General features: G+C 59.0%; 51 protein-coding genes, 4 pseudogenes, 1 CRISPR repeat array and 1 other annotated feature (1 of these 57 cut by a window edge). Of the genes and pseudogenes, 24 read left to right on the top strand and 31 right to left on the bottom strand.

Annotated elements, in window-relative coordinates:
• The 8 genes from nagA to BRD58_RS13180 all read left to right on the top strand — a co-directional run.
• On the top strand, positions 1-436 hold the final stretch of the coding sequence (gene nagA, locus BRD58_RS13215) for an N-acetylglucosamine-6-phosphate deacetylase (RefSeq protein ID WP_012849358.1). 719 nt of this gene lie to the left of the window's left edge; only the last 436 of its 1,155 coding nucleotides appear in the window; its start codon lies beyond the left edge, outside the window; its stop codon occupies positions 434-436.
• Positions 437-564: 128 nt separating this feature from the next.
• On the top strand, positions 565-1,614 hold the full coding sequence (locus BRD58_RS13210; protein WP_012849357.1) for a glycoside hydrolase family 88/105 protein: 1,050 nt from the start codon (positions 565-567) through the stop codon (positions 1,612-1,614).
• A 210-nt stretch (positions 1,615-1,824) separates the two neighbouring features.
• Positions 1,825-3,054 carry an anaerobic sulfatase maturase gene (locus BRD58_RS13205; RefSeq protein WP_073383367.1) on the top strand — a complete coding sequence of 410 codons (1,230 nt, stop codon included), beginning with the start codon at positions 1,825-1,827 and terminating at the stop codon, positions 3,052-3,054.
• Between the two features lie 75 nt (positions 3,055-3,129).
• Positions 3,130-4,749, top strand: a complete 1,620-nt coding sequence (locus BRD58_RS13200; protein WP_069579075.1) for a sulfatase family protein — start codon at positions 3,130-3,132, stop codon at positions 4,747-4,749.
• A 69-nt stretch (positions 4,750-4,818) separates the two neighbouring features.
• Entirely contained in the window at positions 4,819-6,309 is a 1,491-nt protein-coding gene (locus tag BRD58_RS13195; protein ID WP_073383937.1) for a DUF2264 domain-containing protein, read from the top strand.
• A gap of 99 nt (positions 6,310-6,408) precedes the next feature.
• Positions 6,409-7,263, top strand: a complete 855-nt coding sequence (locus BRD58_RS13190; protein ID WP_012849353.1) for a tagatose bisphosphate family class II aldolase — start codon at positions 6,409-6,411, stop codon at positions 7,261-7,263.
• A 14-nt stretch (positions 7,264-7,277) separates the two neighbouring features.
• The gene (locus BRD58_RS13185; protein WP_073383363.1) at positions 7,278-7,859 is read left to right on the top strand and encodes a DJ-1/PfpI family protein; all 582 of its coding nucleotides are present in this window, start codon (positions 7,278-7,280) and stop codon (positions 7,857-7,859) included.
• 308 nt (positions 7,860-8,167) lie between these two features.
• Entirely contained in the window at positions 8,168-8,878 is a 711-nt protein-coding gene (locus BRD58_RS13180) for an oligogalacturonate-specific porin KdgM family protein (RefSeq protein ID WP_012849350.1), read from the top strand.
• A 50-nt stretch (positions 8,879-8,928) separates the two neighbouring features.
• Here the strand turns inward: BRD58_RS13180 and yajD are convergent, their stop codons facing one another.
• From yajD to BRD58_RS13165, 3 genes are all read right to left on the bottom strand, one after another.
• On the bottom strand, positions 8,929-9,276 hold the full coding sequence (yajD, locus tag BRD58_RS13175) for an HNH nuclease YajD (protein WP_012849349.1): 348 nt from the start codon (positions 9,274-9,276) through the stop codon (positions 8,929-8,931).
• A 184-nt stretch (positions 9,277-9,460) separates the two neighbouring features.
• Positions 9,461-11,128: a methyl-accepting chemotaxis protein gene (locus tag BRD58_RS13170; RefSeq protein WP_041692790.1), complete on the bottom strand. Its 1,668-nt coding sequence runs from the start codon at positions 11,126-11,128 to the stop codon at positions 9,461-9,463.
• Between the two features lie 209 nt (positions 11,129-11,337).
• Entirely contained in the window at positions 11,338-12,240 is a 903-nt protein-coding gene (locus tag BRD58_RS13165) for a LysR family transcriptional regulator (RefSeq protein ID WP_069579072.1), read from the bottom strand.
• A 597-nt stretch (positions 12,241-12,837) separates the two neighbouring features.
• Here BRD58_RS13165 and BRD58_RS13160 point away from each other — a divergent pair.
• Both BRD58_RS13160 and eco read left to right on the top strand, forming a co-directional pair.
• Positions 12,838-14,433 carry an ABC-F family ATPase gene (locus BRD58_RS13160; RefSeq protein ID WP_012849345.1) on the top strand — a complete coding sequence of 532 codons (1,596 nt, stop codon included), beginning with the start codon at positions 12,838-12,840 and terminating at the stop codon, positions 14,431-14,433.
• A gap of 182 nt (positions 14,434-14,615) precedes the next feature.
• On the top strand, positions 14,616-15,119 hold the full coding sequence (eco, locus tag BRD58_RS13155) for a serine protease inhibitor ecotin (RefSeq protein ID WP_069579070.1): 504 nt from the start codon (positions 14,616-14,618) through the stop codon (positions 15,117-15,119).
• 48 nt (positions 15,120-15,167) lie between these two features.
• Here the strand turns inward: eco and BRD58_RS13150 are convergent, their stop codons facing one another.
• The 3 genes from BRD58_RS13150 to BRD58_RS13140 form a co-directional block, all read right to left on the bottom strand.
• Positions 15,168-15,536: a helix-turn-helix domain-containing protein gene (locus BRD58_RS13150; protein WP_015462050.1), complete on the bottom strand. Its 369-nt coding sequence runs from the start codon at positions 15,534-15,536 to the stop codon at positions 15,168-15,170.
• A 210-nt stretch (positions 15,537-15,746) separates the two neighbouring features.
• On the bottom strand, positions 15,747-16,385 hold the full coding sequence (gene leuE / locus BRD58_RS13145) for a leucine efflux protein LeuE (protein WP_012849342.1): 639 nt from the start codon (positions 16,383-16,385) through the stop codon (positions 15,747-15,749).
• 209 nt (positions 16,386-16,594) lie between these two features.
• Positions 16,595-16,804 carry a hypothetical protein gene (locus BRD58_RS13140; protein ID WP_015462049.1) on the bottom strand — a complete coding sequence of 70 codons (210 nt, stop codon included), beginning with the start codon at positions 16,802-16,804 and terminating at the stop codon, positions 16,595-16,597.
• A 661-nt stretch (positions 16,805-17,465) separates the two neighbouring features.
• Here BRD58_RS13140 and BRD58_RS13135 point away from each other — a divergent pair.
• Positions 17,466-17,705: a hypothetical protein gene (locus tag BRD58_RS13135; protein ID WP_012849340.1), complete on the top strand. Its 240-nt coding sequence runs from the start codon at positions 17,466-17,468 to the stop codon at positions 17,703-17,705.
• Between the two features lie 200 nt (positions 17,706-17,905).
• Here BRD58_RS13135 and BRD58_RS13130 read toward each other — a convergent pair whose 3' ends face one another.
• The 4 genes from BRD58_RS13130 to BRD58_RS13115 form a co-directional block, all read right to left on the bottom strand.
• Positions 17,906-18,946 (bottom strand): CobW family GTP-binding protein, encoded by a 1,041-nt coding sequence (locus BRD58_RS13130; protein ID WP_069579067.1) that lies wholly within the window; start codon positions 18,944-18,946, stop codon positions 17,906-17,908.
• A 64-nt stretch (positions 18,947-19,010) separates the two neighbouring features.
• Positions 19,011-19,208 (bottom strand): YbdD/YjiX family protein, encoded by a 198-nt coding sequence (locus BRD58_RS13125; protein WP_015462047.1) that lies wholly within the window; start codon positions 19,206-19,208, stop codon positions 19,011-19,013.
• Positions 19,209-19,264: 56 nt separating this feature from the next.
• A complete protein-coding gene (gene cstA / locus BRD58_RS13120) occupies positions 19,265-21,376 on the bottom strand; it encodes a pyruvate/proton symporter CstA (RefSeq protein ID WP_069579065.1) in 2,112 nt (703 codons plus the stop codon).
• A gap of 412 nt (positions 21,377-21,788) precedes the next feature.
• Positions 21,789-21,980, bottom strand: coding sequence for a hypothetical protein (locus tag BRD58_RS13115; RefSeq protein WP_012849335.1), 192 nt, complete (start codon positions 21,978-21,980; stop codon positions 21,789-21,791).
• 502 nt (positions 21,981-22,482) lie between these two features.
• On the opposite strand from BRD58_RS13115, the gene mltB reads away from it, so the two are divergent.
• The 3 genes from mltB (at position 22,483) to BRD58_RS13100 (ending at position 24,583) form a co-directional block, all read left to right on the top strand.
• On the top strand, positions 22,483-23,571 hold the full coding sequence (gene mltB, locus BRD58_RS13110) for a lytic murein transglycosylase B (protein WP_069579064.1): 1,089 nt from the start codon (positions 22,483-22,485) through the stop codon (positions 23,569-23,571).
• 160 nt (positions 23,572-23,731) lie between these two features.
• A complete protein-coding gene (locus BRD58_RS13105) occupies positions 23,732-24,040 on the top strand; it encodes an ArsR/SmtB family transcription factor (RefSeq protein WP_015462044.1) in 309 nt (102 codons plus the stop codon).
• Between the two features lie 12 nt (positions 24,041-24,052).
• The gene (locus BRD58_RS13100; protein ID WP_069579061.1) at positions 24,053-24,583 is read left to right on the top strand and encodes a rhodanese family protein; all 531 of its coding nucleotides are present in this window, start codon (positions 24,053-24,055) and stop codon (positions 24,581-24,583) included.
• A 62-nt stretch (positions 24,584-24,645) separates the two neighbouring features.
• Here the strand turns inward: BRD58_RS13100 and nifJ are convergent, their stop codons facing one another.
• From nifJ to BRD58_RS13060, 8 genes are all read right to left on the bottom strand, one after another.
• Positions 24,646-28,227, bottom strand: coding sequence for a pyruvate:ferredoxin (flavodoxin) oxidoreductase (gene nifJ, locus BRD58_RS13095; protein WP_069579060.1), 3,582 nt, complete (start codon positions 28,225-28,227; stop codon positions 24,646-24,648).
• A complete protein-coding gene (locus tag BRD58_RS13090; RefSeq protein WP_015462041.1) occupies positions 28,224-29,858 on the bottom strand; it encodes an NAD(P)-binding protein in 1,635 nt (544 codons plus the stop codon). Before BRD58_RS13090 ends, nifJ begins: the two co-directional genes overlap by 4 nt.
• Before the next feature lie 566 nt (positions 29,859-30,424).
• Positions 30,425-31,552, bottom strand: a complete 1,128-nt coding sequence (locus tag BRD58_RS13085; protein ID WP_069579058.1) for a fimbrial protein — start codon at positions 31,550-31,552, stop codon at positions 30,425-30,427.
• A gap of 103 nt (positions 31,553-31,655) precedes the next feature.
• Positions 31,656-32,276, bottom strand: coding sequence for a hypothetical protein (locus BRD58_RS13080; RefSeq protein WP_073383353.1), 621 nt, complete (start codon positions 32,274-32,276; stop codon positions 31,656-31,658).
• Positions 32,263-34,680, bottom strand: coding sequence for a TcfC E-set like domain-containing protein (locus BRD58_RS13075; protein ID WP_236721603.1), 2,418 nt, complete (start codon positions 34,678-34,680; stop codon positions 32,263-32,265). Before BRD58_RS13075 ends, BRD58_RS13080 begins: the two co-directional genes overlap by 14 nt.
• Before the next feature lie 185 nt (positions 34,681-34,865).
• Positions 34,866-35,579, bottom strand: coding sequence for a hypothetical protein (locus BRD58_RS13070; protein ID WP_069579662.1), 714 nt, complete (start codon positions 35,577-35,579; stop codon positions 34,866-34,868).
• Positions 35,580-35,763: 184 nt separating this feature from the next.
• The gene (locus BRD58_RS13065; RefSeq protein ID WP_012849323.1) at positions 35,764-36,348 is read right to left on the bottom strand and encodes a hypothetical protein; all 585 of its coding nucleotides are present in this window, start codon (positions 36,346-36,348) and stop codon (positions 35,764-35,766) included.
• Positions 36,349-36,697: 349 nt separating this feature from the next.
• A complete protein-coding gene (locus BRD58_RS13060; protein WP_073383347.1) occupies positions 36,698-37,624 on the bottom strand; it encodes a LysR family transcriptional regulator in 927 nt (308 codons plus the stop codon).
• A 505-nt stretch (positions 37,625-38,129) separates the two neighbouring features.
• On the opposite strand from BRD58_RS13060, the gene BRD58_RS13055 reads away from it, so the two are divergent.
• Positions 38,130-38,804: a DUF3313 domain-containing protein gene (locus BRD58_RS13055; RefSeq protein ID WP_015462036.1), complete on the top strand. Its 675-nt coding sequence runs from the start codon at positions 38,130-38,132 to the stop codon at positions 38,802-38,804.
• A gap of 59 nt (positions 38,805-38,863) precedes the next feature.
• Here BRD58_RS13055 and BRD58_RS13050 read toward each other — a convergent pair whose 3' ends face one another.
• From BRD58_RS13050 to BRD58_RS17980, 5 genes and pseudogenes are all read right to left on the bottom strand, one after another.
• The gene (locus BRD58_RS13050) at positions 38,864-40,132 is read right to left on the bottom strand and encodes an MFS transporter (RefSeq protein ID WP_012849319.1); all 1,269 of its coding nucleotides are present in this window, start codon (positions 40,130-40,132) and stop codon (positions 38,864-38,866) included.
• Positions 40,133-40,256: 124 nt separating this feature from the next.
• Positions 40,257-41,228: a sugar phosphate isomerase/epimerase family protein gene (locus tag BRD58_RS13045; protein ID WP_012849318.1), complete on the bottom strand. Its 972-nt coding sequence runs from the start codon at positions 41,226-41,228 to the stop codon at positions 40,257-40,259.
• A 10-nt stretch (positions 41,229-41,238) separates the two neighbouring features.
• A complete protein-coding gene (locus tag BRD58_RS13040; protein ID WP_012849317.1) occupies positions 41,239-41,946 on the bottom strand; it encodes a GntR family transcriptional regulator in 708 nt (235 codons plus the stop codon).
• Positions 41,947-42,097: 151 nt separating this feature from the next.
• Entirely contained in the window at positions 42,098-42,775 is a 678-nt protein-coding gene (locus BRD58_RS13035; protein ID WP_073383344.1) for a DUF1345 domain-containing protein, read from the bottom strand.
• Between the two features lie 96 nt (positions 42,776-42,871).
• Positions 42,872-43,557: pseudogene (locus tag BRD58_RS17980) on the bottom strand (IS3 family transposase); the annotation flags it as partial.
• Positions 43,154-43,270, bottom strand: a sequence feature (AL1L pseudoknot). Its footprint overlaps the pseudogene before it by 117 nt.
• Positions 43,558-43,608: 51 nt before the next feature.
• Here BRD58_RS17980 and BRD58_RS13020 point away from each other — a divergent pair.
• The 9 genes and pseudogenes from BRD58_RS13020 to cas2e all read left to right on the top strand — a co-directional run.
• Positions 43,609-43,824, top strand: a pseudogene (locus BRD58_RS13020) (VasL domain-containing protein); the annotation flags it as partial.
• A 368-nt stretch (positions 43,825-44,192) separates the two neighbouring features.
• A complete protein-coding gene (gene cas3 / locus BRD58_RS13015) occupies positions 44,193-46,838 on the top strand; it encodes a CRISPR-associated helicase Cas3' (RefSeq protein WP_073383333.1) in 2,646 nt (881 codons plus the stop codon).
• Positions 46,839-46,841: 3 nt separating this feature from the next.
• A complete protein-coding gene (gene casA / locus BRD58_RS13010; RefSeq protein ID WP_073383328.1) occupies positions 46,842-48,326 on the top strand; it encodes a type I-E CRISPR-associated protein Cse1/CasA in 1,485 nt (494 codons plus the stop codon).
• Positions 48,323-48,847 carry a type I-E CRISPR-associated protein Cse2/CasB gene (gene casB, locus BRD58_RS13005; protein ID WP_069579044.1) on the top strand — a complete coding sequence of 175 codons (525 nt, stop codon included), beginning with the start codon at positions 48,323-48,325 and terminating at the stop codon, positions 48,845-48,847. Before casA ends, casB begins: the two co-directional genes overlap by 4 nt.
• Positions 48,844-49,479, top strand: coding sequence for a type I-E CRISPR-associated protein Cas6/Cse3/CasE (gene cas6e, locus BRD58_RS13000; protein WP_069579041.1), 636 nt, complete (start codon positions 48,844-48,846; stop codon positions 49,477-49,479). Before casB ends, cas6e begins: the two co-directional genes overlap by 4 nt.
• 12 nt (positions 49,480-49,491) lie before the next feature.
• Positions 49,492-50,535 carry a type I-E CRISPR-associated protein Cas7/Cse4/CasC gene (gene cas7e / locus BRD58_RS12995; protein ID WP_069579040.1) on the top strand — a complete coding sequence of 348 codons (1,044 nt, stop codon included), beginning with the start codon at positions 49,492-49,494 and terminating at the stop codon, positions 50,533-50,535.
• A gap of 3 nt (positions 50,536-50,538) precedes the next feature.
• Entirely contained in the window at positions 50,539-51,252 is a 714-nt protein-coding gene (gene cas5e, locus BRD58_RS12990) for a type I-E CRISPR-associated protein Cas5/CasD (RefSeq protein ID WP_073383325.1), read from the top strand.
• Positions 51,253-51,255: 3 nt separating this feature from the next.
• Positions 51,256-52,134 carry a type I-E CRISPR-associated endonuclease Cas1e gene (cas1e, locus tag BRD58_RS12985; protein WP_073383323.1) on the top strand — a complete coding sequence of 293 codons (879 nt, stop codon included), beginning with the start codon at positions 51,256-51,258 and terminating at the stop codon, positions 52,132-52,134.
• Positions 52,135-52,162: 28 nt separating this feature from the next.
• A complete protein-coding gene (cas2e, locus tag BRD58_RS12980; RefSeq protein ID WP_236721602.1) occupies positions 52,163-52,402 on the top strand; it encodes a type I-E CRISPR-associated endoribonuclease Cas2e in 240 nt (79 codons plus the stop codon).
• Between the two features lie 51 nt (positions 52,403-52,453).
• Positions 52,454-53,458: a CRISPR direct-repeat array (repeat unit 28 nt; unit sequence GTCTTCCCCACGTCCGTGGGGGTGTTTC).
• 19 nt (positions 53,459-53,477) lie between these two features.
• Here the strand turns inward: cas2e and BRD58_RS18390 are convergent.
• The 8 genes and pseudogenes from BRD58_RS18390 to BRD58_RS18275 all read right to left on the bottom strand — a co-directional run.
• Positions 53,478-53,711 (bottom strand): annotated as a pseudogene (locus tag BRD58_RS18390) (Arm DNA-binding domain-containing protein); the annotation flags it as partial.
• Positions 53,712-53,953: 242 nt separating this feature from the next.
• Positions 53,954-54,154 carry a helix-turn-helix transcriptional regulator gene (locus BRD58_RS12970; protein WP_034165921.1) on the bottom strand — a complete coding sequence of 67 codons (201 nt, stop codon included), beginning with the start codon at positions 54,152-54,154 and terminating at the stop codon, positions 53,954-53,956.
• A gap of 85 nt (positions 54,155-54,239) precedes the next feature.
• On the bottom strand, positions 54,240-55,043 hold the full coding sequence (locus tag BRD58_RS12965; protein WP_073383322.1) for a chromosome partitioning protein ParB: 804 nt from the start codon (positions 55,041-55,043) through the stop codon (positions 54,240-54,242).
• Entirely contained in the window at positions 55,036-55,320 is a 285-nt protein-coding gene (locus BRD58_RS12960; RefSeq protein ID WP_073383321.1) for a DUF4752 family protein, read from the bottom strand. Before BRD58_RS12960 ends, BRD58_RS12965 begins: the two co-directional genes overlap by 8 nt.
• A complete protein-coding gene (locus BRD58_RS12955) occupies positions 55,320-55,925 on the bottom strand; it encodes a 3'-5' exonuclease (RefSeq protein ID WP_073381646.1) in 606 nt (201 codons plus the stop codon). The genes BRD58_RS12960 and BRD58_RS12955 overlap by 1 nt, the downstream gene beginning before the upstream one ends.
• Entirely contained in the window at positions 55,918-56,196 is a 279-nt protein-coding gene (locus tag BRD58_RS12950; protein ID WP_073383318.1) for a hypothetical protein, read from the bottom strand. The genes BRD58_RS12955 and BRD58_RS12950 overlap by 8 nt, the downstream gene beginning before the upstream one ends.
• Before the next feature lies 1 nt (position 56,197).
• Positions 56,198-56,917 (bottom strand): hypothetical protein, encoded by a 720-nt coding sequence (locus BRD58_RS12945; protein WP_073383314.1) that lies wholly within the window; start codon positions 56,915-56,917, stop codon positions 56,198-56,200.
• A pseudogene (locus BRD58_RS18275) lies at positions 56,914-57,110 on the bottom strand (hypothetical protein); the annotation flags it as partial. The pseudogene BRD58_RS18275 and the gene BRD58_RS12945, both read right to left, overlap by 4 nt.

Raw genomic sequence — 57,110 nt, 5'->3', positions numbered from 1 at the left:
GCTGGCGGAGCTGATCGCCGACGGGATCCACGTTAACCCGGTGATGCTGAATCTGGCCTATCGAATGAAGGGCTACCGCCACATCGCGCTGATCACCGACTGCATGCGCGCCGGTGGACTGGGCGAAGGGCGCTATCGCCTGGGCGCTCAGGAGATCACGGTGCGCCACGGCGAGGCGCGAACCGACGACGGCTCGCTGGCGGGCAGCACCTGCAGCCTGGATCAGGCGGTGCGTAACATGGTCACCCTGGCCGGCGTTCCGGTCTGGGAGGCGGTGCAGATGGCGTCGGCGGTGCCGGCGGCCTATCTCGGCCTGCAGGATCGTCTGGGCGCGATCCGCCCCGGCGCCGCCGCCAGCTTTACGGCGGTGGATCCGGCCATGACGGTGGCGGAGACCTACATTAACGGCGAGTGCGCCTATCGACGCCCGGCCTGAGCGTCGGCGGCGTCGCTCGCCCCTACACAACCAGGCGCGGCCATGTCAGCCATGGCCGCGGTAAACCGAAGGCCCGCAGGGGAGTCATCGCCAGTGCGGAGATGAGCGGGCCCAGCGAGGATAATGCAATGACTGCGATAACACGTGAAGAGATTCTGCGCGACATGCTGCGGGTGTACCGCTATCAGGCGGCTCACCAGACGCGCAGCGTCGTACGCCGCAGCGGTAAGACGCGCTTCATCAAGGATACGGACTGGGAGCGCGGCGTGTTCTGGTCCTGCGCGGCGGCGGCCTGGCAGGCCACTGGCGATACGACCTATCTGGACGGGGTGATGAACTACACCCTGCATACCGGCTTCCGCACCGGCCCTAACGCCCGCTTCGCCGATGATATGGTGTGCTGTCAGGCCTATCTGGATGTCTATCCCCAGGTGAATCAGCCAGAGGCGCTGGAGCCGACCATCAAGTCCCTGGGGCTGATGGTGGATGAGCCGCGTCCGGGGCGCGAGGACTGGTGGTGGTGCGACGCGCTGTTTATGGCGCCGCCGGCCTTTGCCGCCCTCAGCGCGCGCACCGGCGATAGCCGCTATGCCGACTATATGGATGTCGCCTTCTGGGATGCGGTCGAGCACCTGTACGATGCGCAGAGCGGGCTGTTTTACCGCGATTACCGCTACATTCCCGATGGCAAAGGCGGTGAACTGCGCGAAGAGAACGGCGAGAAGGTCTTTTGGAGCCGCGGCAACGGCTGGGTGCTGGCCGCGGTGCCGCGTATCCTGGCGCATCTGCCGACCGATCACCCCAGCCGCCCACGCTATCTGGCGATGTTCAGCGCCCTGGCGGCAACGGTGAGCGACTATCAGCAGGCGGACGGCTTCTGGCGTACCAGCATGCGCGACCCGGCGCGCTTCCCGGCGCCGGAGAGCAGCGCCACCGCGCTGTTCTGCTACGGCGTGGCCTGGGGGATCCAGCAGGGGATCCTGGATCGCGCGCGCTATCTGCCCATGGTTGAGCGCGCCTGGTCGGCGCTGCGCGGCTGCATTCATGACAACGGTATGCTGGGGTGGGTACAGCTGCCGGCGTTCAACCCGCGCGACGTGAGTGCGGAGCACAATATTGACTACGGCGCGGGCGCTTATCTGCTGGCGGGCAGCGCGATGCTGGCGCTGTATGCCTGATCCGCAGCGCTGAATCTCTAGCCCGGCTTAGTGTCGGGCTTTTCTTTCATTGATTTTCATTCGCGCATGACTCGGCGCAAACGTGCCTGTTTGGTTACGCTGTACCGCTCAATATCTTTCGTTTTTTTTCGGTATTGTGATTTTACGCATCACTTATTTTCCTTGTATTTCGTAAAATAAGAAACATCGTTTTAAATAAGAGTCTCTCCCATGTCGCGTTCTCCGTCACAGCAAGCCAACTTTCATATGATGGCCAAGCCAGCGAGCTATCGCTGCAATCTGCGCTGCAGCTACTGCTTCTATCTGGAAAAGGAGGAGGTAGTGCCGCAGCAGGCCGGCGCGCGCTCGGCGGAAACCATGAGCGACGCGACGCTGCGGCGCTACGTGCGTGACTATATCCAGTCCCACGCGGGGGAGCAGGTGGACTTTGCCTGGCAGGGCGGCGAGCCGATGCTGGCCGGTCTGCCGTTTTATCAGCGGGCCGTGGAGTACCAGAAGAAATATGCCGGCGGCAAGACCATCACCAATAGCTTTCAGACCAATGGGATCGCCATCAATAGCCAGTGGGCCGACTTCTTTGCCGAGAACGGGTTTCTGATCGGCGTCTCGGTGGATGGGCTGGCCGCGGTGCACAACCGCTACCGTATCGCCGCGCAGGGGCAGCCCACGTTTGATCGCGTCTGCCGCGCCATCGACACGCTGCGTAGCCATCAGGTCGAGTTCAATACCCTGACGGTGGTGAACGATCAGAACTGGGACAAGGGGCGTCAGACCTATGAGGCGCTCAAGGCGCTGGGCTCGACCTTTATGCAGTTCATTCCGCTGGTGGAGGTGGACGCCGCCTGCGGCTGTGGCCATGGCCACCACTATTCACCGCCTGCCTCGCCGCAGATGGCGCCCTTTAGCGTCCCGGCCCACGGCTACGGCGCGTTTATGGCCGATGTCTTTGATGCCTGGGTGGCGCATGACGTCGGACGCTACTACGTGCGTGAGTTCGACAGCCTGCTCGGGGTATGGATGGGCTATCCGGCCTCGACCTGCGTTCAGTCGGCCACCTGCGGCCAGGCGATGATCATTGAAGCCAGCGGCGACGTCTACAGCTGCGACCACTTTGTCTACCCGGCCAACCGCCTGGGCAACGTTGCCGATACCTCGCTGGCGACGCTGGCGACGTCGGCGCGTCAGCAGCGCTTTGGCCAGGCGAAGCAGGATCGGCTCACGGCGCGCTGTCAGCAGTGTCCGGTGCGCCAGCTGTGCCAGGGGGGCTGTCCCAAACACCGAATTATGGGGCTCTCCGACGAGCGTCATCGGCACAACTACCTGTGCCCGTCCTATCTGCACTTTTTTACCCACACCGCCCCGGCAATGCAGATGATGCAGGCGGTGATCCGGCGCGGGGGGGTGGCGGCGGATGTGATGTCTTTAGGACGTGTTCCGTAACGGGTCGTGAGCGTCGACGACACGCACCATTACGGTACACATCCTGGTTAAACATGCATAACAACGGAGTTGGCAATGACGTTTTTCAGTAGCAAAAAGAAGCAGTTGGCAGGGCTGGTGGCCGCTGCCTGTCTGTGCGGTGCATCGTCGGCGTCGGCGGCGCCGGCGGCGGCGACCGACAGCCGCCCCAATGTCCTGCTGGTGATTATGGACGATCTGGGCACCGGTCAGCTGGACTTTGCGCTGGATGCGCTGGATCCCCAGGCGCTGGGCAAACGCCCGGTGGCCGCGCGTTACCAGGGCGATCTGGACAAGATGATCGATGCGGCGCGTCGGGCGATGCCCAACGTGGCCCAGCTGGCGAACCAGGGCGTGAAAATGACCAACGCCTTTGTCGCCCATCCAGTGTGCGGCCCGTCCCGCGCCGGCATCTTCACCGGGCGCTATCCGGCCAGCTTTGGCACCTACAGCAACGACGATGCTATGCTCGGCGTTCCGCTGGACATCACGCTGCTGCCGGCGCTGTTCCAGGAAAACGGCTATGCGACCGCCAATATCGGCAAGTGGCACAACGCCCGCATCGACAAGAAGAACTTTGTCGATAAGGCCGATCAGACCCGCGACTATCACGACAACATGATCTCCGTCAGCGCACCGGGCTATGGCCCGGAGTCGCGCGGCTTCGATTACTCCTACAGCTACTACGCCTCCGGCGCGGCGCTGTGGAATTCGCCGGCAATTTGGCAGAATGGCAAGAATATTGCCGCGCCGGGCTACCTGACCCATAACCTGACTAACGAGACGCTGAAGTTTCTCGACGATCATCAGGGCAAGCCCTTCTTCATCAGTCTGGCCTACAGCGTTCCCCATATTCCGCTGGAGCAGGCCTCTCCGGCCCGCTATATGGATAAATTCCATACCGGCAACGCCGAGGCGGACAAGTATTTTGCCGCCGTCAACGCCGCCGACGAGGGCATTGGACAGATTATCGAACGCCTGAAGGCGCTGGGGGAGCTGGATAACACCCTGATCTTCTTCATTTCTGATAACGGGGCGGTGCACGAATCGCCGATGCCGCTCAACGGAATGGATCGCGGCTTCAAGGGGCAGATGTTCAACGGCGGCGTGCACGTGCCGTTCGTCGCCTACTGGCCGAAGCATATCCCGGCCGGTACCCAGAGCAACGTGATGGTCAGCGCCATCGATATTCTGCCTACGGCGCTGAAGGCCGCCGGGATCACTATCCCCGACGCGATGAAGGTGGACGGACGTGACATCATGCCGCAGCTGAGCGGTAAGGCGCAGACGTCACCGCACCGCTACCTGTTCTGGGCGGGGCCGGGCGCCAAGCACTACAGCGAGGAGAACCAGCCGTTCTGGTTCGACTACTGGAAGTGGATCACCTATGAAGCGCCGATGCCGCCGAAGAACCCGAACCTGGAGAAGCTCTCGCCTTCATCCTGGGCGGTACGCGACGGGGAGTGGACGCTCTACTTCTATGACGACGGCAGCAATCGGGTACAGCTGTTCAACGATCGCCTCGACCCGGCGGAGTCTCAGGATCTGGCGACCAAGTATCCGCAGCGGGTGGCCGAGATGAAGGCGGCCTACCACGACTGGATCAAGACCAAGCCCAAGCCGGTCGCCTGGGGACAGGACCGCTACCATATGCTGGAGCAGTCGGCCCGCAGCTGAGGGGCCTGAGCGGGGCAGCGCCGTATGCGCTGCCCTTTTTTTGACTTTTTTCTGAGCGAGGGCGTCCGTATGGCGCAGAAGAAAATCGAGGGCGCACCGCGTCCGATCATTCCCTATGAGCACCCCGATGGGCAGATGTACCTGCGTCTGCTGCGCGAGCGTCTGATCCGCCTGCGCTGGCGTAAGCGCGCCTATACCCGCAACGACGCCGCCCTGCGGGCCTGCTTTGCCGACGAGAGCCAGCCGCTGGAGCGCCAGTGCGACACGCTGGTGCGCTACGTGGCGGAGGCGTTTGACCACTACGCGGTGTGGGATTATACCCATGCCTACTACCCCGGCCGACCCAGTCAGCAGAATGCCCGCACCGACGCCATGGAGGGGTGCAGCCGGGTGCTGCCGACGCTGGCGACCTGGCTGCATAGTGCGGCGGCGCAGGGGCGGAACAGCGTCCTGACGGGGCTGAACGGACAGCGCTGGGACATCGCCGAGATGCTGAGCCGGGCGTTTCTGGCCGGCACCGATCCGGCGCATCCCGGCTATTGGGGTACGCTGCACGACTACGATCAGCGCATCTGCGAGAGCGCCGATCTGGCGCTGGCGCTGTGGCTGAGCAAGACGTGGGTCTGGTCGCGCTTCGACGCGCGCGCGCGCGCGCAGATCCTGACCTGGTTTCGCCAGGTGCCGGCGCGTCAAACGGTGGACAACAACTGGCACCTGTTCGGCCTGACGGTCGAGGCGGTGCTGTGTGATCTGAGCGGCGAAGGCGAGATAGACCCGCAAAAGTATCAGCGAATCAAGGCGTTTTATGTCGGCGAGGGGTGGTTCCGCGACGGCGCGCGCGGTAACTATGACTACTACAATGCCTGGGGATTCCACTACTCCCTGTACTGGCTGGATCAGATCGATCCGCAGTTTGACCGGGCCTTTATTCACGACGCCCTGCGCCAGTTTAACGACGGCTACCGTCACCTGATTACCCCCCAGGGGATCGCCTTCTTCGGCCGCAGCGCCTGCTATCGCCTGGCCGCCGCCGCGCCGCTGCTGGCGGAGGCCAGTCAGGCTGCGACGGCGCAGAGCCTGGGCTGTGCGCGGCGGGCGCTGGAGGTGACGCTGCGCTATTTCATCGCCAACGGGGCGATGCGGGCCGGCGCGCCGACCCAGGGGCTGTTTGCCGATGATGCGCGCCTGGTGGACAACTACAGCGGGCCGGCCAGCAGCTTTTGGTCGCTGCGCGCGCTGAATATCGCGCTGTACAGCGCGCCGCAGAGCGGGCTATGGCAGGCGACGTCGCTGCCGCTGCCGGTAGAGCAGGGCGACTTTTCGCACCGCATCGACGCGATCGGCGTGCAGCTTCTGGGCTGTCAGGAGACCGGCGAGAGCGTGGCGCTGTTCCTGCACGACTATACCAAGGCGCAGAGTCCCCTGAGCCGTCGCCTGCTGCGCCAGCGCCCGTGGCAGTGGCTGCAGGAGAGCCTAACGGGGCGCGCCGAGCGGCCAAAAAACAACCTGCTGCGCAAGGGGGTGACCTGCTACAGTTCGAAGATGGATCTTTACTTTTAGTTTCGCCGGTCAATGTCACACTTTTATTGTCTTTTGAATGTTTTCTTTATTTTGTTTTAATGATTAAATGAAAGCAGATGAAGATGCGGAGGTGTGACGATGTTTTTGGTTTCTTCCCGGGATATGCTGCTGCAGGCGCAGGCCAAGGGGTACGCGGTACCGGCGTTTAACATTCACAACCTGGAGACCATTCAGGTCATTGCCAAGACGGCGGCCCAGATGGGGTCTCCGGTGATCCTGGCCGGTACGCCCGGTACCTTTAGCTACGCCGGCGTCGCCTATCTGGTGGATATTTGCCGCGAGGCGGCGCGTGAATACCGTATTCCGCTGGCGCTGCATCTGGACCACCATGAGTCCTATGAGGATATCTGCACCAAGGTGGCGAGCGGCGTCCGGTCGGCGATGATCGACGCTTCGCACCACGCCTTTGCGGAGAACGTGGCCCTGACCCGTCGGGTCGTGGAGTATTGCCACCGTCTGGACTGCACCGTTGAGGCCGAGCTGGGCCGACTGGTCGGTCAGGAGGATGATCTGGTGGTCGACGCGGCGCACGGCAGCTATACCGATCCGGCGATGGCGGCCGAGTTCGCCCAGGCGACCGGCATCGACTCCCTGGCCATCGCTATCGGCACCGCGCACGGCATGTATAAAGAGGCGCCGCGCCTGGACTTTGACCGCCTGGCCCTGATCCGCCGTCAGACCGAGGTTCCGCTGGTGCTGCATGGCGCCTCCGGCATCCCGGATCAGGATGTCGAGCGCTGCGTCTCGCTGGGGATCTGTAAGGTCAACGTGGCGACGGAGCTGAAGATCGCCTTTTCTGACGCGGTGAAAGCCTATTTCGCCAGCCATCCCGCGGCGAACGATATGCGTCACTATATGGAACCGGGTAAGGCGGCGATGCAGCAGGTGGTGGAACAGAAGATCCGCATCTGCGGCAGCGCCGGACAGCTGTAAGGAGAGCACTGAGCATGACGAAACGGGTTGCCGTCCTGTTGGCGCACGGGTTTGAAGAGGGTGAGGCGGTGGTGTTTATCGACATCATGCGTCGCCTGGATATTCAGGTGGAGATCCTCTCCTGCGAGGAGAGCCTGGCGCTGAACAGCTATTTTGAGACCCCTATCCGGGCCGATGCGCTGCTAGCCGATCGCCTGGAGACGCTGTACGACGCGGTGATGATGCCGGGCGGGCCTCAGGGCACCGACCGCCTGAACGCCAGCGCCAGCGTGGTCGCATTTTTACGCCGCCACATTGCGGCAGATAAATATATCTGCGCGCTGTGCTCCTCTGGCGCCAAGGTGTTAGCCGCCCATGGCCTGCTCGAGGGACGGCGCTACAGCACCGGAGACAAGCTGGCCGAGCGTTTTGCCGACGGCGAGTATGTGGACAGGGATGTGGTGGTCGATGGCCGCTTTATCTCGGCCAAGGGACTGGGCGTCAGTTTTGAGTTTGCCTTTACCGTCGCTCGCCATTTATTGGCGGATAATGTTGCCAAGGTAGATGCTCAGGCCAGCCATATCTATTTTCGGCGCTGGCCGTTAACGGGATATTGATCGATTGCCGAAAGTTTTGGGGTTATTTTACTGCGACGGTATCGCCTACGGGGGATACCGTTTTTTTTATTATGGCACTATCCTTTCTTTCTATTTCTTTCGCTTGCTTTCTATTTGGTGTGATTTTGTGATCGTGCGTAATAAAATGAAACTTTAGCGCGCGTAGTATATCCCTACGCCAACGGCGGCTTCGATCGCTCTGGCGTCGGCGCTGCGCGGCGTCAATGCGCTATGGCTCGGGCATCATAACGGCAACGCGCGGGTTACCCATCAGTCAATAATTAATATTGAAAAGAGTTAAGGATACGATGAACAAGTTAATTTACTTGGCCGCACTCCCATGCTTGTTTTCTGCCTCTCCGTCATGGGCCAATAATTATAAAACCAGCGTTGAATACCGTCATGAGTATCGTGAGGGCGTAAAAAAACATAGCGATAGGTTTAAGGTATTTTTAGATACCGGCAATCATATCGGCTTCGAGTTTGATGCCCGCTATGGTAACCACGATGATAAAGCCTATGATCAGATGTACCTGAATGGCTCTGAGCTAAATGTTTTTTATTATACCGATCTGAATAAAAATACCCTGCTGCTGGCAGGTAACTCCTTTGACTTTACCTCTGAGGGGCTGGTATTCATTCCGTTTGTGCGCCTGAACTACACCTTTGATAATGGTTTCTATATCAATGGGCGCTATAAGTGGAAGCTATGGGACTACTCGATGAAGGGGGTAGACCAACAGCCTTACCATTCAAAGATCCAGGAGTTTGATACGTTTATTGGCTATAAGTGGGGGCAGTGGAACTTTCAGTATCAGCTGGATCTGATGCGTGAGATGTCCGCCAACGGCCAGCCGCTGTATAACGGTAAAAAGTGGGACTATGCGAATAACTTTAGGGTGGTATACGCCATTGATGCCAACTGGCGCCCCTTTATCGAAATCGGCGATATCAAGGAGAGCCGCGACAGCGATCGGCGCCAGGGACGCTATCGTATCGGTCTAAAATATACCTGGTAATCCGCACCCGCGCTCACCGGGGTTACGCGGCGGCGTCACCCCGGCTGGGACTATTTTTTCCCGTTTAGGCGGCTTTTCAGGTCGGCAAACGGGTTGTAGGTCGCTACGCCCACCTCTTGCTGCGCATCTTCACCGGCGACTACGCGGGTGCCAAATGCGTCGGCCTCCGTGTATTTTTCGTGCTCATGATCGTGGCAATAGAGGCACAGGAGCTCCCAGTTGCTGCCGTCGGCGGGGTTGTTGGTGTGGTCGTGATCGAGGTGGTGCACCGTTAGCTCACGCAGGTTGGAGTAGACAAATTCGCGGGCGCAGCGTCCGCAGACCCAGGGAAACAGCTTCAGGGCCTGTTCGCGGTAGCCGCTTTCCAATCGGGCATAGTTTTTGGGAATGATAGCCATACGCTTATCTCGTCGAGAAAAAGGATGGCGTCTATGGTAGGGCAAAGCGGCGCTGCGATCACTCGGCGATTGCCGGTGCGGCGTTAATTGTGCGAGCGGACGCCGGTTTTGCCGCTGGGCAAGGCGGGGAGAGGAGTGAGAGGAGCGGCGCCCAGGCGCCGCTCCCTGCCGATCGTCTCAAGGATTAGAACTGATCCCAGTTGGCGTCGTCGTCGCTGCGGGAGGCCGCGGCCGCCTTGGCGGACGGCGCCGGCGTCGCCGGTGCGGCGACGGGCTTGGCACTGACCGGCGCCTTCTCTTCCTGGTCGTTGGTGCGGAACTGGGAAACGGTCTGGTTCAGGCGGTCGGCCTGATCCTCCAGCGCGCCGGCGGCGGCGGCGGACTGCTCCACCAGGGCGGCGTTCTGCTGGGTTACCTTATCCATCTCATTGATCGCCAGTGCTATCTGGGCAATGCCGCGGCTCTGCTCTTCGGAGGCAGAGGAGATCTCCTGCATGGTGTCGGAGATGTGGTTCACGGAGGTGACGATCTCTTCCATCGCATGGCTGACGTTTTCCACCAGCTGATTGCCCTGATCGACTCGGGTTACCGAGGTGTCGATCAGCCCCTTGATCTCTTTGGCGGCCTGCGCGCTGCGCTGCGCCAGGTTGCGCACTTCGCCGGCGACGACGGCGAAGCCGCGTCCCTGCTCACCGGCGCGGGCGGCTTCGACCGCGGCGTTCAGTGCCAGGATGTTGGTCTGGAAGGCGATGCCGTCGATTACGCCGGTAATATCGCCAATTTTACGTGAACTTTCGGCAATTTCGGTCATGGTGCTGACCATCTGACGGGTGATCTTTCCACCGTTGACGGCGATGGTTGAGGCCTTCTGCACCAGGTCGGTGGCCTCGCGGGCGCTGTCGGCGTTGTTTTTCACCGTGCTGGAGATCTGCTCCATGCTGGAGGCGGTCTCCTCCAGCGAGCTGGCCTGCTCCTCGGTACGGCTGGAGAGGTCGTTGTTGCCGGCGGCAATCTCCTGCACGCCGGTAAAGATATTCTGGGTGCCGGCGCGTACCGCGCCGACCATGTGGGCCAGCTCGTCGCGCATATGGCGCAGCCCCTGCATCAGCTGGCTGACTTCGTTATCGCCGCGCGCCTGAATATCGATGGCCAGGTTGCCGTGGGCAATCTCGGCCTGATAGGCGATCACCTGCTGGATACGGGCGATGATGTGGTTACGCACCCAGTACAGCACCAGGGCGGTCATCGCCAGGAACAGGATCATAAAGCCGATGGTCAGCGGGATCATCTGGCGGTAGTTGGCCGCCGCTGCCTGGGAGGCCGGGCTGATGATCTGGTTGGCGACGTAGTCGGAGGCCTCATCCAGAGAGGACATAAAGCCGCTGCTGGAGTGGTTTTTCAGCACGCTCTGAAAGCCGGCGATATCGTTGCTCTGCAGGCATTCGATCATCGAGACCAGATCGGCGCGCGCTTTGCCATACAGACCGCGTACTTTTTCGGCGCGGCCGTTATCGTGGCCGCTGCTGAGGGAGAGGCTGTAGAAGTTCTCCATCTCTTTATCGACGTTGCCGAGCTTCTGCAGCAGGTTGCCGAGGGAGACGCGGGCGTTGCCCTCATCGCTGTGGGCGCTCAGCGCCAGGGCATCCTTCATGATCTCTTCGCGGATCTGGGTAATGGAGGCATAGGCGCGGTCCATCGCCATAATTTGGTTGAAGCCGCTGGAGATTTGATCGAGGCGGGTGTCGGTGCTGGAGGCATCGCGCAGACTCCAGATGCCGGAAAAGATCTGCAGGCCGCAGAACAGGGCCAGAACGGCCATCAGTCCCCGTGAAATTTTCAATCGTTCAAACATATCTAACCTGTCGTGAGCAGTAATGGAGTCAATGTCCGGCGCGCAGAGGTACCGAGGCCGGAAAAAGGTGTGCTATTACTGTCGGTTGATAGTGTAAAAACTTTAATGGTTTAGCTAATTAATTAAATGTGGCGTGTAAGGATAACGTGGCGATCCCAGCGCAGAACGAGTCGCATTGACCGTTCTGCGGTAGGATAAAACGGACGCCATTAATCGCCAAACAACGTGGGATGAAGGTCGCCATTCAGCAGGCGTTCTCGCCACCACTGCACGGCGCGTCCGGCCTTGGCGTGGCGCCAGCCGACGTAGGCCACCTCGCGCGGGGGGGTAAACGCCAGGGGCGGCGCGCAGAGGCGCCGCTGCGTCAGGTAGGGGCGCGCGGCGTGTCGCGGCAGGTAGCCGGCCCCCGCGCCGCTAAGCAAGAGGCTGATTTGGTATGCCGCGTCATAGACCACGATATGCTGCGGCGTCTCCTGCCCCACGGCGGCGGGGCTGACGGTGAGCCTGTCGCCCATCACGATGGTTCGCTGCTCGCCGAGCTGCTGCGGCGTCAGCGGGTGCGCGCAGCGGTTCAGGGGATGGTCGGGTGCCACCGCCAGCAGGGTATCGATATAGCCCAGGCTCTGATAGGTGTAGCCGCCGTTTTCCGGCAGCTGGGGGGCCGTGCCAATGATGATATCGGCCATGGCGCCGCGCTCGCCGCCTGCTCCGCTCTGCGTCGGCGCATGGGGCATCAGGTGCAGGCGGGTATGACGGTGTGCCTGAATGAAGGCATCGATCACCGGGTGCAGGGTGTGCGGCAGGATATAGCCCTCCAGCGCCATGAACATCTCCATCTCCCAGCCCGACTCCAGCAGCGTCGCCTGGCGCTCTAGCTCCTGCGCCTCGTTCAGCAGGCGGCGCCCCTTTTCCAGAATGATGCGCCCGGCGCGGGTAAAGCGCGCGCGGTGGCCGCTGCGGTCGAGCAGCTGTAGATTCAGGTTACTTTCCAGCTTTTGTACCATGTAGCTCAGGGCGGCGGGGGTTTTATACAGCGACTGGGCGGCCGCCGCGAAGCTGCCGTGTCGATCAAGCGCATCGAGGATCAGCAGCACCTCCAGATTTATACGCATAGGCGGCTCCGTCCGGGGCGCGTCGCGCGCCGGTGGTCGATGCGCTTTTCGTCATGCGTGAAAAGGGCATGGCCCATCAGCAAAATACGGAAAGTGAATACGGATAAACGCCGATTTATTTTTTTATTCGATACTTTAGATAAAAGAAAAACTTTCATCTTGCCATAACGCAAATTAATTATCATATATCCCTTTGAATAGCTATGCAGATATATCTGTATATTTATTTTGGTGTGGTGATTAAATATAAAGCCCGCGGGTTACTATTTGCGCGGAGTGATTAATGTTTTGCCGTCAGTGTAATAAATTTTATTTTCTTTTTATTCTAAATAGAAAGTATTAATGAGCTGCCCCGTAAATATATGCTAATTATTAATTGAGTGCGACGCTATTGGCGCTGTCGCAGAGAATAATCTTTTTTATTTTGTCCGATCGCTTATTGGTCGCACACGAAATATGTCGTGGACGCCGGCGGGACGCGGGTCTCCCGCGAGCGCGGCGGGGGTGGTGCGCCATCGCGCCGCGCAGTGGACGACATTTGTGCTGCGTTTGTGGCATAATGTGAACAAAATCACGTTAACCTATTGAGATTGCGCTGTGCTGATAAGTAACAACATCACCATGCAGTTTGGCAGTAAGCCGCTGTTTGAGAATATTTCTGTCAAATTTGGCGGTGGAAACCGCTACGGTCTGATCGGCGCCAACGGCTGCGGAAAGTCTACGCTGATGAAGATCCTCGGCGGCGATCTGCAGCCGACGGCCGGGAACGTCGCGCTGGATCCGAATGAGCGTCTGGGTAAGCTGCGTCAGGATCAGTTCGCCTTTGAAAAATACAGCGTGATCGATACGGTCATCATGGGGCACCAGGAGCTGTGGGCGGTGAAAGAGGAGCGCGATCGTATCTACGCGCTGGCGGAGATGAGCGAAGAGGAGGGATACCGCGTCGCCGATCTGGAGGTCGCCTACGGTGAAATGGACGGCTACAGCGCCGAGGCCCGCGCCGGTGAACTGCTGTTGGGCGTCGGCATCCCGGTCGAACAGCACTATGGCACCATGAGCGAAGTGGCGCCGGGCTGGAAGCTGCGCGTGCTGCTGGCGCAGGCGCTGTTTTCCGATCCGGATATCCTGCTGCTCGACGAACCGACCAACAACCTGGATATCGATACTATCCGCTGGCTGGAGACGGTGCTGAACGAGCGCAACAGTACCATGATCATCATCTCCCATGACCGCCATTTTCTGAATATGGTGTGCACCCATATGGCCGATCTGGACTACGGCGAGCTGCGCATTTACCCGGGCAACTATGATGACTATATGACGGCGGCCACCCAGGCCCGCGAGCGCCTGCTGGCGGACAACGCCAAGAAAAAGGCGCAGATCGCAGAGCTGCAGTCGTTCGTCAGTCGCTTTAGCGCCAACGCCTCTAAGTCGCGTCAGGCTACCTCGCGCGCCCGTCAGATCGATAAGATCAAGCTGGACGATGTGAAGGCCTCTAGCCGTCAGAACCCGTTCATCCGCTTCGAGCAGGAGAAAAAGCTGTTCCGCAACGCGCTGGAGCTGACGGACCTGAGCAAAGGCTTCGATAACGGCCCGCTGTTCAGCGGGGTGAAGCTGCTGCTGGAGGCCGGCGAGAAGCTGGCGGTGCTGGGGACCAACGGCGTCGGTAAATCCACCCTGCTGAAAACCCTGGTTGGCGATCTGACACCGGACGCCGGCGGCGTCAAGTGGGCTGAAAACGCCCAGATAGGCTACTACGCGCAGGATCACGAGTATGAGTTTGAACAGGATATGACCCTGTTCGACTGGATGAGCCAGTGGCGCCAACAGGGCGATGACGAGCAGGCCGTGCGAGGGTTCCTCGGTCGTCTGCTGTTTAGCCAAGAGGACATCAAAAAGTCGGTTAAGGTGCTCTCCGGCGGTGAGAAGGGGCGTCTGCTGTTCGGTAAGCTGATGATGCGCCGCCCCAACGTCCTGGTGATGGATGAGCCGACCAACCATATGGACATGGAGTCGATCGAGGCGCTGAATATTGCGCTGGAGCTGTATCAGGGAACGCTGATCTTCGTCTCCCACGACCGTGAGTTTGTCAGTTCGCTGGCGACTCGGATCGTGGAGATCACCCCGCAGAAGGTGGTGGACTTTGGCGGCGGCTACGAAGAGTACCTGCGCAGTAAAGGCGTCGATGAGTAAACGAACGGCCCTGCGGGGCCGTTTTTTTTCGGGGCACGGCGGCGGCGCGCGCGCGTTGTCGCACGGCCGACGCCGCGCGCTGCCCCTGTTTGTCAGAATGCGCCTATGGGGAGCGCGCATGCCGGTGTGGTAGGCTGTTACCCGTTTGGCGCATCGCGCACAGGATAAATAAGGATTTGATGATGAAGACATTCTCTATGATGATGGCGGGCATGATGCTAGCCGCTTCTTCCGTGAGCGCCTGGGCCGGCTCGGCGGATCTCAGCCGTCAGCCGCTGGATAAGGTGGCACCCTATCCTCAGGCCGAACAGGGCATGACGCGTCAGGTTATCTATCTGCCGCCGCGCGACGATGAAGCGGCGCTGCGGGTTGAGCTGTTGATCGGTAAAACGCTGCAGGTCGACTGTAACCGCCAGCGCCTGATGGGGCAGCTAGAGAGCAAGACCCTGCAGGGGTGGGGATACGACTACCTGGTGATGGATAAGGTCAGTGGACCGATGGGTACGCTGATGGCCTGCCCGGATAATCAGCGTCATCCGGCGTTTGTGACGGTTCACTTAGGCGATAGCGCGCTGCAGCGCTACAACAGCAAGCTGCCGCTGGTGGTCTATGTGCCGCAGGGCGTTCAGGTGAAATACCGTATCTGGCAGGCCCAGCTGGCGGTGATGGACGCGCAGATCAAATAAGGCGCGGTGGCGGGCCGATGACGCCCGCCGCGATGGGGCGTACGGACATTAGGCGAGCGATAGCGCAACGCGGTGCTCGCCGTCCGTTTGCTGGCGATAGCTGCCGGGCGAGGTGCCGTAGCGGCGCTTAAAGGCCCGGCTGAAGGTCTGCTGGCTATCAAAGCCGTACTGCAGCGTGATCTCCATAATCTTCTTATTGCTGCGCTGCAGCTCCGCCGCCGCCCGGATCAGGCGGCGTTTGCGCACATAGGCGGCCAGGCTGTAGCCGGTGACCTCTTTAAACAGGCGCTGCAGATACCATTTGGAATAACCCGCCCGTTCGGCGATATCGTCGATCAGAATACGCTTGTCCAGATTCTGCTCTATCCACTGAATTAATGCGTCGACCAACAGCTGGTGCTGTCCCTGGGTTGTCATTGGGTGTCCCTCATCGCTGGCGTTGTGTGTGCCTGTCTCCATAGTAGCGGAACAAAAATAGAGAGACTTATACAAAAACTAAGGCTTCTTGTTGTTTTGTAAAGAAATGCCAGCTAGGTGTTTCCAGGCGTAATAATGGCGGCAATGGGGAGAGAATATGGAGGAGGCCGGCGAAGATCGGGTCTTCGCCGGGCGGCGGTGAGGCGGTCGTTAGGCGGTGGCGGTGGCCAGTTTGCTGGCGAAGCCAAGGAACATCAGGCCGACCATGGAGTTCCCCAGGCGGGCCAGACGCTGTTTCTGTCCCAAAAAGTGGGCCAGCGCGGCGCCGGAGAAGATCAGAAACGTCATGTAGCAGATGCTGATGCACTCCAGGATGGTCGCCAGGATCAAAAACGAGAGCCCGGTGTGGGCGTAGTTCAGGTCGATAAACTGCACGAAGAAGGAGACATAGAACAGGATCGACTTAGGGTTGGTCAGGCTGAGCGTCAGCGCCTTACGGAAGGTATGGCTCACCTCGACGTGCTCCTCGCTGGCCTGACGCGGGGTGTGGCGCAGGGCAGAGTAGAGGATTTTGATCCCCAGATAGAGCAGATAGAGTGCCCCGAGCATTTTGATCAGGTTAAACAGAAACGGGGAGGAGCGGATCAGCGACGCGATCCCTAAATAGGCCAGGAAGATCAGGACTCCATCGCCGATCAGCACTGCGCTGGCGGCCTTATACCCTTCACGGATACCGCCGGTGATCCCGGTCTTGAGGACGAACAGCGTATTGGGACCGGGGACCAGAATGATGAATATCGCACCCAGGACATACGTCCAGATATTGAGTACGCCAAAGCTTTCTAACACATCAACCTCGTTTTAGTTAGTGAGTTATGTGGAACTATTGCCTTAATAATGTTCGATTATTCTACACACTTTAGGCGCCGAATGGCAGAGGCAAGATGCAGGTCGCGGAGCGTCTCGCGGCGACCTTTTTTCCGGCGTAGCCTCACCGCCAAGCCGGGCTGCGCACGGCCTGTCGGGACAGCACTTCTCCGCGGCGCCCGGACGGAGCGCTAGGCGGTACAGCAGTCGACGCTGGTCAAATGGTAGGTGCTATGCAGATCGATCATCGCCGCCAGGCGAGCGTTGGCCTTCATCATCGCCTTGGGGCGCGACTCCGCGCTGATGACAAAGGCGCCTTGCTCTTTGCTGGCGGTGGTTTTCCCGGTGTTTTCCTCTCTCAGGGTGAGAATACGGTCATAACGGCAGAGAAACTGTTGCATGTGTAGCCTCGAATGAATCGTCGGCGGGAGGCGACATCGCCACGGATGGCGGGTGCTCCCCGGTCCGAAACGCAGAAACGTACCGTGCGTTAAAAAAACGAGTGTCGGCGCGGTGGTGCGCCGCCGCGATGTCCGCGGGGTGCCTAGGGGAAGATAGAGATAATTTATTGTTTTTTCCCCTATTCCTACCGACGCCGACCCGACGTGCCTTCGTCTGACGCGGCGTGCGGCCCGCGCTGACGAGAGGCGGTGTTCCGACGCTGCGCGGAACACTATTTAGTGTAATCATTATTACTTTAGCGAACATATAGATTTGTGAAATGCGTTGCAACCCGCCAGCGTCGTCGGCATTTCTTTGGTCGTCGGCGTACGCGCTGGCGTACACCTATGGATATGCTTATTTACGCACGTTTTTACCACATCTATGCGGCGGGGGAGGCTGAGAAGCGGATTACATCGGCGACGTTGTAGAATATTCGCACAGGCGATCTGCATAAAATTCCATAATTAGCAAAACTTATAACTATAAGCCGATTACGACAAATTCTATTGTCAGCGTTAATTTCTGGGTTTTGACTTGAACGCCACATTTTATCGTGAGATTAATGAGTCGTCTTAGAACCAAAAGGTATAGGTTCTGTTTAATCCAAGGAGAAATATTATGTTGACGGCAATTTATTCTGGTTTTCGTGGTTCGATGCGTTGGGCTCTCATGCCGGTCTATCGTGGGCATGGTGATTATACTTTATTGTTTACAGTGGTTTTTTTCTTCGGAATGAGCCTGGTGCGTTCAATGGCCTGGGGTGAAATGAATAGCTGGTATCACGTATTTATTAATATTCCTCTGCTGATGATCGCATATGCGCTGGCGTGGATGGTGGAGCGTGCCATTAAGGAGTAACGGTTTATTAAACAGGTAAAGGTTGATTTAACCTCCCGCACAGTCTTCGGACGTTTCCCATGCCGCCTATGCCAGCGAGCCTAATGACATAGGCGGCATTATTTAATTCAATATATTTATATCTCTGCGCCGTTTCTCCTCCTCCGCGCTTGTGCCTGAATACCGAGCATCGTCCTGAGCCTCTGCGTCCGCGGGGAGCGTCACGCTGCGCCTTCACCGCCCTGGGCGGCGTTAAACTCGGCCCGCAGCGTCGCTATCGGCAGATGACGGCCAATGATCACCAGCTGGGAGCGACGCGGCGCATCGGGCGGCCAGGGGGAGCCATAGTCAAAGCCGACCACCCGATGGATGCCCTGTACCACCAGGCGGCAAGGCTGATCGGCGATGGCCAATACCCCCTTATAGCGCAGCATATCGTTGCCGTGGCGTTCGACGCACTGCGCCATAAAGGCGCCGATACGCTGAAGATCCAGCTCTCCCCCCTCCAGCAGATGCGCCTGAATGGCGTCATCGACCGCGGTGGAAGGGGCCGCCGCGGCGCGGAACGGCTGAAAGCGCGGCGCCGCCGCGGCGTGCGCCGTGACGATATGCAGCCCGCGGGAGACGCTGAGATCGTCGCTGAGGGTAAAGGCGTGCAGATTCAGCCACAGGGCCGCGGGACAGATACCGCGCTCGACCTGATACAGCTCGGCCCGCGAGTTGATGCGCCGAATCCGGGCGATGACCGCCTCGCGCTGTGCCTCGTCGACCCTATCGGCCTTGGTCAGCAGGATGCGATCGGCAAAGCCCAACTGGGCGGCGGCGACGGGATGCTCGTCCAGCTGGCGGGGCAGGTGCTGACAGTCGGCCAGCGCGATCACCGCGTCCAGACGCAGGGCATCGCGCAGCGCGGGCTCGACAAAGAAGGTCTGCACGATCGGCGCGGGATCGGCCAGGCCGGTGCTTTCGATGATGATATGGTCGAACTGGCGCTGCCCGGCGCGGCGCTGGGCCAGCAGATCGCTCAGCGCTGCGCTGAACTCGCCGCGCACGCTGCAGCAGAGGCAGCCGTTGCTGAGCTCGGTGACCGACACCGACGCGTCGGCCTCCAGCAGGGCGCCGTCGAGGTTGACGGCGCCAAACTCATTCTCCACGATGGCCAGGCGCCGATCGGGGCCGCTGCGCAGATAGTGGTTGAGCAGGGTGGTTTTGCCGGCGCCGAGGAAGCCGGTCAACAGGGTAACGGAAACGGGGCTCTGCATGGTCTCTCCCGGGTTGGCGGGGCGCGCAGGCGCCCCGCGGATACATAACGCCGCGCGCCGTCGCTCAGCAGCAGCGGGTGCTGCCTTTGCCGCCGTAGCGGGCATCCTGGCGCTCACGGAAAAAGTCCTCATAGCTCATCGGCGTCTGCTCGGGGTGCGTCAGCCGCATATGCTGGACATAGTTATCGTAATCGGGCACGCCGACCATTAGCTTGGCTGCCTGCCCGAGGTATTTACCGGCCTTGGCCAGGGTATCGAACATAGCGCCTCCTTCGTTGCGCCGCGTCGGCGCGCTGTACCGACGCGGCGTGGCCACCTTCACGCCTGACGCTGATGCTCAGGCAACCGATGATCCCCGTGCGACGGCGGCGTCATCGCCTGGTAGGGCACCTCATGCGCGCTGGGCTGCGGGTTACGCAGCGCGGACAGCGCCGTTTTCAGGGAGAACAGCCCCAGCACCACGACCACCACCATAAAGAACAGGGTGAGCCCGGCGTCCAGGCGGTTGTTAAAGACCAGCTGCGCCAGCTGCGACTGGGTGTACTGCGCCGGAATGGCGCCGCTGTCGATCATCGCCTGGAACTTGTTGGCGATGGCGAGGAAGCCGACCCGCGGATCGGCGCTGAAGGTTTTCTCCCAGCCGGCGCTCATGGTGCAGATCAGCAGCCAGGCGGTCGGCAGCAGGGCGACCCAGGCGTAGGCCTGGCGCTTCATGCGGAACAGCACCACGGCACACAGCATCAGTGCCATGCCCGCCAGCATCTGATTGGCAATGCCGAACAGCGGCCACAGGGTATTGATCCCGCCGAGGGGGTCGACCACCCCCTGGTGGAGAAAGTAGCCCCAGGCCAGCACGCACAGCGCGGTCGCCAGCAGGTTGGCCGGTAGCGAGTTGGTCTTTTTCAGCGACGGCGAGATCACGCCCAGCAGATCCTGCAGCATAAAGCGCGCCGCCCGGGTGCCGGCGTCGACGGCGGTCAGGATAAACAGCGCTTCAAACAGGATGGCGAAGTGATACCAGAAGGAGACATCCATCAGCCCACCGAGGGCGCCGTGCAGAATATAGGCCATGCCGACCGCCAGCGTCGGCGCGCCGCCGGCGCGGGAGATAATGCTCTGTTCGCCCACCTCGCTGGCGATGGCGTTCAGGGCATCCGGCGTGATGTGGAAGCCCCAGCTGCTGACCACCTGGGCGGCGGAGGCCACCACGTCGGCGCTGCCGGCCGGCGCCAGGATCGCCAGCGGGCTGTTCATGGCAAAGTAGACCCCCGGATCGATGACGCAGGCGGCGACCAGCGCCATGATGGCGACAAAGGACTCCATCAGCATGCCGCCGTAGCCGATAAAGCAGGCCTGATTTTCATTGGCCAGCATTTTGGGGGTGGTTCCCGAGGCGATCAGGGCGTGAAAGCCGGAGACCGCCCCGCAGGCGATGGTGATAAACAGGAAGGGGAACAGATCCCCGGCCCAGACCGGCCCGCTGCCGTCGATAAAGCGGGTCAGCGCCGGCATCTGCAGGGTCGGGCGCATGATCAGGATACCGATGGCCAGCCCGACGATGGTGCCGATCTTCAGAAAGGTGGAGAGGTAGTCGCGCGGCGCCAGCAGTAGCCATACCGGCAGCACCGAGGCGACAAAGCCGTAGCCGACCAGCATCCAGGTCAGTTGAACCCCGCTAAAGTCAAAATAGGGGCCCCAGACCGGACTTTCGGCGACCCATCCGCCGGAGATGATGGCAAAGATCAGGCAGACCAGGCCAATGATCGACACCTCGCCGATGCGTCCCGGCCGCAGGTAGCGAGTATAAATACCCATGAAGATCGCCAGCGGAATAGTAAAGGCGACGGTATAGGTCCCCCACGGGCTGTGGGTCAGGGCCTTCACGACGATCATCGCCAGCACCGCCAGGATGATCACCATGATGATAAAGGTGGCCACCAGGGCGATCACCCCGGCGGTGTTGCCCATCTCGGTTTTCACCAGATCCCCCAGCGAGCGACCGTCGCGGCGGGTGGAGACAAACAGCACCATAAAATCCTGCACCGCACCGGCCAGTACGACCCCCGCCAGCAGCCATAGCATGCCCGGCAGATAGCCCATCTGGGCGGCGAGCACCGGGCCGACCAGCGGACCGGCGCCGGCGATCGCGGCAAAGTGGTGGCCAAACAGCACCTTCTTATCGGTCGGGACATAGTCCAGGCCATCGTTGTGGCGCACCGCCGGCGTCATGCGCGTGGCATCGACCCCCAGCACGCGGTTGGCGATATAGAGCCCATAGTAGCGATAAGCGATCAGATAGACGCACACCGCCGCGACGACGATCCACAGCGCATTGATCTGCTCGCCGCGGTTCAGGGCGATGTAGCCGAGCGAGAAGGCGCCGAGGAGCGCCAGCGCGATCCAGAGGAGGGACTTACCAAGATTATCCATAACATTCCTTTTGCTTTTATTTTTCATGCACAGACAAATGGGTTTGCATATAAACAACAATGCCTATGAATAATAATGGAGCGCTCCGTGCGCGATGTTACATTTGGTAATGTTTTATCGATCTTGCAGAAAGGATCACTGATTGCGCTTGTATAGGATGCAACGAGACGCGTTATTGCGTGATAAACCAGCAGAGAAGGCGCAGCAAATACAGGGTAATGGCGCGTTTATCGTCGGTCGGATACGGCTATCGAGCGCGAACGTATTGGCGGTGTGAATTATCTGATTAATAGATATGTGATAGTAATAAATACGCTAAAAGGCGCAGAAAAGCGCGGGGGTGAAAGGGAGCAGAATAGGGGAAGGAATAAGGTGCGAAGGCCGAGGGACATCGGCCTCCGAAACGGTAAACTCAGGCGTGGCTCAGCGCCAGAGGGCTTTCATAGCCGTGCGCCTGGGCATCGCGGATACAGTCGGCGCGCTGGCGAAAGGTGGTGCCAGAGCAGCAAATAATATATCCGGTCGACTCCACTTGGCACCAGCGCCACTGGCCATTGGCGGTGTTATAGAATTTCCAATAGGTTTCGTCTTGTACTTGATTCATTTTTTATAACCCGAAGATCGGTGTGCGGCTGACCCCAGGGGACAGGCGCGACGGTTAACGGCGTTGAGATTATCGCGGGCGGTATGAAAACGTGGGTTACGCCGACGCTGACCCCCACCCGAACGGGAAACGCCGCGGCGTTTGCGCAACGTGCAGGGGGCATAGACGTGTAACGATTTTCACAGCCGGAAAGCGGCTTGAGCCGCCCTACGGTGCGCCGGGCGCGGTATTTCCGCCTCGGCGCCGGCCATTTTACTCTGCGTTAGGGCGATCAACAATGTGCCATTGTTAACGGTTTATAAAAAATCATCTCCTGTCCGCAGGCCGATGTGAAAAAGGTTGCGTCCGCGCGGCGCGGATGGACAGAGTTTGCGCAAACGCATCGGCGGCGCTCGGCGATCGCCGCCGATGCGTCCAGGAACCGCTTTCGGGGATGTTTTCGCCGCGGGCAATGTTCTACCATAGCGATACCCTATTTTTGACCTCGTTAAATGGAAGTCCAATGCGTCAATTAATCGTGCTGCTCCCCCTGGTAGCGATGCTGAGCGCCTGTAGCAGCCATAAACCGAAAACCGCGGCGCCGGAGACGGCGGAGCAGGCGCTGAGCCGTAGCCAGTCGGGGGGCTTTACGCTGGCGCCCGAGCACGCGCAGTATCAGCCGACCGGCGATTTTGTCTATAGCCCCGCCGCCGCCCAGTTTATCGACACGATGGTGCGTGAGCATGGATTCGAGCGCCGCCAGCTGGAGACGGTGCTGTCGCAGACCCAGCGTCTGGACTATGTGCTGCGCCTGATGGATCGGCAGGCGCCGACCGGCCGGCCGGCCGCCGGGCCAAACGGCGCCTGGCTGCGCTATCGCGACAAGTTTATTACGCCGGACAACATTCAGAACGGCGTGCAGTTTTATAACCAGTACTATGCCGAGCTGCTGCGGGCGCAGCAGATCTACGGGGTGCCGCCGGAGATCATCGTCGGTATCATCGGGGTGGAGACCCGCTGGGGACGGGTGATGGGCAAGACGCGCATCATCGATGCGCTGGCCACGCTGGCCTTCGCCTACCCGCGCCGCGCCGACTACTTCCGCGGCGAGCTGCAAACCTATCTGCTGATGGCGCGTGAGGAGGGGAAGGATCCGCTGACGCTGCGCGGCTCGTTCGCCGGTGCCATGGGCTACGGTCAGTTTATGCCCTCGGCGTTTCAGGCCTATGCGGTCGACTTTAACGGCGACGGCCACGTGAACCTGTGGGATCCGGTGGACGCCATCGGCAGCGTGGCCAGCTATTTTAAAGGGCACGGCTGGACGCCTGGCGCCACGGTCGCGGTGCAGGCCAACGGCCAGGCGCCGGGGCTGGATAACGGCTTCAAGACCCGCTACTCGGTGAGCGAGCTGGCGCAGGCCGGGCTATCGCCCCAGCGCGCGCTGGCGGACGAGCGTCAGGTCAGCCTGCTGCGCCTTGACGTCGGCAGCGGTTACCAGTACTGGTACGGCCTGTCCAACTTCTACACGATCACCCGCTATAACCACAGCACCCACTACGCCATGGCCGTATGGCAGCTGGGCGAGTCGGTGGTCCGCTCCGCGGGACGCTGATCCCACCGTCTCCCCGCGCGGCGCCAAGGCCCGCCGCGGGGACGTTCTCTACGCTGTCCCGTTTGCTTGCCGCCGCGGCGATACCTCGGCGCTTGCGCCTGCGCCGTCTTTATTTTAGTATTTGCTTAATTAAGAATTTGCTAAAATAGAGGTGAGGCCGATGGAAGAACGTCCTTCGCTACAGCAGCTGCAGGCCAGCGCCGATCGGGCGTCGGCGCTGCTGAAGGCCATGGGCCATCCCCAGCGTCTGCTGATCCTGTGCATTCTGCTGGGGCAGCCGCGCGCCGGGGCCGGCGAGCTGGCCCGCGCCGTCGGTCTAACGCCTTCGGCGACCTCCCAACATCTGGCCAAGATGCGCGCCGAAGGGCTGATCGCCAGTGAGCGGGAGGGCACCCACGTACGGTACAGGATCCATAACCCGGCGATCGCCCAGATCATCGCCACGCTCAAAACCCACTATTGCCCGTAACGGGAGGCAGCTATGCAGGTGAATACCCTTACACCGCGTCAGGCCAGCGAGATACTGGCGCAGGGCGCCCGGCTGATCGATATCCGCGATGCGCAGGAGTATGCGCGTGAACACGTTGCCGAGGCGACGCTGGCGCCGCTTTCCGCCTGGCAGCAGGGGATGCCGCTGACGCCGCCGCCGTCGGGGGCGGTCATTTTTATGTGTCAGTCCGGGATGCGCTCGGATAGCAACGCGGCGCTGCTGGCCTCGCGGGTGGCGCCGGGCCAGGCCTATGTGATGCAGGGGGGGCTGGCGGCCTGGAAGCAGGCCGGTCTGCCGACGGTGGAGGATCGGCGTCAGCCCCTGCCGCTGATGCGTCAGGTACAGATTGCCGCCGGTGCGCTGGTGCTGCTGGGGGTTATCTTGGGCTACGGCGTGGCGCCGGGGTTCTTCCTGATCTCCGGCGTGGTCGGCGCCGGTCTGCTGTTTGCCGGGATCAGCGGCTTTTGCGGTATGGCGCGTCTCCTGATGAAGATGCCGTGGAACCGCCGCGTGAACTCATAGCGAGAATAGCACACCGCCCGGTTGAACCGGGCGGTGTGCTGTAGAGGGATAGGCACGCGGGATCAGTGCGTATCCGGGAAGGCGCGCTCGTCGCGGCGCGCCATCGCCTCGTACTCCGCCCACTTCAGATCGACCACCTGCTGGGCAATCGCCATCATGCGCTGCGCCTCCTGCGGGTGGGCGCGCATCAGCGCCTGGTAGCGGGTTTCATGCTGACGGTACTCCAGCAGCGGCAGCGATGGACGCAGGCTGTCGAGGAGGAACGGATTGACATGCCGCTCCCGCAGCACCGGGTTATAGCGGATCAGCGGCCAGTGGCCGGCGTAGACCGCCCGCTTCTGCTGCATCAGCCCCTGGCGCATATCGATGCCGTGGGCGATACAGTGGCTGTAGGCGATGATCAGCGACGGCCCTGGATAGGCCTCGGCCTCGCGCAGTACCTCCAGCGTTTGCTGCGGGTTGGCGCCAAAGGCGATGCGGGCCACGTAGACATCGCCGTAGGCGATGGCCTGCAGGGCGATATCCTTCTTCGCCATCGTCTTGCCACCGGCGGCAAACTTGGCCACGGCGCCCAGCGGGGTCGACTTGGACATCTGCCCGCCGGTGTTGGAGTAGACCTCGGTATCCATGACCAGTACGTTCACATCGCGCCCGGAGGCCAGCACGTGGTCCAGCCCGGAGGAGCCGATATCGTAGGCCCAGCCGTCGCCGCCGATGATCCACACCGACCGACGCACCAGGTGATCCAGCAGGCTCAGCAGGCTATCGATCTGCGCGCCGCGCAGGCGGCTCAGGCGATCGCGCACCTGCTGCAGACGGGCGCGCTGGGCGCAGATCTGACTTTCCTGCTGCTGCGGAGCCTGCAGGATCTCGGCGACCAGATCGGCGCCGATCTGGGGCGCCAGCGCCTGTAGCTGGCTCTGCGCCATCGCCAGGTGTTTATCGGCGGCCAGGCGGAAGCCCAGGCCGAATTCGGCGTTGTCCTCAAACAGCGAGTTGGACCAGGCCGGGCCCCGCCCTTCGGCGTTGTGGCTCCAGGGGGTGGTCGGCAGGTTGCCGCCGTAGATAGAGGAGCAGCCGGTGGCGTTAGCCACCATCATCCGGTCGCCGAACAGCTGGGTGAGGGTCTTCAGGTACGGCGTCTCGCCGCAGCCGCTGCAGGCGCCGGAGAACTCAAACAGCGGCTCAAGGAACTGTACGCCGCGCACGTTGGAGAAGTCGACCCGCGCCCGATTCGGCCACGGCAGGTGCTCAAACCACGCCAGCGCCCGCTTTTCGGCCTCGAGCAGCGGCAGCTTGTCCTGCATGCTGATGGCGCGCTGCGGGGTGGGTTGACCCGCCTCCGTATGACGCACCGGACAGGCCTCAACGCACAGCCCACAGCCGGTGCAATCCTCCGGGTAGACCTGCAGGGTATAGCGGGTCTCCGGGAAACCGCGCGCGCTGATCGGCGCAGAGCGGAAATCCTGCGGCGCGCCGTCGAGCAGATCCTGATGGTAAAACTTGGCGCGGATGGCGGCATGGGGGCAGACAAAGGCGCAGTTGCCGCACTGGATGCACAGATCCGGGCGCCAGGCGGGGATCTCCAGGGCGATATTGCGTTTTTCAAAGCGGGTGGTGCCGGTGGGATAGGTGCCGTCGGCCGGCAGCAGCGAGACCGGAATCCGTTCGCCGCGGTCGAGCAGCATCGGCGCGGTGACCTCGCGTACGAAGCGCGGCGCCGTTGTCGGCAGGTGCCAGCCCTGCTCCTCCGAGAGGGTGTCCGTCGCCGGCGGCGTCACCGCATGCAGATGCTCCAGGGTTTTATCGACGGCCAGAAAGTTCTTCTGCACCACATCCTCTCCCTTCTTCCCGTAGGTCTTGCGGATGCTGCTCTTGATGAGCGCGATCGCCTTCTCCTTGTCCATCACGCCGGAGAGGGCAAAAAAGCAGGTCTGCATGATGGTATTGATGCGGCTGCCCATGCCGACCTCCTGCGCGACCGCGGCGGCGTCGATGACATAAAACGCCAGGGCTTTTGCGCGGATCTGCCGCTGCATCGCCGCCGGCAGATGGGACCAGACCGCCTCGGCCGGGTAGGGGCTGTTGAGCAGGAAAGTGGCGCCGGGGCGCGCGTGCTCCAGCATATCCAGCGTGTGGACAAAGTTGAACTGGTGGCAGCCGATAAAGTTGGCGCTGCCGATCAGGTAGGGGGAGTCGATGGGGCGTGGCCCAAAGCGCAGGTGCGAGGTGGTGCGCGATCCCGACTTGCGCGAGTCATAGACGAAATAGCCCTGGGCGTAGAAGTCGGGCAGCCCGCCGATAATCTTAATGCTGTTCTTGTTGGCGCCGACGGTGCCGTCGGCGCCGAGGCCGAAGAACAGGGCGCGGATCTGATCGTCAGGTTCGGGCTTCCAGTCGGCGTCCCAGGGGAGGCTCAGCCCGCTGACGTCGTCGTGGATGCCGATGGTAAAGAACGGACGCGCGCTGGCGGCCTGCTGCTGTTCGAATACGGCGCGCGCCATCGCCGGGGTAAACTCTTTGGAGGAGAGACCGTAGCGCCCGCCGCTCAGGCGCGGCAGCGCGGCGCGCAGGCCGTGCTGCACCCCATAGACCAGGGTCGCCAGCACATCCTGATACAGCGGCTCCCCCTGCGCGCCCGGCTCTTTGGTGCGATCGAGCACCGTGACCACCTGGCAGGCGGCGGGCAACGCATTCAGAAAGGCCTCGCTGGGGAAGGGGCGGTAGAGGTGCAGCGTCAGCACGCCATTGCTGCCGCCGTCCCGGTTGAGCAGGGCGGCGGTCTGACGCAGGGTGGCGGCGGCGGAGCCCATTACCACCACCACGTGGCGGGCGTCGGCCGGACCGTCGTACTCCACCAGGCGATAGCGGCGCCCGGTCAGCTCGGCAAAGCGGGCCATATGCCGCTCGACGATGCCCGGTACGCGCTGGTAGTAGGCGTTGACGCTCTCGCGCCCCTGGAAATAGGTATCCGGATTCTGCGCGGTGCCGCGCATCACCGGGCGGTCCGGATTCAGCGCGCGTGCGCGGTGGGCCAACACCAGTTCGTCATCGATCATCTCGCGCAGATCGTCTTCGCTCAGCGTATGGATTTTGTTGACCTCGTGCGAGGTCCGGAAACCGTCGAAGAAGTGGACAAAGGGGATGCGTGACTCCAGGGTCGCCGCGTGGGCGATCAGCGCCAGATCCTGCGCCTGCTGAACCGAGGCGCTGCTCAGCATGGCAAAGCCGGTACTGCGGGCCGCCATCACGTCTTGGTGGTCGCCAAAGATCGACAGCCCCTGGGTAGCCAGGGAGCGGGAGGCGACGTGGAACACCGCGCTGGTCAGCTCGCCGGCGATCTTATACATATTGGGCAGCATCAGCATCAGCCCCTGCGACGAGGTGAAGGTGGTGCTCAGGGCGCCCGCCTGCAGGGCACCGTGCACCGTCCCGGCGGCGCCCCCCTCATGCTGCATCTCCATAATGGCGGGAACGTTGCCCCACAGGTTGGTGATATGGCGGCTGGCCCACTCGTCCGCCAGCTCCGCCATGGTAGAGCTGGGGGTGATGGGGTAAATCGCGCAGACCTCGCTCAGTTTATAGGCGACCCAGGCGGCGGCCTCATTACCGTCGATCATGACATCATTATCCGGCTGGCTCATCGGGCGTTCTCCTCGGCAATCATTTCAATGGCATGACATGGGCACTGCAGGTAGCAGGCCTGGCAACCGGTGCATTTATCGTAATCGAAGCGGTAATGCAGCCCTTTGCCCAGCTTGATCACCGCCCCCTCCGGACAGGCGCCGTAGCAGCCGTCGCACTCGAAGCAGTTGCCGCAGGAGTAGCAGCGGGCGGCCTCATAGGTCGCCTGTTCGCTGCTTAGCCCACCGATGATTTCGTCAAATCCGCAGCGCTGCGCCGGTGACACCTCCGGCTGACGAGTGGCGTCGGCGTCGGTGTTGAACCACAGGTGCAGGCGCGGGTACGCCAGCGTCGGCCCGCTGGGCGCTTTGTGATAGGGGTGGTCACGCAGCCAGCCGTCGATGTGACGCGCCGCTTTTTTACCGTGGCCGGTGGCGATGGTGACGGTGCGCTCGGAGGGCACCATGTCGCCGCCGGCGAACAGCCCGGGCACGCCGGTCATCATATGTTCATCTACCTCGACGATGCCGTCCGGGCGTACGGTGATCCCCGGAATACGCGTCAGCACTCGGGTATCGACGTCCTGGCCCAGCGCCAGGATCAGGCTGTCGGCCTGCAGCGTCTCAAAGCGGCCGGTCGGCTGCGGGCGCCCCTGATCGTCGATGGTCATCTGCTCTACGGTCACGGTGGTGCTGTCAATGTTGCGGATGGTGCGCAGCCAGTTGATCTTGATCCCCTCCTCCATGGCCTCTTCGGCCTCAAAGGCGTGGGCCGGCATATGCGCCATGTCGCGGCGGTAGATGATCATCGCCTCGTCGGCGCCGAGGCGTCGCGCGGTGCGCGCGGCGTCCATGGCGGTGTTCCCCCCGCCGTAAATGGCGACCCGCCGCCCCAGCTTCGGCGCCTCACCGCGTTCGACGGCGGCCAGATAGCCGACGGCGTCCAGGATTTTCCCCGCCTCGCGCGCCGGAATATCGGTTTTTTTCGCCAGATGGGCGCCGATAGCCATAAAGACGGCGTCGAAGCCGCCGTCGTGCATCTCTTGCTGCACGTCGTCGACTTTATGGTTCAGGGTGAGGGTGATGCCGGTGGAGAGGAGGGTGTCGATTTCCCGGTCGAGGATGTCGCGCGGCATGCGGTAGGCGGGAATACCGAAGCGCATCATCCCGCCGGGCATCGGTCCCGCCTCGCGGATCTCAACCCGGTGGCCCAGGCGGCGCAGGTGCCAGGCGCAGGAGAGACCGGAGGGGCCGGCGCCGATCACCAGCACCTTTTTACCGCTGTCGACGGCGTCGATGCGGGGTTTCCAGCGCTGCTCCAGCGCCATGTCACCCAGGAAGCGCTCGACGGCGTGAATGCTGACCGGCTGATCGGCCTGCAGGCGATTGCAGGCCTGTTCGCAGGGATGGTAGCAGACGCGGCCGTGGATCGCCGGCATCGGGTTGTTGGCGATCAGGCTTTGCCAGGCCTCTTCATAGCGCTGCGCTTGCACCAGCGCCAGCCAGGCCTGAATGTTTTCGCCGGCGGGGCAGGCATGATTACAGGGGGGCAGGGAATCCCGATAGACGGGGCGTTGGCTGCGGATAGGGCCGGTGCCTGAGGCGGCGCCCAGATCCGGTGGCTGCGTCATATCACGTTGATTTTTGCTCATCATATTGCTTCTTTATCAGTTGTTGTACAGGGAAAAGAGACAACCGTAAAACCTACCGCCACCCGTAGGGCGAGGCAGTATGGGTTCATCGATAAAAAAATGGCGGCCCGGCGGCCCACCGCGGTGGGATAGGGCGGGGCAGCAAACAATAAAAATGAGATTGTGGATAAAACTACGCCAAAATGGCGGCTAAAAACTGCGTCAGATCAATGATGGCGCCGTTTATGACGCGGCGGTTATACGGGCTGGGGGAGTGAAAGGAATAATGGCGATGGATATCAACAAGATGTTTTTATTTTTATTTATAAAAATAGATCGATATAGATTAGTGTTTTATTTAATAAGAATAAATCATATAAATAAGGGATGATCATATTACGTTCGTGTGGTATTTCCCCGCGATGCCATGCCCACCAATAAAGAGGGATGCCCCTGCGCCTGGACGCACCCGGCGCGGTCCCGCCGCGACCGCGCGGCGACGAGATATGCCGCCGTGGAATAGCGCCCGGCGATCATCGCCGGGCATCGGATCGCATTATTGGATGCGCCAGCGGTATTGTGTCAGTCTATACCAGTGGCACCTCGGCGATCAGCGTCAGGTTATCGCGATAGCTTCCGCTGACGCTAATCTGGCTGCGGGGGCTATCGAACGTCACCTCCAGCTGCAGGGGGATCTGGCGCACATCGTTAAGGTTCCCCAATACGACCGGTGCGCTGGCGCTGCTGCCGTCATTGAGCGCGTAGCGCCGCTGATTGACCACCGCCTCGGCCCGATAGGGTACTTCGCTGCTGCCACTGCGCAGCGAGAAGCTGCCGCTGGAGCGCGCGCTGAGTCTGACCTGGCCAAAGGCCGGGTCGAAGGCCCCTTGCAGGGTTATCGGCATTGAGGCGCTGCCCCGTACCCGCTGATCGGCATAGGTGACCCTCAGCGGCAGGGTGGTTGCGGGCAGGGAGAGCCCGGTGAAGTAGGCCTGCTTACGAATGTTGATAGTAAGGGGCAGGGGAAAATCGCGTGAGCCGCCGACGCGGGCTTTCCAGTGCTCCAGGCCCGATACGCTGCCCTGGAAAAAGTAGAGATCGGGCGGCAGTCGCTGATACGCCTCGGTGCGCATCATAGAGGGGAGATCGAACAGCACCTCACGGCGGATACCCTGCGCGGGCTTAATATCAGTGTAACGGAATTCGACGCTATTTCCGCTGCAGTTTTGGCTGATATTGTTACCCGGCACGATATCGACCGTTTGCTCTCCGATGGGAAGATAAATGGTCGACGGCTCTATGCTAACGCAGCCATTATTGACGACCGTATTATTATCATGAAAATGTGTTGCCCTATTCGACCGAGTATTGAAGGTCGTCTGCCCCAGTTTAACGGGCAGTTGGATGGTCTGCCCATGTTGATAACCGGTCAGCGTAACGCTGAATAAGCTGTTATCGCGGAAGTGACGTCCGGCGCTATCACCAACGTCATTTAACTGAAAGCCGGTGATGCTGCTATAGCCGTCATTAGCACGGATGATACCGCCATCAATCGTATCTATATTGTCACCATAGGCAATCCTTGCAATGTCATTATACGTATTGACGCCGATCCGTACCGCCCACAGCGGTGAGACAATGGATACGCTCAGCAGAAAGCAGAGCCAACGCGTGCGAGCGGTAACAGAGAGGCGCTTTATTTTCTTCGATAACATTTTCCTACCCACGAGGTTGAACGGTTAGACAGGCCCCGGGCCCGCCGCCCTTAGCCGCACGTCTTAGCGCGGGGGGCCCGGCGGTGAGCCGTCATTGCCGGGGTTACGATGAGGCCGCGAGCGGCGTACTGACCATCAGTATCACCTGCCCGTCGCAGATTACCGGTGCCGGATGGTCAGGTAGCTTCTCCGCGATATCGGGCAGCGTCACCCTGAGTAAAAAATCCAGCAGATATTTGCCGCGCTCGGCGCCGGAAAGCGCGCCTGAATACTGCCATTGCCCGGTCTCAAAGGTATGCCGCGTCGCGCCGCCTGAGCGCAGCGTGGCGACCGTGCGCCCGCCGGTCTCGACAGCGTAGGTGTATCCCGCATTGATCGCGGAGAAGGTGATCTGTGCGCTGGCCTGGGGGGAGATGCTGGCGCAGAGGTAGCTGTCGCTGAGGATATCCAGCAGCAGCGGCTGGCCGTGACTCCCGCTCAGCGCGCGCAGCGAGATCCTCATCTCACTGAAGCGTCGGGTCGCGCTGTCCCAGAGGATATGCTGAAAGGGCGGGGTATTGCTGATCACCTCCAGCGGCGCGACGACACTCTGGCCCAGATCGATATCGGCGGTCAGCAGCAGCGTCTCCTCTATTCGTTGGCTATTATTGGTGATTGTCGCGGCCGAGGCCGCCCCCGCCAGCAGAAGGAATACCAGCCCGAGGGGGGGGTTATACTTTTTCACGCTGACACTCCACGATGGGTAGTTGATCGGCGGGGAGTGCCGTTGCCGAGGGCAGCGTGGCACAGCGCTCACCGTCGGAAAGCAGATGGATCGCCCCATTTTGCTGTAGCTGCAGAATAAACAGCCCCTCCTGTACCCGCCGCACGTTGATGCAGCCGGCGCCCTCGCAGCGCAATTGATCGATGGCCTTGCCGTCACGCCGGACCAGCACCGCCTGATTGCGCACCGAGAACACCGGGCGCCCGGCGTCGATCATCCGCCCCGGCAGCAGATCCACCTGACGTCGGTAGTGGGACTGGTGGTTATCGAAGACCCTGTCGCTGCCGATCAGGCGCCCCTCCAGCTGGTAGCGGCTGTAGGCCGGCAGGGCGACGATCCGCCCCTCTCCCTGGGCGTAATAGCGAGTATGGCCGCTGGCCTGATCTTTTAACGCCAGCTGAACCTCGCCTGTGGGCTGCGGGGGCAGACGCAGAATGGCGTTCTGGCCCAGCTCGCTAGCGCTGTGGAACGAGATCCCCTGCGCGGAAACCACCTGATGGGACTGCAGATCCAGGCTGCCCGTGACGCCGTGCTGGTCGCTGGCCAGATAGATCTGGCTACGGGCATCGATGAGGCCCTGATAGGTCCCGCCGAACGAGAGGCTGCTCTGCGGGCCGTTATTGGCAAACTGCTGGCCCGCCTGGGCGTTGACCGACCAGGCCTCGCCAAGGTTCTGGGTGTAATTGAGCGTGTTCTGGCTACGCCAGCGTCCGTGATTCTGCTGTAGGTAGTAGCTGCTCGCCTGCAGGCTACCGAACGGAATCGAGAGGCCGAGATTGGCACTCCAGAGATCGCGGCGGGTATAATTTACGCCCGCGGTCAGGTTGATCTCCCACCACAGGCGACTAAACAGGGTTACATTGTAGTTGTTGCTACGCTGCGCGCGCTCATCAAACCATTGATAGCCCAGCTGCAGGGAGTGATTCGTCGTCAGGGACACACTGTAGTTTGCCAGCAGACTGCGGCGGGTCAGGGTCTCGCCGGGATTATCGCGGCGGTAGTCCGGCAGCGTTGCCGGCGCCAGGACATCCTCCGGCGTTAACGTCAGCGCGGGGGCGTCGATCGCGCGACTGTTGCGCTGGCGGTAGCGCTCCTGGGTAAACTGCAGCGACAGCGGGTAGAGGGTGGCGATGGCATCGCTCTTCAGGTAGCCGTTGTTACCCAGGGTCTGCAGCATCGACAGGGTGATGTCGCCGCTGCGCCAGTCCGCGCCCAGGGTGCCCAGCCACTCGCCGTTATCTCCGCTCACGTAGTTCCCCAGGGCGGAGAGACTCAGACGCGGGCCGACGGGCACGGTGACGCCCAGCTCGCTCATCCAGCTATTGCCATAGTAGCCGTGCCTGTCCAGATGAGCGGCGGTGATATGGCTGCTCATTCCCTCTAGCGCGGGGCCATCGTTGACGATCAGCAGCGACTGGCTGGAGAAGATCTCATCATTCAACCCCTTTATCTGTACCTGCGCCTGATAGATCCCGCTCGGTAACGTCTGGTAGGAGAGCTCCCCCCGGCCTGCCGTCACGCTGCGCCGCAGCAGCAGCTTATCGTCACGCCACACCTCAAGGACCCCCGGCAGGGGGGCGTAGTAGCCGTAGCTGCGATCGCTGCGGTCGCGTACCCGTAGCTCCGCGGAGTTCCCCACCATGGCGCCGCTCATCTGGCTGTTACGGAACAGGCTGCGCTGCGTCGAGGGGTTAAAGTCGTAGCCATTGCCGATGGCGCCCAGCTGCGCCTTGAGCCAACCGCGCTGAAAAACATAGTTGAAGTCGCTGACATCGACCCGCGTTTCGTTGGCGGAGGCGTCATATTTCAGGTAGCCGCCGGGCAGGCCGAGCAGGCCGTAATCGCGGGCGTAGATGCTGCTGCCGCTGCTGTAGCGGTTGGCGGAGAGGCTGGCGTGGTTGATCAGCGCCATGCGGCCGCTGCCGCTCTGCAGATATTCCACCTGACGCTCATCGCGGATAAACCATGCCGGGGCGAAGAACAGGCGCACCTGGCGCGCATAGTAGTCGATGACCACCGCCATGCCGTCGCTGTTCACCACGCACTGGCTGCGGCTCCCCTTACAGCGGGCGTCATGATTCACCCCCTGCGCCAGCTGTGTCGCGGCCTGACGGGCATACTCCGGCGCCAGTCCGGCCTGCCGCAGGAAACGGATCACCGCACGCTCATCGCCGATTTGCACGCTGTCGAGCGCCAGTGCGCCCTCCATCTGCGCTTCGGCCAACTGGGGGATCACCAGCGTCAGCGCCATGGCGCTGGGGGTTAATATCTTGCCGTAGCGCGAATGCGCCAGCAGTTCTCCCGATGCTAGCGCCATGCCGCGCGCCATGGCCAGCGTCGCCGTATTCGTCGCGGCAATCGTCATCGGGGGAGGGCTATTGTTGGCCAGCGTCTGCGTTGCTGGGGGATTATCAGCCCAGGCCGCCAGCGGCAGAAATAAGAGCGGTAAATATCTCCGCTTTAATTTTAGTTTGTTGAGGCGGGCGTTCATATCCATAAGCATTTATACAAAGACACTGGCTAAACTAAACCAGCGTGTTCCATCGTCTATTAGTGCGCAGGTTGCAGCGCAATCGCTTTGTTGTAGCTGCCGCTGAGTGCGGAAAAGGTGACCCGACCCTGACGGACGTTGGCGCCTAAAGGGACATCGATGATCTTGTGATTACCGGGGAGCAATATGGATTCGCCGTAGCACAGCGCCTTGGCCTTTTCTTCGCTGACGCCCTGGCAGAGATCCATCTCGAAACGCAGGACCCGCGAGCTCTGGTTGTTGAAGTGGATCTTTCCGTCGCCCACCCAGGCCGTCGGCTCACCCTTGATAGGCAGGCTGCCGGGGATGATGTACCACGATTTATAGCCGATAGAGATAGCGACATTGCTGTCTGGCTGCTCCTGCTGCTGGCGCAGCGCATCGGGAATAAACGAGACGCCGATGATCCGATCGTATTCCGGCACGCGATTGGCCCGTATCACCGAGACGCGCACCTCGCCTTCCGCATCGACCACCACATCGGGCGGATCGATATACAGCGGCCAGTTCAGGAACTCCGCGGCGAGGAAGGGCGTCTCGTGATATCCTCCCCCCGCCTTGCGCTGGAGTTCGCTTAGGGTGATAGCGAGATAAATCGGATCACGCTCTGGATTTTTCAACACGAAGAAACGGCTATTCTCTCCATCTACCTTGAATAGCGAATCTACGCTGAAGGCGAAGCCAGGCTGGCTATAGATAATCAATAGCCACAAAAGCAGAGCATATTTCATCATCGATAATATACCGTAATAAATAATTCGGCGCGTTTTAAATAACGGCGAGCGGCTAATCATGCTTGCCGTTAATATAAGAATTTATCGTCAGCGCTATATGCAATATCAATGCTTGCTTGATAACGTAATTGATTTGTTCAATAACGCGTTACTACAAAACTACAGCAAGAGTGGCTGCGGACGATTAAGAGGAAATGGAATCAGCGACATTAACCGAGAAAATAACCGGCGTCGTGAAGCTGATACTGCCGCCCGGGGTATAATTATTCGTCGCAACCTTAGCATACAGCGCCAGCGACATGCTGGTAGCGGTATTATTCACATTGTTTTGGATCGTGATGGCGTTGTTGCTGCCAGAGTTCAGCGCCTGGTCATTGAGAACCACGATCACCTCGTCTTCTCCAGGCGCCGCCAGCGTGGTTTTCAGCGTCAACGGCTTAGTGATACCGGTGCCGCTCGGGACGCTGGCCAGATAGGCCGAAACGGAGTTCAGATTATTCGCGTTTACGCTGCGGATCTCAAAGGTTGCCGGTGTCTGTGTCACCAGATCCAATGATTTATCATCGTTAATGCTCGCCTGCAGAGCGATAACGCTCGGCGTATAATCACCGCCGGTTGGATCGGTAAATTTCCAGGCGCCACTGAGTACATCTGTCGCAGGCACCGTGGCTTGCCAGGTAAACGTTAACTGACCCTGCGTTACGGCGGCCTGCACGAACAGCGGCGCCGTGATTAATGCTAATGCCAAGATACTTTTCTTATGCAGCATATGTCTCACCTTAATTAAATTTAATATCCGTATAAAATTAACATTCCATCCATAATTTATTTATGGTCAACGTGTCTGTCTATGCGACTGGTGCAGGATAATCAAAATACGTTGGCGATGCCAATTTAGATTTTATTTAAAAAAAGGCTGAATGATTCATCGGATTTATGTTAAACGCCGAAGCTTTCTTTTTTGATATTAATATCTACGCGTTTTTAGCCAACGCCTCAAGTCGATTTTGACGGTGAGGATAAAATTGTGCGGAAATAGCGCTGTCCACGCAGAAAAAACCGCCCGCGTGGTCGTATCGGCGAATAGTCTGCGGGTGCGGGGCGGCGGCTGCCGCGCGTCAGGGCAGGATGCGCGGCAGCTGGCTGGCGATGGCCTCCATCACCGCCTGTACTCGGTGTGGCAGGGTGCTGCGCTGGCGGTAAATCAGGTAGCTGTTCATCGACAGGCCGTCGGCGTGGGCGAGACAGGTGCGCAGGGTGCCCGCCTGCAGATCGGCGGCCACTGCGTAGAAGGGGGCGTAGAGCAGCCCGATCCCCTGACGAGCCAGCTCGATGGCCGGCAGCAGATTGTCGCAGATGCAGACGCCGCTGACCTCGCACTGCTGGAGGTGGCCCTGGGCGTCGGGAAACTGCCAGCGGTTGCGCTGCCCGCCGAGCATGCTGAGGGTGATGCAGTCGTGTCCGTCCAGATCGGCGGCCTGGGCCAGCGTCAGCGGGCGACGATCCAGATACGCCGGCGCGGCGAAGATCCCCATGCGAAAGTTGACCAGCGGGCGGGCGATCAGGCTTTCGTTCTGCGGCTGAAAGGGGCTGATCAGCAGATCGCAGTCGCTGTCGAAGATGGCGCCGTACTGGCGCTCCGTGGCGCTGGGGTTCCGGGTGCGCAGATCGAGGATCAGGCCGGGCATGTCGCGCTGCAGCGCGGGGAGCAGATGGCGGGCCAGCAGCGCGTGGATAGCGATGGGCGCACCCAGCGTCACGCCGCCCTGCAGGCTGCGCTTGTAGCTGTCGGAGAAGCTCTGCAGGGCGCGATGCTGCTCCAGCATGAGCTCGGCCTGAGCCAGGAAACTCTGGCCGAATTCGCTGGGGATCAGCCCCTGCCGGTGGCGGACAAAGAGCGCCAGCCCCAGACGGCGTTCTAGGCTGCCCAGGGTGCGCGACACGTTGGGCTGTGGCATCTGCAGCAGCTGCGCCGCCCGGGTGACGCTGCCCTGACCGGCGATCGCCAGGGCGATACGCAGCTCATCAAACTTATAATCTTTCATCGGGTGATCCAGTAGGAGGTATATCAAAAATGATATCTATCTTTAGCAAAAATACCAGATGATGACGCCTGGCGCGCAGATTATGATGGCGGCGAAAGATAACCGCTGCACGACGTTTCCCCGCCCCCTGGCGGGGTTTTTTTAACGTCATCAGGCTGTTGGACAAACGGGTTATCCGCGGCGTCGCGCGCATCTATAAACGGGCCAGCGCGGCGTCAGGCGTGTGCTACGCTGTTATTATCCCGCGGCGTCGGCGGTGGAATAACGGTGGGGGGCGGCCCGGACATGCGTCTAGATTACGTTGACGCCCGCGGGTCTCTCGGATGGGCTCCAGCGCCCCGCTGGAAAATAAAGCGTCTGATGGAGAAGAGGATAAATAAGGGATGGCACAGCCTGTTATTGCGGCAGGCTGGCGGCACCGCTGCGTCTTATTACCGCGCTGCTCCTCCGCGCGTATTGCGGCATCGAACGGGCAACTCAGATGTTATTTAAGGATCGGTAAAATATGAAACGATTGAAGAGTAAGGTCATTGGCTGCGTCGTGCTGCCGGCGCTGCTGCTGCTGGCCGGCTGCGCCTCCAAGGTGCCGGAGAAGGACAAATACGGCAATTATTTTACCCCCTATGAAAACGTCACCCGGGGAACGACGGCGTCGGGCCAGCCGGTGCTGTACTGGCGGGCGCCCGGGGTGGATATGAAGCAGTTTAACAGCCTGATCTATCAACCGGTGATCTATGCGCCGCGTCCGAAGCCAACGGCGCAGATCAGCCAAAGCACGCTGGATCAGATCCTGGCATACGCCAACGATAGGGTGAAGGCGGCGTTGGCCAGTCACTACCCGCTGGTGGATAAGCCGACCGGTAAGACGCTGATCTTCCGCGGGGCGATCACCGCCATCGACACGGAGAAAAAGGGGCTGCAGTTTTATGAGGTGTTGCCGGTGACGCTGCTGATCGCCGGGACGCAGGCCGCGACGGGGCACCGTACGCTGGATAGCGCTATCTATCTGCAGGCGGAGTTTATCGATGCGGCGACCAATAAGCCGGTCTTGAAGGTGGTGCGCAAGATCGCCGGTAATCCGCTGCGCAACGATCAGACCCCGCTGACGCTGCAGGATATGCAGCCGGCCCTGAATGCGCTGGCGAGCGACATTCGCGCCTATAACGGCTTCGGCACCTGAGCGTCTCCGCCGCGCTTGCGTCTTGCTTATAGAGGGCCCGCGGTGCGGGCCTTTCGTTTTTAGGCGTCGGTCGGCGCCGGCTGCGGCGCGGCGGCGCGCTGGGTACGGATACGCTTGACCAGCAGACCGGAGACCATGATCCCCAGGCAGGCAAAGCAGGCCATCAGGGCAAACACGATCTGATAACCGCGCAGCCCGGGATAGGCGTCCAGCAGATGACCGTACAGGCTAAAGCAGAACATGGCCGGGGCGTAGCCGATAAAGCTGCCCAGCGCCATGGCGGCGCCGGTGTGCGCCTCGTCAATCCGCGCTTCGCCGATGGGGGCGAAGAAGACGGCGCGCTGGGTGAACACGATGGCGCCGAACCCCAGGGTACACATCATGCCAAGGTATACCGGCATCTTCTCATGGGGCAGTACGATCAGCAGCAGCAGCGCCAGTACGCTGAGAATAAAGGTGTAAAAAAGGTAGCGGCTCGGTGAGCGGAGAATTTTATCGGCGATCAGCCCGCCGATGGGGCCGCCGACCATTTTCAGGCAATACTGGTTGATGATGCCATAGGCGCCGACCAGCGCGATGGGCAGGGCGTAGACGGTGCTCAGGAACGGAATAAAGAAGGTGAGCCCGCAGTAGACGGCGTAGACGCAGAAGACGCTGAAGGCGATCAGCCAGACCGTCTTGTCCTTCAGTACGCTGCCGATGCCCGGTTTGGCCTGCTCGGGCTTGGCGACGGGCGCAGAGGGCGCATCGCCGTCTGCGCGGAGGACGAACAGGATCAAGATGCCGATCACGATGGCGCAGCCGGCGTAGAACAGGATCCCCGCCTTAAACCCCAGATAGCCGCTGCCGAATCCGGCGAAGATCGCCAGCGCGGAAAAGGCGATGACGGTATCGACCACGCCGCGCCCGGTCTCAAAGAAGCCGAACAGACGCCCCTGCTGGGTATTATCGCCCAGCAGGCTGACGGATTTGAGCAGCACCGGCCAGTTGAGCATATCGCAGGTCACGCCGAACAGCGCCCAGACGAACAGGATCCCCCAGTAGCCCGGCATGGTGCTCAGGTACAGGCCGAGCAGGCCGGTGGCGATCAGCGAAAAGGACATGGTGTATTTGCGCGGCAGGCGGTCGGAAAAATAGATCGAGAGAAAAAATCCGATGGTGGTGACAATCGAGTTTACCGACATTGCATTGCCGATCTCACCGTTGCTTAAGTGAAAATATTGCTGCATTGGAATATAGAACGCATCTTTTAACGATGGCAGTTTATAAATCGTGCCACCGCATAGCATTAATAGACTGAAGATGGCCCATTTTCTTTTCGTTAGCATAAAGTCCCCCCGACACACATAAAAATGTATGGCATGGCGTTATGTAGGGTCGACAGGCATCCTTACTCCCGAAGGAATAATTCGCGCTGACGCTGCGGAATAAATTAAAAAATAATAATGGCGATCAATTAATTAAATTTAAGGCTTCTCGCTTGATATCCTGAACCAGCGTGCGGACATAGTGGATTTGATTCAGCGCATCCTGCTGCTCCTGCGCCAAGCGCTGCGCCAGATCGCGCTGAGGGAGCGGAGTTTCGCTCATCGCGCGCCACGGGATCCAGGGATCGGCGCCCTCGTCGGCAAAGCGCAGCGGCGGGGCGTAGTAGTCGACCTCCTCCTCCAGCCCATAGGCGGTGACCTGCGGCTGCGTCTCGCCCAGGCAGATCAGCTCGGTCAGCAGCTGGCGCATGGGCATCTCCCCCTGACCGGAGATACAGGCCTGGTGCCCGAGCCCGCGGGCCTCGCGGGTGATCCGCGCGTCCTTGATGTGCACCTGAGTGACATGGGGTGCCATCGCGCGCAGGGCCGGCAGCGGCTCTTCGTTGGCGTTGATCATGTTGGCAAAGTCGAACAGCAGGGAGAGGGCGGGAAAGTCGCTTTCGGCGATCAGCGCCGCCAGCTCGTGGCTTTTCAGGTCCTCATGCTGCTCCAGGGTAAAGCGGAGCCCGCTGTGCCGGTGATGCTGGCGCAGCGTCTGGATATCGGCGCGGATTTGGCTCAGCACCTGACTCAGGGCGCCCTCATAGCGCGGGTAGAAGCGTACCGAGCTGGCGCCGCAGCCCTCGGCGATGGCGATGGCCTGCGCCAGGGCATCGCTATCTGAGGCGCTGGTTTCAATGTGAATATCCAGCCCCAGCCGACGCGCCGCGGCGCCAAAGCGCGTCAGCCGCTCGGCGCTGGCGTGGGCCAGCGAGCGGCTTTCGCCATCCAGCACGTGAACCTTTACGCCGTGCAGCCCCTGCCGATGGGCGATCTCCAGCAGATCCTCGGGAAGAATTCGCTCCAGACGCATATTCAGGTGGTAAGCGTAGGCGTGCAGATACAGCGGCAGCGTGTCGGCGCGCGCAACGATTTTTGTAGCCTGTTCGGGTGTCATGGGAATTACCTTATAGGTCGATATAAAAATCTACGGATTCAAAACGCCAGTATTCGATGTCAATCTGCAGGATATTGCGCAGCATATCGGCACGGAACTTCTCCACCTGGATCGCCGGCGTCGTGCAGTTGCCGCCGATAACCCGGCTGGCTTCGGCATTCAGCCGCGTCGGCTTGAACGCCAGATGCCGGGTGACCGTCGGGCGCTGGTAGTGCTGGCTCCACACGTCGGCAAAGGCGCTTTCGCCCAGATGGTCGATAAAGTCGGGGGCGACCAGCGGGTTGATATAGGTTTCGTGATAGAACACCTTGTGGCCGTCCAGCGCCCCCCAGCCGCGAATACGGAACAGCCCCTGCTGCGGGTCGGCCTGCAATAGCGACTGCATCCGCGGCGGCGCATCCAGCACCCGCTGTTTTTCCAGATAGCCCCAGGAGGGCACGCGCCCCTGCTCGATGGCGGCCTGCTTATAGCTGGTCGCCTCATTGGGGTTGTAGTTAAAGCGCGGCAGGGCGACAAACCAGCCGCGGCGATCTTTGCGGAAGATTTTGGACTCCCCCTCCAGATTGAGCAGCGCCTGACGCAGGGTCATCCGCTTGATGCCGAGCAGCTCACTGAGCTCACGCTCTGAGGGAAGCTTTCCGCCGGCGCCGATCATGCCATTGTCAATCCATTGATTGAGCTGCTCTTTGGCCAGCTCGACGGTAGAAACTGTCTCCATGATATAATCCATTTGGTTTAAACCAGACTTGAGTAAATTTACCGTTACGCGTCTGAACAGACAATAGACACGGCGGGAGAGAGTGATGAAGTGTGAGGCTTCTCGCAGAAGTAACCGGGAGGCGCCGCGGCGGCACCCCCCGAGCGCGGGCTTAGAACAGGCTGGCGCAGACGTTGATCGACAGACCGAGAATGGTCATGTTGAACACGAAGGAGATCACCGACTGCAGCAGGACAATTTTGCGCATTTCCTGAGATCCGACGCAGACGTCGGCGGTCTGCGAGGCGACAGCGATGGTGAACGAAAAGTACATAAAGTCCCAGTAGGAGGGCGCCTGGACCTTGTCGGGAAACAGCAGCCAGGGATCGTCTGTCTTGGGGTTGGAGTAGAACACATGGGCGTAGTGCATGGTAAAGCCCATCGGCAGCAGCAGCCAGGAGGAGATCAGCGTAGAGCCGGTGATAATGAAGTGCAGGATCTTTTGGTGGCCGCTGGTCTGCCCGGCGGTGGCCAGCTCCAGAAACAGCACCAGCACGCTGATGCAGCAGCCGATGACGACGAAGAAGATCACCATCTTGGCGCTCTCATCCTCCAGCCGGGTGATTTTGCGGATATCGTGGGCCCTGCGGTTAACGATTTTGGTCAGCAAAAAGAGGATATACAGCCAGGCGAAGACGTTCCAGCCAAACATCAGGCGGATCGCCGGGGAGAAAAACGGCGTAAGGCAGAGGTAGATGACGGTGGCCATCAGTATGGAAAAGAGAAAGCGCGGCCGCCCGTGTAGATAGTGCCTTATTTTGCGATAGCCGCGGGTTAAGCGTGGATTCATTCCAACATTGTTCCTGATTGCCAGAGAAGAGAAAGTATTGCACGGTTAAGAATAGCGCGCTCATTTTAACAATCCTGTCGCAGAGGGGAAGCCATGCCGCGATGAATCGAGCTTATCTCTCCGGCTGACTGTAGTTCGTAATTTTTTACCCCGCAGCACGCAGGCAAGCCCCATGTTTTTCATCCGTCTCGCGATGGTGCATCTGGCCATGCTAAAGCCGTCCCGCTGCAACTGGCGCCAGACCTTACGTATGCCATAGACTCGGTAGTTTTCATCGTATACACGTTGTATCTCCAGCTTCAGATGCTCATCTCGCTGGTCACGCTGACTGCGTGTTTCAGGGTGCTGACGGTAATTTTGGTGCCGGTAGTACGTCGATGGGGCGATATTCAGCTCATGACATACCGGTCCGACCCCATGACTACCGCAGAGGGTATCCAGCAGCGGCATTATTTTTTCCACAGACAGTCGAACTCCGCCTTCGCAAAATAAGCAGAGGCCTGCCGCAGGATATCGTTGCTGCGTCGACGTTCTCTAACCTCCCGCTCCAACGCCTTCAGCCGTTGGCGTTCGGTAGTCGTGAGTCCAGCATCACCGCCGCCAACACCGCGCTCATGCTGGCGAAGCCAATAGCGTAGGGTGTCGATGCTACAGCCGATTTTAGGAGCAATGGATTTGATAGCAGCATGTTCAGAAGGGTAACTCTCCGGCTGTTCTATCAGCATTCTGACAGCTCGCTCACGGAGCTCGGGGGAGTAATGCTTGGATGATGTCGATGTCATATCGGGTCTCCTTTCACTGAGAGTTTAGTCTCCCAGAAACCCGGTACGGTTCAGGGTAAATACATGACGGTCAGCGAACTGAAGTCCGTTGTATTTTCCATCCGACAGTCTTTTAATCAGTCCATGCCGGCTGAAGAGCAACTGCGGGTATTGTCAGAGAATCCTGCTGGAGTTCCTTTATCTGCCGCTGCGAGGTCTCAGTTGGCGATGTATCTGAAACAACTGGCCGCCCGCTATGTTGAAATAAAGCAGAATGCATCAGAGTAAAAATGGCGCAAAAAATATGAGTAATTCATTTTGTTACCGTAATAACCGTGCCAGGTGGACCGTCGGGGAATTTAACCTTTCTGGAAAATAACTATTCTTCCATATCTGTCGCGGAGATTGCGGTGCCGTTGGGGCGAACTCTAGGTGCGCTAGAGTTGATGATCGGTTCGGGGGCGACAGAAGGAAAAATGTACCTTGGAGTGAGGTTGAACTGGGTATTATTCGTGACCATTATGTTTTGGCTCCTAGGCCAGATCCCTGATACAACTCTTTCTAAGGGGCGTATCGTTGACCACTATATTCAGTGAACGGGTAAGCCGGTGAGAAGAGTATATAGCTAATATGATAAAACAAAGGGCGACTGCGATATGATAAACAGAAGGCGCAAAGCGACGGATACGGAATCAGCGATCGCGGCTGTCCCTTTTGAATTGTGTCCGGCCAAGACCTACAAAGATCGGCAAGGTGTACCCCATCTGGGGCGAAGTGTGTTTAACCATTGTCAGATAGTGGGGCAAACTGCAAAGGCTTTGTTGGAGCGGATACCAGAGACGATTCGGCACCCACTTTTTCCTCGGGGGAGTGCCCTACAGGCAGCGCTTCATGACATAGGTAAGATTAGCCCCACATTTTTCCTCAAATTACAGTGCGCGGTGGAGGGAGAAGATTCTCCTTGGCTGCAACGAATGCCTCAGTTCCGCGGAATACAAGAGCGTGAATGGGGGGGCCATGCTGGCGTCAGCGAGCTGGCCCTCGCCGCAATCACAAGCAACCCGTTTGTACCTAGCGTCGCTGGGCAGCACCACGGCTTTAATCCGCCCGAGGTGATGTTGACGGCCGATGCGCCGCCTTTGGGAGGTGCGTCTTGGCAGACAGAGCGCTGCAAGCTGGTGGAGGCGTTACAGCGGGCAATGGGGGAAGAGATCCCCGTTATCACGACGCCGGCGCAGGCCAGAATATTGGCAGGGCTGACCACCGTAGCGGATTGGATTGGCTCTGGTCATCACTTTGAAGATCCCGCCACTCCCTGGCAACCAAGAATAGAACAAGCATTGGATGATGCGGGGTTTGTATTGCCTCAGGTACGTAATGGGCTGACCTTCGGTGATATTTTCAGGGCTGAGGATGGGACGCCCTATCAACCCAATGAGCCTCAGCAGCTTCTCCACCAGTATAGCCAAGGCGTCGGTGTCTATGTGCTTGAGGCACCCATGGGGCTTGGTAAGACCGAGGCGGCGCTCTATGCGGCCTACAAGATGTTGGAAGAGGGAAGGGCCACAGGCATCTATTTTGCGCTGCCCACTCAGCTGACATCTAACAAGCTGTTAGACCGCTTTAATGGCTACCTCAAGCAGATCCTGACCGAAGAGAGTCCACACCGTCACTCTCTGCTGCTTCATGGTAATGCCTGGTTGGTCAATCATGCATTGGGTGAGGAGGGAAAACCCGGCCGCAGCTGGTTTGACAGTGCAAAGCGTGGTCTGCTGGCACCCTTTGCCGTGGGTACCCTCGATCAGGCATTGATGGCCGCCATGAATGTCAAACACGGTTTTGTCAGAGCCTTTGGCTTGGTGGGCAAGGTGGTGATCCTTGATGAGGTGCACAGTTACGATGCTTACACCGGGGTGATCCTCGACGAGCTGATCCGACTACTTCGCACCCTGCATTGTACCGTGATTATTCTCAGCGCTACGTTGAGCCAGGCTCGCCGCAGTGAGTTGCTCGGGCAGCCAGCACAGCGAGATGCCTACCCGCTCATCTCTGTATCACCAGGTATCACGCCATCACCGTTGCAAGAGCTGTCGGTGACACCAGAAGAACCCCGAACGGTATATCTGCAATGCAAGGCCATGGCGGATCAGACTGTATTAGAGGAAGTGCTAAAGCGAGCGTCCCAAGGCCAGCAGGTGCTGTGGATTGAAAATACGGTAGCTGAGGCGCAGGAACGTTATCTCGATCTGGCTGCCAGAGCCCAAGAGCTGGGGGTAGCCTGCGGTCTACTGCACTCTCGGTTTACTGCTTTGCATCGGCAAAAAAATGAGGCTCATTGGGTTGGCTGCTATGGCAAAGTGGGCAGAGCTGCTCGCAGGGAGCAAGGGCGCATTTTGATAGGCACTCAGGTGCTTGAGCAATCACTTGATATTGATGCCGATTTTCTAGTCAGCCGCATGGCGCCTAGCGATATGCTGTTTCAGCGTTTGGGGCGCCTCTGGCGCCATGAACAGACGCCTAGGCCGCCAGAGGCCATTAGGGAGGCCTGGATCCTTGCCCCAGACCTTGATGCAGCGCGCCAAGATCCCTATCAGGCCTTTGGTGCAACAGCCCACGTCTACTCACCTTATTTACTTTGTCGTTCTTTAGAGGTGTGGCTTGCGCAGGTGAAGGAGGGGAGGGTCTCCTTGCCTGACCATATCCGCACGCTGGTGGAGTCCACCTATCGGGAACGCAGCGAAGATGACGCGATGGCGCGTTGGAAACGAGAGCTCTTTGAGGGGGCGCACCGGCGTAAAGGGGTTAATACGCTTCGGCAGCTGGCACGACTTACGCTCTCCAAAGGAGGCAAGACTCTGCCCGAGGCCAAGGCACAAACCCGCTATAGCGAGCAGGAGAGCGGTGACTTGTTGCTCCTGTCGGGGCTATCTCTGAACAACCACGATCAGGCTACAACCCTGACCTTTCTCGATGGTGAGCAGATCGTTATTCCCTGGCATGGGCATCGCCTTACGCCAGCAGAATGGCGAAACCGCGCGGCGCGAGTGACCCAGCATCTAGTCAGCTGCCGTTTAAGCCAACTGCCTCGGCCAGCGGAGCGGCTCTGGTGCCAAAAAGTAGGCCTGGGCCATGTACTGTATCTCGGCCATCCGGATCAGGATGACGCCGCTATTTCTATTGCCCTGGTCGCTACAGATCATCAATTACAGGCTGTCGATGGGCGCTCCGCCCCCTTAAGCGATCGCCTCTCTTATCGCTATCGGGATGACATCGGTCTCATCATTACCCAATACAAGGAGTAAGCCGTGGAACATCGCTTCAATCTGATCGACGAACCCTGGATCCCCGTGACCGATAATGGGCGGGTCGGACTCAAGGATATTTTCACTCACCCTGAATACCGAGCTCTGGGGGGGAATCCGGTGCAAAAGGCCGCCATTTTGAAGCTGCTGCAGGCTATCGCCCAAGCCGCGTCCACTCCACAAGATCTAAAGGCGTGGCAACAACTGGGTTGGCAAGGCATGGCAGAGCGGGTCTGCCGCTATCTAGCCCAGTGGCACGATCGCTTCTATCTCTACGGCCCGATCCCTTTTCTTCAAATGCCTGCCATTGCCAAAGCCGCTATCAAGAGTTTTGGCACCGTGCAGCCCGATGTGGCGACCGGCAATACCACTGTGTTGACACAGTCCCAAGCTGAGCGGCCGCTCGATGATGGTGAGCGGGCGCTGCTCTTGATCGCTCAGATGGGGTTTGCGCTGGGGGGGAAAAAGACCGATAACAGCGTAGTGCTAACACCGGGTTACAGCGGTAAGAGCAATGATAAAGGGAAGCCATCAACGGGAAAACCAGGCCCCTCTGTTGCATATATGGGCTTACTGCATAACTACTGTCTGGGTACATCATTGCTAGAGAGTATCTGGCTCAACCTCTTTACCGAGGCTGAAATTGTTGATCTCACGCTTTATCCATCTGGCGTGGGTATAGCGCCTTGGGAGCAGATGCCAGAGGGAGAGGATTGCCATGTCGCTAAACAGCTCAAGGGCTCTCTGATGGGGCGGTTGGTTCCATTGTGCCGCTTCTGCTTATTGGTCGATGAGGGACTGCATTACTCCGAAGGTATTGCACATGGCAACTACAAAGAGGGCGTCTTCGACCCTTCAGTGGCGATCGATATCAGCGGCAAGGAGCCCAAGGTACGCTGGGCCGATCCCGAGCGCCGCCCTTGGCGCGAATTGACCAGCCTGCTCGGTTTTATCGATCAAGGAGGAAAATCGCTTGATTGTTATCAGATTAAACTGGCTTTGCGCAAAGCTAAAAAGCAGGTAGCTCACTTTGCTATCTGGTCTGGGGGATTAAGGGTCAGCAGTAATGCTGGTGAACAATATGCCTCCGGTTCAGACGATATGGTCGAGTCGCTTTGCTGGCTCTCTCCTAGCCACGTTAACGCGCTCTGGTTTAACCGTTTCCAAACCGAGATAGGCCAGTTAGATGGGCTGGCCAAGACCCTTTACGGCTGCGTGATGGGCTATTACAAGGCACAGATGGTGGATGGTGAGTCACTTGCCAAACAGGCGAGCAACCTTTTCTGGCAGCTCTGTGAGCGTCAGAGCCAGGCTCTGATCGATGGTTGTGATGAGGTAAAGGCTCGACAACAGCTGCGCCGTCAATTTGCCCGCTATACCTCTCAGGTATTTGACCAGTTTTGCCCCCATCAAACGGCGCGGCAGATGGATGCCTGGGCCAAAACCAAGCCAAACCTCTCCGCCTATTTGCAACAGGAGCAATCATGAATACGCAACCGCAAGCCTCACAGCGTCGCGAGGTGGATTTTGTCGCATACCTCTGTCAGCGCTGCCAAAAAGATAAGGGATTTGCCGCCCGGCTGCGCCGTGCCGATAACCCTGCTACCGAGTATCAAAGTTGGGACACTCTGGCCGCCTTCGGGATCAATCTGGAGTGGGCCGAAGAGCGCCAGCCATTTGCTCTGATTGCCGCCGCCGTGGCACGCAGCGATCAGGCATGCAATGGTAGCTTGCCACTGGGGCAGGCGATCGCTCTCGCTTTTAGCGAGGGGCGCGAGAGCGATCAAGCCAAAGCCAGGCTACGCCGCCTGCTTGCTTGTGATGATACCGAAGAGGTATGCCGCATTTTGCGTCCGTTGTTGACGTTGATCCGGAGTCGGGTCAATCAACCTCTCGATTATGCGGCACTGCTGGTGGATTTACGCTGGTTTCATCGCAGTGCAGATCGCGCCAAAGCACGCTGGGCTCAACAGTTTTACGGCAGGCAGGAAAAGGAGCTAACAGCATGACCCTCTATGCCAGCGTGTTACGCCTCGATCGGGCCGCAGTGAAAGCGCTGCGAGTGACCGACCTCTACTCACTGCACCGGGTGGTTTACGCACTGTTTGAGGACGTACGTTCAGAGATGCGAAAGCAGGCCAGCGTACCAAGTGGAATCCAATGGGTCGATAAGGGAGGAGATCACCGTTGTCGCCAGATCTTGCTGCTCTCGGACCGCCTTCCTCAAGCCGGTGAATACGGTGAGGTTGAATCACGTCCGCTGCCTGACGATTTTCTATCGCATCGTCACTACCGCTTTGCCGTCACAGTCTCGCCGACCAGACGAGATAACCAGAGCCGTCAACTCAAGCCAGTGAAAGGGCGAGAGGCTATTGCCGACTGGTTTATCGAGCGTGCGGCTACAAACTGGGGCTTTTACATCGACTCTGAGCGTATTCAGGTCGATGACGTGAGAGTGGCCCAGTTCAAGGGCAAAGCTGAGCGAGCCATCACGCTGCAGCAGGCAACCCTGAGTGGTTATCTCACCGTGACCGACCCCGAACGTTTCGCCCTGAGCGTGGCCAGCGGAGTGGGCCGTGGCCGCGCCTTTGGTTGTGGCTTGCTGCAAGTCGTTCCCCTTATCGAACACCCCCTTTTCTGACAAGGAATCATCATGAATAACGCGCTGAAGAATACCCGTATCGAGTTTCACATCCTCCAGTCTTTTCCCGTTACGTGTCTGAACCGGGATGATGTCGGAGCCCCCAAAACGGCCGTCGTCGGTGGCGTCACCCGCGCCAGGGTTAGCTCCCAATGCTGGAAGCGTCAGGTGCGTCTGGCCATGCAAGCGTTTGGTGTTAAGCTGGGTATTCGCACTAAAAAGGTCGCTGATCTTGTCACAGAACACTGCATCAAACTGGGTGCAGCACAGGAGCCAGCTCAGGCGTGTGCGAGCAAGATTGCCGAGCTATTGGCCGATGATACCTTGCTGTTTATTAGCGACAGTGAGGCGGAAGCCTTGGCGGATTATGCTAGAGAGCAGGAGTTCGACTCTAACAAGATCAAAGATAAAGAGCTGGCTAAGCGGGCTAAAAAAAATCTCAACCCAGCCCTGGATGCGCTCGATATTGCTCTCTTTGGGCGAATGGTTGCCAAGGCCGCAGAGATGAATGTCGAAGCCGCTGCCTCTTTCAGCCATGCCATCTCGACTCACAAGGTGGCCAATGAGGTGGAGTTCTTCACCGCGCTCGATGATCGGCAAGAAGAGCCCGGTTCGGCCCACATGGGGAGCCTGGAATTTAACTCCGCTACCTACTACCGCTATATCAGCCTGGATCTGGGGCAACTCGCCGACACCATGGGTGGGGATGAACTCAATAAAGAACAGTTGAAACAGGCCATCGCCGCCTTTACCCAGGCGCTGTTTGTTGCGGTTCCCGCGGCTCGTCAGACGACCCAGTCCGGCGCCAGCCCGTGGGAGTTTGCCAAGGTGCTGGTTCGTAAAGGACAGCGCTTGCAGGTGCCCTTTGATGAACCTGTAAAAGCCGCGGGTCATGGCTTTTTAGCCCCCAGCGTAGCCGCGCTCAAAGGCTATATCAGCAAGAAAGAGGTGCTCACCGGCAGCCTGTTTGGCAAGCTGGGCGATTATGAGTGGGGTGAGGATGAGACATTCAGTTTGGATCACCTGATCGCTAAGTTGCAAAACCATGTGGAGTAAGTCATGAGTCAACCTTACCTGTTGCTATGGCTGGAGGGGCCTCTACAAAGTTGGGGGCATGACTCCCGCTTTGGACGGCGTGAGACCCTGCCTTTTCCAACTAAGTCCGGGGTGCTCGGGATGGTCTGTGCTGCCTTGGGGGCTGGGGGGCCTCAAATATCCTTACTTGCCCAATTTGCCGATCTCGATATGCAGGTTCACAGCTTTGCTCGTCGTGACAAGAATGGGGCGCTCGTGCCCCGAGAGCCGGTGTTACGCGATTTTCATATGGTGGGCAGTGGTTACGATGACAAGGATCCTTGGCAAAGTCTGCTGATCCCCAAAACCCGTGAAGGAAAGAAAGCGGTGGGGGGAGGCACAAAGATGACCTACCGCTACTACCTGCAAGATCAGGCGTTTGCTGTACTGTTCCAGATTCCTGATGGCCTGTTAACCGAGGTCGCCCTAGCTCTGCAAAATCCGGTTTGGGATCTCTCCCTCGGCAGAAAAACTTGCGTGCCCAGCGAGTTTATCTTTCAGGGACAATTTGCCAACCGGGATGATGCGCTGACAGCCGCCCTCAATCTGGCCGAGCAGAAGCAACGAACCCAGGACTTTATGGTGGTCCAGGGGGCCACTGAAGGGGGAGAACTGCTGACATTAAACGATGTTCCGCTGCAATTTGGTCAGCATAAGCGTTATCGGGATCGGCAGGTGACGCTGATAAACGAGGGCTAAACTATGAGTGGTGGTCAGCGTTTATTCGTCAAGATCACTCGGGAGTCTCTACCTCAGGTTAAGGATAAATACCCCTTTATCTACCTAGAGCGCGGGCGCTTAGAGATTGATGATAGCAGTCTAAAGTGGCTCGATGCCGAAGGGCAGGTTGTACGTTTGCCGGTAGCGACTCTCAATGCCATTTTGTTAGGTCCCGGAACCAGCTTGACTCATGAGGCTGTTAAAACGGCTGCAGCGGCCAACTGTGCTATCTGCTGGGTGGGGGAAGATAGTTTGCTCTTTTATGCTGCTGGTTTTTTGCCCACCGCTAATACGCGCAACCTCAATCATCAGATGCGGCTTGCCTGCAATAAAAAATCATCTCTCGAAGTCGCTCGCCGCATGTTCGCCTATCGTTTTCCCGATGCGGATTTGGCAGGTAAGAGTCTTAAAGAAATGATGGGAATGGAAGGAAGTAGAGTACGCGCTCTCTATCAACAAAAGGCACAGCAATATGGAGTCGGTTGGAGAGGGCGTCAGTACATTCCGGGAAAGATGGAAATTAGCGATACAACCAACCGAGTGCTCACTTCAGCTAATGCTGCTCTCTACGGCATCCTTTGCTCGGCGTTGCATGCCATGGGTTATTCCCCGCACATGGGGTTTATTCACTCGGGTAGCCCGCTGCCTTTCGTCTACGATCTGGCCGATCTTTATAAAGAGAATCTCTGTATCGATCTTGCCTTCTCCCTGACGCGTGAGATGGCGGGGCGTTATGAGAAGGCTCTGGTTTCATCTCGTTTTCGAGAGCGGGTGATAGAACTGAATTTGCTCGCGAGTGTAGCCAGAGATATACCACAGCTACTTGGAGGGGCAAATATTGATGCTGATAGTTCTCGCTAACGATTTACCTCCAGCAGTTCGAGGACGAATGAAACTTTGGTTTATTGAACCGCGGCCAAATACCTTCGTTTCCGGTATCAAGGATTCGGTTGCTGACACCGTGATCGAATACCTTTATCAACACTGCTCACCGGCAGCGGGTGTGGTGATATTTAAAAGCATTGCTAGAGCACCGGGGTATCAGATCCATACCATAGGATCACCGACCAAGACGCTCTGTGAGATAAATGGCCTGCAGTTGGTGGTAGAGAAGCGGCTCAACCAGTAAGTCAACCACAATATGTAGTTGGTTTAGTATGCTCTTTAACAATATAATGGGGTCTTCCCCACGTCCGTGGGGGTGTTTCTATCCTATCGGCCGCAGCGCAGCATATGGAAGAGTCTTCCCCACGTCCGTGGGGGTGTTTCTCGCTGACGGTATCAAGGCAGGCGTACCTGTTGAGTCTTCCCCACGTCCGTGGGGGTGTTTCCTACTTTAGCGTCCAGCGCGAGCTAGAGCAGGGGTCTTCCCCACGTCCGTGGGGGTGTTTCTAACGCGCAGTGCTTCATGCAGAAAGTAGTTGTGTCTTCCCCACGTCCGTGGGGGTGTTTCTTCGTTATCGCAAGTGAAGCAGTAAAGCGCGACGTCTTCCCCACGTCCGTGGGGGTGTTTCCGATCTCACCTATGCCGGCGGCGAGGTAATTTTGTCTTCCCCACGTCCGTGGGGGTGTTTCTGAGCTGCGTCTGCGCAGGATCAGGGGTTGGCAGTCTTCCCCACGTCCGTGGGGGTGTTTCTCTGACGCCCTCCGAGTTGGTCGGGTGCGCCGAGTCTTCCCCACGTCCGTGGGGGTGTTTCCCTGTTTATGTGCGAGTTTGTCGACGATAAAGCGTCTTCCCCACGTCCGTGGGGGTGTTTCTGGTACGAGCCGCCGGTCAGCTTCTCCGGGCTGGTCTTCCCCACGTCCGTGGGGGTGTTTCTCGGGATCTGTATGGCGCCGGTGCCTTTTTTGGGTCTTCCCCACGTCCGTGGGGGTGTTTCCATACTGTCGGTAAGGCCGAAAAATCAGGGTGCGTCTTCCCCACGTCCGTGGGGGTGTTTCTGAGTGGTTCCGTGACCAAAACCTGATGGAGCCGTCTTCCCCACGTCCGTGGGGGTGTTTCTGACCGCGGTTTCTATGTCGATGTCGCCTTGGCGTCTTCCCCACGTCCGTGGGGGTGTTTCCGATATGCCACTCACCGTTGCGGTAGTTGTCCGGTCTTCCCCACGTCCGTGGGGGTGTTTCTTGAGGATGAGGTACTGGAGCAGATGCCGGATAGTCTTCCCCACGTCCGTGGGGGTGTGGACTGACCCCAATACCTTTCTTGCCTCATCTCGTTTAGTGCGAGCTTCCGCAAGTGTGATGTCCGGGTAGGTTCCGAATGAGAACTTTTTCTCTTTGCCGGCAAATCGATATTTCATCCGCCAGTATTTTGAACCGTTAGGGTTGACCTGGAGATACAGTCCACCACCGTCAGCGAGTTTATAGGCTTGGTCTCTGGGCTTTGCAGTCTCGACCTTACGCGCATTTAAGGTCGTTTTTGGGGCCTCATTTTTCATTGAACAGGATAAGCCCCCACTAAGGCCCCCAAACGTTTATAGATTCACGTTGAGATGGGTAGATATCCGTTGACGTCGCATAGCCAGAAAAGAGGGTTTATCACTGATTATAAGAGGGTTTTATTGAGTTTGGTCGATGTCAGGAGAGGGGGCATGGCGTTCCCTGCATACGCCGAAGTTGATATGCAGGGATTTGATATAATTGGGTTTTTATGTGTTCGTTAAACTTTTTACCCGCAATTTTACCCATTTGAGCTGGATAGGAGGCGATTCTTAAATTCGCAGTGGTCGCTATAACGCCAGCGCGAACGTCCATGAATCTTCTCTGGTTTTACCAAGGTGCCATCCTTCACTCGGTCATAAATGAAGGTTTTCCCGAAGCCAGTATCCGCCATGATGAATTTCAAATCAACGAGCGAATCTGGGGTCATATTATGTGTCATGATTTTATCTCCGGACAGGGAATCGAACCTGTCATTTTTTCCTGATCTGATTGCCTAAGTGTTCAGTGCGTCTGCGCCAGCAGATCTATCTATGCATGTATTCGTTGATAATCTTCAGCACCTCTTCACCAACCCCTTCCCGCAGGACCAGGGTGCGTCCATCCCCATCGATCTCGGCATCGCTGAGCAGCTCGACCAGCCGGCGTGCGCGTGTTGCGCTAAACTGGCTGCCGGTGACGCTGCGGGTGACTTTCTTTTTTCCCTGGGCTTTCGCCCGCTTCACATCCTCCTGCAGTACATCCCCGGCGCTCTCCCCGTGCTCCTTCACGCGATCGACTGCCACATCCATAGCCACCTCGCCGTCTTTCACCAGCTGCTGTACGTCGTAATTCGACGCGCTGAGGATCAGCAGTTTGTCTACGGTTGCGCGGCTTTTGTGGATCAGCTTGGCGATCTCATCTGGTGTCAGATTGAACGCGGCCAGCTCCTTCACAACGAGGCTTTGTTCGAACTGCGTCAGCGGCAATTGGTTGTTGCTGGTCATGATGCGCGCTACGCGCTCCACATCGCTGCCCGTGAAGGGAGCAATGGCGATCAGTTCGATGGGTTTGCCAGCCTCTCTTACCCGGCGATACGCTCGAATGCGGCGGTGCCCCTCTACGACCCATACACCGCCCTCATCGCGTGGACGGACCTCAAGCGGCGGCACCGTTCCGCCGGAAAACAGGAACTGAAATAGATCATCATCAGCCTGCTGCGTCCGCTCATCATCAATACGCTTGTTAAACCCTTCCTGTACGTGGATATCATCTAGTTTGATAAGCATGCCGCTGTCACGGCGGCTAATCGGTCCGCCTTTTTTGCACATTTTCTTGAATGAGTTAGCCATTGCTGGTCTCCTTTGTCCTGCTGATGAGAATCAGCATGTCACCTTTGGTTTTGACCACCATGGAGCACCCTGGCTGAATGGTCTCAAGGTTGAACGCCTCGCAAAATGACTCTAGGGCCAATGACTTCTCGTCCTTGCGATTCAACCACCTCCAGCCTTTACGCAAGGCTATGGCGAAAATCCACTGCCACGCTTTGATGGTCATCCAGAGCCAGACGCTTATAACCTGAAGCATGATCATCCAATCGGTGGCTGAGTATTTAGCAAAGGTTTCCATTAACACGCCTCCTGATACGCGATGGCCATCTGTTCTGCGTCATTCATAGCGTCATGAAGCGCATGGTGCTTAATCATCTGGAAGCACGGCTGGTGCCCCTCTAAATAGCCCTTACGCCCGCGGGTTGGGACCTTGGTATCGATGTATGTCCTAACGTCGCGCTTGCCGTTGTAACGCCATGGACACTCCAGACCGCACATGCGGTAGGCGTTCTCCAGAATGGCGCCATCAAAATCTGGCCCACGGAAAAACACCCTGGCGCCGGGGTGATAATCCAGCCAGCGAGAGAGGCCGATCAGGGCTTCGCTGAGGGCCACGCGATCGCCGGTTAGGGCTTCGTGTGCATCTTCGGCCTGGTCTTTCCACCACGTCTGGATCTTTTGGCTGACGGTTCGGCCTAGCATCAGCTGATCTGTGGCGTCGAGCCGGGTGTAAAAGGCCAGTACGGAGAAGTCCTGCAGATCGATATCGCGGGCAACTTTCAGGATGTTGGCCTGGGTATCTTCCAGATCGCTGACATCGACCGCAAAGGCACCAATAGACAGCAGTAGGGCGCTGGGCACGGTATCCATGGTTTCGGTATCGATAACGACGTCTTTAGTCATTACTGGCCTCCTGCTGACGGTTAGAACGACACACAAGCGCCCAAAAATTCATATCGCAAATGAGTGATACGCGCATTTCAGCCGTAAATCGAAAGCCAAGCTTATTTGACTTACCGACTGATCGCCGACGCTTGCGCATTAACTTGCGTGCGTGCGCCGCCTGTACCTCAAGCTGACGCATCATTGAGGCATAAACACCTTTTGCTGGTATTTTCCGCACCTGTTTCTGATACGCGACTAACAGATCGTGTACGTCTGTAGATTTGGCCATCTCACTCCCCCTTACTGGCGCCAGCAGCGCAGCCGGTATCAATGCTATGGAAAGCGAGATATGTACCCATGGCTTTATCAACGATCTTGGTATTTTGGTATTTGCTGATAGTCCAGGTGATAGCGAACAGTATCCAGCGGAAGTGGCTTGTATAGGTTTTAAAGGTCAAGCCTTCGCAAATATCCCAGGCACTGATACCATAACTGTCTGGCCAATCAGCATCACAAACAGCCTGGTATGCTTCATATTCATTGATGAATGGAGCGTTACACAATTCACGGACAATTTCGCGTATGCAGGATTTATAGCTGTCCGGCGTATCGTCATCGGTTTCTTCTTCCCCAGACTCATCCAGGTATTCGCTGAGTGACTCTCTCAGGCTCTGGCAAAAAGCATCGTGGTCGTATTCTTTCGCTAGAAGATCACACGCACACCCAGCTCCAGCTTTCAATTTTTCAGACCAATAATAAGTGTTAATACGGTCTTGCCATGGGCCGAAGAAGTCGAACATGTCCGCGATGCGGGAAAATGTCCAAGTCCCCATATCTCCGGTTACAGTCAAATAACCGGGCCAAGTGATCACATCGAAGTAATAACAGGATGTTCCTGGCTTCTTCATACGCAAGTGACGGTAAAGCCCATCATCGCGGATTATTTCCAGGTGGTGGAATGCTGTATCTACCAGAAAACGGCTAGATGTATTGAATTGGCGTCGTTTCATGCCTTGCACTCCCGCATCTGTTTTGCGCCAGCAGCGGATAAAGCGCGCAGGTTGCCGATAAGTAGCGTTACTTCCACTTCAAGGCGCTTCCCTAAGTCCGTATGGGTGCAATACTTGGACCAGTCGTTTCCCTCCAGCAGTTCTATGATATTGCGCACATCATCCTCAAGACCTGCCATGCGTTGGCGGGACG

Source organism: Edwardsiella piscicida, assembly GCF_001896205.1.
In the GTDB taxonomy this organism is placed as follows: domain Bacteria; phylum Pseudomonadota; class Gammaproteobacteria; order Enterobacterales; family Enterobacteriaceae; genus Edwardsiella; species Edwardsiella piscicida.
Note: the sequence above shows the minus strand (reverse complement) of the source record. Positions and strands in the feature narration are given on the sequence as shown.

Coding starts and splice junctions, on each gene's coding strand:
- BRD58_RS13210 (WP_012849357.1), top strand. CDS start 565: ATGACTGCGATAACACGTGAAGAGATTCTGCGCGACATGCTGCGGGTG.
- BRD58_RS13205 (WP_073383367.1), top strand. CDS start 1,825: ATGTCGCGTTCTCCGTCACAGCAAGCCAACTTTCATATGATGGCCAAG.
- BRD58_RS13200 (WP_069579075.1), top strand. CDS start 3,130: ATGACGTTTTTCAGTAGCAAAAAGAAGCAGTTGGCAGGGCTGGTGGCC.
- BRD58_RS13195 (WP_073383937.1), top strand. CDS start 4,819: ATGGCGCAGAAGAAAATCGAGGGCGCACCGCGTCCGATCATTCCCTAT.
- BRD58_RS13190 (WP_012849353.1), top strand. CDS start 6,409: ATGTTTTTGGTTTCTTCCCGGGATATGCTGCTGCAGGCGCAGGCCAAG.
- BRD58_RS13185 (WP_073383363.1), top strand. CDS start 7,278: ATGACGAAACGGGTTGCCGTCCTGTTGGCGCACGGGTTTGAAGAGGGT.
- BRD58_RS13180 (WP_012849350.1), top strand. CDS start 8,168: ATGAACAAGTTAATTTACTTGGCCGCACTCCCATGCTTGTTTTCTGCC.
- yajD (WP_012849349.1), bottom strand. CDS start 9,276: ATGGCTATCATTCCCAAAAACTATGCCCGATTGGAAAGCGGCTACCGC.
- BRD58_RS13170 (WP_041692790.1), bottom strand. CDS start 11,128: ATGTTTGAACGATTGAAAATTTCACGGGGACTGATGGCCGTTCTGGCC.
- BRD58_RS13165 (WP_069579072.1), bottom strand. CDS start 12,240: ATGCGTATAAATCTGGAGGTGCTGCTGATCCTCGATGCGCTTGATCGA.
- eco (WP_069579070.1), top strand. CDS start 14,616: ATGAAGACATTCTCTATGATGATGGCGGGCATGATGCTAGCCGCTTCT.
- BRD58_RS13150 (WP_015462050.1), bottom strand. CDS start 15,536: ATGACAACCCAGGGACAGCACCAGCTGTTGGTCGACGCATTAATTCAG.
- BRD58_RS13140 (WP_015462049.1), bottom strand. CDS start 16,804: ATGCAACAGTTTCTCTGCCGTTATGACCGTATTCTCACCCTGAGAGAG.
- BRD58_RS13135 (WP_012849340.1), top strand. CDS start 17,466: ATGTTGACGGCAATTTATTCTGGTTTTCGTGGTTCGATGCGTTGGGCT.
- BRD58_RS13130 (WP_069579067.1), bottom strand. CDS start 18,946: ATGCAGAGCCCCGTTTCCGTTACCCTGTTGACCGGCTTCCTCGGCGCC.
- BRD58_RS13125 (WP_015462047.1), bottom strand. CDS start 19,208: ATGTTCGATACCCTGGCCAAGGCCGGTAAATACCTCGGGCAGGCAGCC.
- cstA (WP_069579065.1), bottom strand. CDS start 21,376: ATGGATAATCTTGGTAAGTCCCTCCTCTGGATCGCGCTGGCGCTCCTC.
- BRD58_RS13115 (WP_012849335.1), bottom strand. CDS start 21,980: ATGAATCAAGTACAAGACGAAACCTATTGGAAATTCTATAACACCGCC.
- mltB (WP_069579064.1), top strand. CDS start 22,483: ATGCGTCAATTAATCGTGCTGCTCCCCCTGGTAGCGATGCTGAGCGCC.
- BRD58_RS13105 (WP_015462044.1), top strand. CDS start 23,732: ATGGAAGAACGTCCTTCGCTACAGCAGCTGCAGGCCAGCGCCGATCGG.
- BRD58_RS13100 (WP_069579061.1), top strand. CDS start 24,053: ATGCAGGTGAATACCCTTACACCGCGTCAGGCCAGCGAGATACTGGCG.
- nifJ (WP_069579060.1), bottom strand. CDS start 28,227: ATGAGCCAGCCGGATAATGATGTCATGATCGACGGTAATGAGGCCGCC.
- BRD58_RS13090 (WP_015462041.1), bottom strand. CDS start 29,858: ATGAGCAAAAATCAACGTGATATGACGCAGCCACCGGATCTGGGCGCC.
- BRD58_RS13085 (WP_069579058.1), bottom strand. CDS start 31,552: ATGTTATCGAAGAAAATAAAGCGCCTCTCTGTTACCGCTCGCACGCGT.
- BRD58_RS13075 (WP_236721603.1), bottom strand. CDS start 34,680: ATGACGATTGCCGCGACGAATACGGCGACGCTGGCCATGGCGCGCGGC.
- BRD58_RS13070 (WP_069579662.1), bottom strand. CDS start 35,579: ATGATGAAATATGCTCTGCTTTTGTGGCTATTGATTATCTATAGCCAG.
- BRD58_RS13065 (WP_012849323.1), bottom strand. CDS start 36,348: ATGCTGCATAAGAAAAGTATCTTGGCATTAGCATTAATCACGGCGCCG.
- BRD58_RS13060 (WP_073383347.1), bottom strand. CDS start 37,624: ATGAAAGATTATAAGTTTGATGAGCTGCGTATCGCCCTGGCGATCGCC.
- BRD58_RS13055 (WP_015462036.1), top strand. CDS start 38,130: ATGAAACGATTGAAGAGTAAGGTCATTGGCTGCGTCGTGCTGCCGGCG.
- BRD58_RS13050 (WP_012849319.1), bottom strand. CDS start 40,132: ATGCTAACGAAAAGAAAATGGGCCATCTTCAGTCTATTAATGCTATGC.
- BRD58_RS13045 (WP_012849318.1), bottom strand. CDS start 41,228: ATGACACCCGAACAGGCTACAAAAATCGTTGCGCGCGCCGACACGCTG.
- BRD58_RS13040 (WP_012849317.1), bottom strand. CDS start 41,946: ATGGAGACAGTTTCTACCGTCGAGCTGGCCAAAGAGCAGCTCAATCAA.
- BRD58_RS13035 (WP_073383344.1), bottom strand. CDS start 42,775: ATGAATCCACGCTTAACCCGCGGCTATCGCAAAATAAGGCACTATCTA.
- cas3 (WP_073383333.1), top strand. CDS start 44,193: ATGATAAACAGAAGGCGCAAAGCGACGGATACGGAATCAGCGATCGCG.
- casB (WP_069579044.1), top strand. CDS start 48,323: ATGAATACGCAACCGCAAGCCTCACAGCGTCGCGAGGTGGATTTTGTC.
- cas6e (WP_069579041.1), top strand. CDS start 48,844: ATGACCCTCTATGCCAGCGTGTTACGCCTCGATCGGGCCGCAGTGAAA.
- cas7e (WP_069579040.1), top strand. CDS start 49,492: ATGAATAACGCGCTGAAGAATACCCGTATCGAGTTTCACATCCTCCAG.
- cas5e (WP_073383325.1), top strand. CDS start 50,539: ATGAGTCAACCTTACCTGTTGCTATGGCTGGAGGGGCCTCTACAAAGT.
- cas1e (WP_073383323.1), top strand. CDS start 51,256: ATGAGTGGTGGTCAGCGTTTATTCGTCAAGATCACTCGGGAGTCTCTA.
- cas2e (WP_236721602.1), top strand. CDS start 52,163: ATGAAACTTTGGTTTATTGAACCGCGGCCAAATACCTTCGTTTCCGGT.
- BRD58_RS12970 (WP_034165921.1), bottom strand. CDS start 54,154: ATGACACATAATATGACCCCAGATTCGCTCGTTGATTTGAAATTCATC.
- BRD58_RS12965 (WP_073383322.1), bottom strand. CDS start 55,043: ATGGCTAACTCATTCAAGAAAATGTGCAAAAAAGGCGGACCGATTAGC.
- BRD58_RS12960 (WP_073383321.1), bottom strand. CDS start 55,320: ATGGAAACCTTTGCTAAATACTCAGCCACCGATTGGATGATCATGCTT.
- BRD58_RS12955 (WP_073381646.1), bottom strand. CDS start 55,925: ATGACTAAAGACGTCGTTATCGATACCGAAACCATGGATACCGTGCCC.
- BRD58_RS12950 (WP_073383318.1), bottom strand. CDS start 56,196: ATGGCCAAATCTACAGACGTACACGATCTGTTAGTCGCGTATCAGAAA.
- BRD58_RS12945 (WP_073383314.1), bottom strand. CDS start 56,917: ATGAAACGACGCCAATTCAATACATCTAGCCGTTTTCTGGTAGATACA.